Here is a 57,671-nt window from a genome sequence, read left to right as displayed (position 1 = left end):
GTTTAAGGGAAGAGATCATTGTTATTTTCAGCTCCTTTTATACACGAAGCAAACAACCCATGATTTTGCTCCTGATGCTACCTTTATAGCACCTATGATATAAAGACAGTATTAAGGTTTTTATCCATCGTATAAAGATTTCATAAAAAAACGACTGAAGCTGTCATTACCCTTTAATTAAAGGATAATGACAGCTTCAACCGCTCAATGTATTGAATGCTTATTCTTCTATCATGCGATAGCCGACGCCGACTTCTGTAACAATATACCTGGGTTCTCCCGGGTTTTTTTCGATCTTTCTTCGAATATTGGCCATATTGACCCGCAATGCCTGGATTTCATTGGTATAGGGGCCCCATACTTCTTTCATGATAAAATCATGAGTAAGGACCTTGCCCATATTTTTAGAAAGCAAAACGATAATTTTATACTCGATGGGTGTAAAATGGACTTCTTTTCCCTCAAGTGAAATGCGTCTCTTCCTGTAATCAATCTCAAGATTTCCCACCGTCATCTTTTCGTTCTCTGCAGGACTCATCATGAAGTTCTTTTGACTATGCCGGATTTCTGTTCTGATTCGGGCGAGGAGTTCCAAGGTTCCGAAAGGCTTTGTGATATAGTCATCTGCTCCTAAATCAAGGGCTTCGACTTTTTCTTGTTCATTTCCACGTGCTGAGACGACGACAATGGGTATCTCTGTCCACTGGCGAAGTAATTTTAAGACCTCCGTGCCATCCATATCCGGCAAGCCCAGATCGAGCAGAATCAAGTCCGGACAATAGGAAGAAGTCATGGAAACGGCTTCCTTGCCTTTCGTTGCTCTGACTACCTTATAATCATTGGATGTTAACGCCGCTGAAATAAAGTTGCTGATTCTTTCATCATCCTCAACAACCAATATTAAAGGTTTATTGTTCAACGTCTGTCCCCTCCAGAGGTAGTGTAAACCGAAGAATTGCACCACCAGTTTTTTTATTGGCGGCCTTCATTTTTCCATGGTGTGCTTTGACTATAGACATGCAAATAGATAAGCCGATGCCCATTCCTCTTGCCGAATCAGCACTTCGTTTTCCATTGGGAACGCCACTTTCAAAGAGATAAGGAAGATTTCGCTCCTCTATTCCTGTTCCATAATCGATGACTTCAAACATTGCCTCTCGTTCGAGTTTTTTGACTTTAATCTCAATTGCTGTGTTTTCCGGTGAATGTTTGATTGCATTTTCGATGAGATTGATCATAACTTGCTTAATTAAGGTTCCATCCATAGGAACCAGCAGCAGCTCATCCGGTACGTCAACCCGTATTTTTTGTTGAGGAAACCGCTTGCGAATGCGGCTGACGGCTTCAGCTACAATTTCTTCCGCAGCCTCGGATGTTTTCGAGACATTCAGCGTCCCTTCCTTTATTCTCGTAACGGACAGAAGGTTTTCTACCATTCTTATAAGCCATTGTGAATCTTCTTTGATATTAGAAAGCAGTTGATATTGAGTCCGTTCATCCAAGGATTCACGGTTTTCGAGAATAGCCGAGCTTGCTCCTAAAATGGCTGTAAGAGGGGTGCGGAGGTCGTGAGAAATAGCCCGCAGCAGGTTGCTTCTCATTTTCTCTTTTTCCGATTCCACAAGTATTTTTCTCTGTTCATCCGATAAATGCTGTCTTTCCAGTGCTAACGCTACCTGTGAGGTGATGACTTGCAGCAAGGAGCGGCTATTGGAACTAAGCTCCCCCTTTGCACAAGATAAGCCGATCACCCCAAGAACTTTGCCTTGTGAGATAACAGGCATATAAAAAGCTTTTGAACCCATTGAGGTATTTGTACCTACTCCTGCGTCGGCTTTATGCAGGAATACCCATTGGGCCACTGTCCGTTCATTCTCTGATAACATAAAGGAAGCATCGCAATCCACTGGTGATTGCTTCAAGGTACCTTCTGAAATTTCAGGATTTTGCGTATAAAAAATTGCTGATCGCTCAAAAAGTTTTATCATGTATTGATTAATTAAATGGATAATACTTTCCAGTTTCCTGGTTACAAGAAGCTCTTTGCTGATTTCATACAAGAGCTCTGTGCGGTGCTCTCTTTCCAGAACAAGCAGGGCTTGGGATTGAGCACGGATTGTCAACGCACTGGTGAGAGAAGCCACAATCAGCATAATCAGAAAGGTTACTGGGTAATCCGCCTGCATAACATGAAAAGTGTAGTAAGGAGAAGTAAAAAAGAAATTGAATAGGAGTACACTTAATGCTGAACCCACAATGCCATAAACATATCCCCTGGTAATTCTTGAAATAATGAATACAGATAATATATACACCATGATAATATTTTGCTCACCAATATCCAGAGTACGCAGCCCCATTGAAAATAAGGTTGCGGCGGAGAGTAGTCCGATAGTTTTAAAGGTATCGGACCAGGACAAATAGATGTTTTTAGTGATCTGAGATGGATCGAAAGGGTTGTTTCTCATAATTTCACCACCATAAATTGAATATACTATACTCTTATTTTAATGTCTAAGCAAGATGAATCAGTAAGATTTCAACTGGCTCTTCAGCCGAGCCGGGACAGAAAAAACTGCTGCCCCAACCAACGGAAAAACAACCCGAAGGCAGGGTGTGAGGGATAAAAATCGCTTTTCTTGCGCCCTGAAACGAATTTTGTGTGCAAGAGAAGGAGTTATAGGTAGTTTGTTGAATTGTTGAAATGTAAATAATAGCGAAAAAGGTAAGTTACGCTATAGATTGGCTTGAAAAATAGCTAACTTATGCATGAATTATTTTGTATAAAAAAGGATGTGAACCAATGAAAATTGCTGAAAAAGATGTAGAGCAGTTGGCGCTCACGAGTCGCCTGGAGCTGACCGCTGAGGAAATAACCGCCTACACTAAATCTCTTCATGAAAGCTTAGACTATATGGAGGTATTGAAACAATGTGATACCGGTGCTATAGATCCGGCGGCCCTGGTACTCCCGATTATAAACGTGTTTCGAGAAGACAAAGTCCAAGCTGGTATGGACAAGGAACTTGTCTTTGCTAATGCACCTGAGGAAGAGGATGGAGCTTTTAAAGTACCCCGTATACTATAGACAGGAGGTTTTTCATGCAACTCGATACATTAACGGTTCATCGGCTTAGCGAACTCCTTGAGAAAAAGGAGATCAGCAGTCTGGAATTAACACAGAATTATTTAGAGCGGATCCATCAAATCGACAATGACCTTCAAGCCTTTGTGACGGTTACAAAGGATGAAGCTTTAGCCCAGGCCAGGCTTATGGATGAGAAGCGGCTGCGGGGAGAGGAGCTCTCTCCTCTGGCGGGTATTCCTATGACCATTCAAGACACGATTTGTACAGCAGGAGTTAAGACAACCTGTGCATCGAAGATGCTTAATCATTATATTCCTCCGGCAGATGCTACGGTTGTGGACAGATTAAAGAAAGCAGGCTCTGTATTAATAGGGAAATCCAATCTGGATGAGTTTGGCATGGGTTCTTCAACCGAGAATTCAGCATTCCAGAACACGAAGAATCCCTTTGATTTTGCGCGGGTACCTGGGGGCTCCGGTGGGGGAGCGGCTGCCGCAGTAGCTGCTGGGGAAGCTGCTTTTGCCCTGGGTTCTGACACGGGAGGGGATATCCGTCAGCCGGCGGCTTTTTGTGGAGTCATAGGATTTAAGCCTACTTACGGTTATGTGCCAAGAACCGGTCTGATCTCTTATGCTTCTTCTCTTGATCAGATCGGACCGTTTGCACAGGATATGACAGATGCGGCCCTGATCTTAAATACGATCTGCGGTCATGATGCTTGGGATTCAACATCGGCTTCGGTGGATGTTCCCGATTTCAGGAAGAGCCTGATCAATGATATTAAAGGTCTGAAAATAGGGTTGCCTAAAGAATATTTTGAAGCAGGAATGGCCCCCGAGGTGGCCGCCAAGATCCAGGAAGCGGTCCGTAAACTGGAGGAGTTGGGAGCCAGCTGTGTTGAAGTTTCTCTGCCTCATACGGAATACGCCGTCATAGCCCATTACGCCATTTCCTGTGCCGAAGCCAGCTCTAATTTAGCCCGTTATGATGGGGTGCGGTATGGTTTGAGGGTGGAAGGCGAAGATGTGTTGAACATGTTTATGAAGACCCGCAGCCAGGGATTTGGCACCGAAGTGAAAAGAAGAATCATGCTGGGCACTCATGTGCTGAGTTCTGCTCATTATGATGAATATTATACCGAGGCTCTCAAGATTAGGACTTTGAACAAACAGGATTTTGCTCGGGTTTTTGAACAAGTGGATTGTCTTTTAACCCCTGCCACTCTTACAACGGCTTTTAAAAAGGGTGAACTGACAGGAGATCCCTTGGCTATGGTTCGGTCAAAGAGTTGTACCCTACCGGCTAATCTGGCCGGCCTGCCGGCGATGTCCCTGCCCTATGGAGTAATCGATGGGATGCCCGTAGGCCTGCAACTGATCGCCCGCCATTTTGATGAAAAAACGTTGCTGAGGGTAGGTTATACCTTGGAGCAAACTACGGACCAAACTCGTCCGAAACCTAATCTAACCCGTCAATAAGTATTAATAGGGGGTCAAAATGAGTACATATGAAGCAGTTATCGGTTTAGAGGTTCATGTAGAGCTAAAAACCCAGTCCAAGTTGTTTTGCGGTTGTTCTACTGAATTCGGGAAAGAGCCAAATACTCAAGTGTGTCCGGTTTGCCTGGGACTGCCCGGTAGTACAGGGGTTTTAAATAAGAAAGTTGTTGAGTTGGCTACGAAGGCGGGGCTTGCTTTAAATTGCGAAATAGGTACCAGGACTTGGTTTGACAGGAAAAACTACTATTATCCTGACTTGCCTAAAGGTTTTCAGATTTCCCAGGTATTTCGGCCCATAGCCTATAAAGGATATCTGGATATCGAAGCGGATGGACAGAGTAAACGAATCAACATTACCAGAGCTCATATGGAAGAAGATCCTGGTAAGCTTGTGCACTCCGGCGGATCCATAACCACCTCTCATTCTTCTTGTGTGGACTATAACCGATCGGGTATCCCCCTTATCGAGATCGTATCGGAACCGGAAATCCGCTCAGGGGCAGAGGCTAAAGCGTATCTTGAGAAGCTTAAGGCCATCCTGGAATACACCGGTGTTTCAGATGTCAAGATGGAGCAGGGCTCCTTGCGCTGTGATGCCAATGTCTCAGTACGTCCGGCAGGGACCACCGCCCTGGGTACAAAGACAGAGATTAAGAATATGAATTCCTTCCGGGCTGTGCAGCGGGCTATTGAGTATGAAGTAGAAAGGCAGGTTGCAGTTCTGGAAGACGGGGATTCCGTTATTCAGGAAACACGGGGATGGGAAGAAAACAAAGGTATCACCCTATCCATGCGTAATAAGGAAAACCCGGATTACAGATGCTTCATCGATCATGAACTCACTCATATCGAGCTGACACCTGAGTGGATAGAAGAGGTCAGAGCCACACTCCCCGAATTACCCGATGCTCGTAGGAAACGGCTTGTTGAGGAGCATGGGCTGCCGGTTTATGATGCAGGAATCATGACAAGTTCGCTGGATTTGGCCGATTTCTTTGATGCTGCGCTGAGGGAATTTCCAGATGCTAAAGTAATCAGCAACTGGATTATGGGCGAGCTTTTACGACTATTGAATGCCCACACTATGGAACTGAGTGAGGCTAAGGTTACCCCTGGCGGGTTGGCAAAGCTCCTTGAGCTGATTAAGAAGGGCACCATCAGCAACAAAATCGGCAAAGAGGTTTTTGAGCTGATGTTTAGCGAAGGTAAAGATCCGGAGCAAATCGTTAAAGAGAAAGGTTTGGTTCAGATATCTGACGAAGGACAGTTAACTCAGATTCTTACGGATATTATCGCCAAGAATCCCAAGTCGGTAGAGGATTTTCAATCCGGTAAGGAACAGGCTATTGGTTTCTTAGTAGGCCAAGTCATGAAGGCCACAAAGGGTCAGGCCAATCCAGGTGTGGTCAATACCATGCTTAGGGAAATACTAACTAAGAATTAATGAAGATTTTTTATAGCATCTGCTCGAAAGGCAGATGCTTTTTTATATGGCAAAAAGGCTGTTCTGAATCGGATTACAGTATTTCTTAGATTGTGGATTAAGTTGCAAAGTGTTTTCAAAATATTAGACTATTTTAGAAGTTTAAGAAGGAAATAAAAGAAAAATGTTGAATTTTGTATAGATAAATCACTGAAACCTCATTAGTTGCTAGTTCTAACACCCTAATTTGAAAGGAGCATCAAGAATAACTTAAGGCTACTTGTTAAAAATAGAAGGCAAAACCTTGAAAATATAAGTGAAACTTCACACTATTAAAAGAAAGTTCTTAATTTTATTTAATAATGATGGACTACAATTATTGAAGATGCAATTAAATCATAGTTTCAGTCAAGATTTTAGCAGTCATATGCAGACATACTAAAAAGGTGGTAATAGACATGGCAAGCAAAGTTGGAAAAGGAAAGAATTTATCCAGACGCTCTTTCCTTAAATTTGCCGGAGGGGCTAGTATAGCCGGTGTCTCCCTAAGCTTAACGGGTTGTGGCCAACCCCTGACACCTGCCAGTGCGGTTGGCGGAGGCGGTTGGATGCCGACACAATACAATGAACCGGGGGGCTGGCCGACCAACGTTCGCGGTCGCGTCCCCATTGATCCGGAAAATCCTTCTATTATGAGAGACGACCAGAAGTGTATTCTTTGTGGTCAATGTATTGAAGTATGTAAAACGATTCAATCCGTATATGGAAATTATGAACTGCCTATTAAAAACGACATTGTTTGTATACATTGTGGACAGTGCATTCATTGGTGTCCCTCCGGAGCAATCTCGGAACGGGAGGATAGTGATAAAGTACTAAAAGCCCTCTCAGATCCCAATATCACGGTGGTAGTGCAAACTGCACCGGCAACGCGTATTGGTCTGGGGGAAGAATTTGGGATGCCTGTAGGGACAAATGTCCAGGGTAAACAAGTCGCCGCCTTGAGAGAATTAGGGTTCGACGTGATTTTTGATACCAACTTCACAGCTGATCTGACCATTATGGAAGAAGGGTCAGAGCTTGTTAAGCGTATTACAGGCGAATTGCATCACCCTCTTCCACAGCTCACATCATGTTGCCCAGGTTGGGTTAAGTTTGTCGAGTATTTTTATCCTGATCTCATTCCCAATTTATCCTCAGCCAAATCTCCCCAACAGATGGAAGGAGCTTTAGTTAAGACTTATTTTGCTGAAAAGAACACTATAGACCCTAAAACCGTCTTTTCAGTAGCCATCATGCCTTGTACAGCAAAGAAATTTGAATGTCAGCGCCCCGAAATGATTTCAGCCCAAACCTATTTGAAGGATAAACATGTTTCTCCTGATGTGGATGTGGTGCTCACCACAAGAGAGCTGGCCAGAATGATCAAGAGAGCGGGTATCGATTTCCCATCTCTTCCCGATGAAGAGTATGATCAACTGATGGGGATCGGAACCGGGGCTGGGGCGATTTTTGGCACCACCGGCGGTGTTATGGAAGCAGCAGTTCGTTCTGCCTATTACCTTATTACAGGACAACAGCCACCTTCCGCACTTTGGCAGTTAGCACCTGTACGAGGAATGGAGGGGGTTAAAGAAGCTTCTGTCCCTATCCCCGGCGCCGGTGATGTAAAAATTGCAGTTATTTCCGGTTTGGATAATGCCAGAAAGATTATGGAGCAAGTGAGAGCAGGTAACTCTCCCTGGGCTTTCATCGAAGTCATGGCCTGTCCCGGAGGGTGCCAATACGGCGGCGGACAACCCCGGTCATCGGCTCCCCCCTCAGATGGCGTTCGTAACACACGTGCCGCATCCTTATATAAGATTGATGCTAATGCAAAACTGCGCAACAGTCATGATAATCCTCAAATCAAGCAAGTTTATGAAGATTTCTTAACCTCACCGTTGAGCGAGAAAGCCGAAGAACTTTTGCATACCCATTATATTTCCAGGGCTGAAGAGTTTGATGCTAAAAAACCCGCAAGCCATTTATATGAAGTTTAGGAGGTGGAAACGATGGCAAAAGGAGTCCTTGTCGATATACCGAAGTGTATCGGTTGTGAAGGGTGTTCAGTAGCTTGCAAATTGTGGAATGAACTTGAATGGGATCAACAGGAAAAAAACAAGACGGCTTCGGACCGGGCAGCGGAACCTAACAATGGTCTATGGCCTGAAGAATGGACATCCATCAATCGTTATGATTTACAGAAGAACAGCTCTTCTGTTCGTAGATATGTCAAAACTCAATGTTTTCATTGTGAGGAGCCTGCATGTGTTTCAGCATGCTTCTCCAAAGCAATACAGAAGCTTCCCGAGGGACCGGTCATTTATGATCAGAAGCTATGTGTCGGTTGCCGCTACTGTATGATGGCATGCCCTTTTGACATGTTGAGATATGAATGGAAGAAGGCTGTTCCTGGAATCAGAAAGTGCCAGATGTGCCCAACGAGAGTTGCCAATAATATGGAACCGGCCTGTTCCTCAGTGTGCCCCACAGGAGCTCTTACGTTTGGGGATAGGGACGAATTGTTGGCAGAAGCAAAAAAGCGAATTAAAGAAAAGGGTTATATAGACAGAGTATTTGGAGAGAACGAAGCAGGAGGAACCTCCTGGCTTTATATTTCCGATACGCCGCTGGAAGAGATGAGATTCAGAACGGATGTAACACCCAACCCGCTGCCTTCTTACACAGAAGGATATATGAAAGCGACACCCATGATTGGGGTCAGCTGGGCTGCTATTTTAGCCGGGTTATTTGTCATTAATAACAAAAACAAGGATCCCCTGGATTGATACAGGAAAAGAGAGTGGAGGGAAGAACAGGCTATGGAAGTGATTACGACGTTCAAAAATAAGGCAGGGGAGAAATTAAACAGTACCCGATGGAAATTTAGAATGACCCCTATGAGATGGGTGTTTATGGCTATAGCAGCTGCAGCCCTGGCAGTCATCATCGTGAGGTTTATTTTGGGTCTGGGAGCTACGACCAACCTGAATGACCAGTGGCCATGGGGACTATGGATTTCCTTTGACGTCCTGTTAGGAGTAGCCTTGGCAGGAGGCGGTTATGGAACCGCCCTCATAGTATATGTGCTGCGTCGGGATAAATTTTATCCCATCGCCAGAAGTGCCATGGTGACCTCATTATTAGGGTATATCGTTGTCGTTCTCGGTTTATTGATTGAAGTAGGCCAATGGTTCTTTTTCTGGAGGCCTTATGTATCATGGGGGCATGCCAGTGTATTATTTGAAGTCTTCTGGTGTATTTCCTGTTATACCGTAATTCAGATCTTGGAGTTCAGTGAAGTTGCAACAGAGAAAGTGTTTAAAGGGGCACACAAATACCTTAAGAAAGCCATGCCTGTCCTGCTCATCGTCGGTATTACCCTGCCCACACTGCACCAATCATCACTAGGTCAGCTGTTTTATATCATGGTGGGCAAAGTGAATGTGCTTTGGTGGTCGCCCCTTCTCCCGGTGTTCTTCCTGTTATCCTCATTTTTTGTGGGGGCAGGGATGATTATTATCGAAAGCAGTCTGGCCGGGAAGGCGCTTAATCATCAAGTGGATACCTCGGTATTAAGAGGGTTAGTCAGGATATCCGGTGGAGCCATGATTCTCTATTTGATCTTAAAGATCGCGGATATGTCGGTCAGAGGAACCTTTGCCCATGCTTTTGCCTTTGACCTGCCCAGCATGATGTTCTTAAGTGAACTGGTTTTAGGTTGTATCCTCCCCATAATCATTGCCTTTAGTTCTTTATCCAGTACCCGCAAAGGCTTGATTGGGTTTGGAATCCTTACTGTAGCCGGAGTGGTTATGAATAGGTTTGATGTATTGTTCACAGGAATGGGAAGCTATCTGAACCAATACGGCGGACATTATTTCCCTGCCTGGACAGAGATTATCGTCAGCCTCGGCTTGGTTTCAATAGCTTGTTTAGCCTACCTGTTCATAGCAGAAAACTTTAATATTCTTTGGCATCATAAGTCAGAATCAGTGGAAGGAAAAGGGACGAGCGGTGATGCTGTAAAACAAGCGGCCTTGCCAAATTGCCACGAAAGCCAGGCCGGAAAATAATCATTCCCAAAAGGAGTGTCTTCGTCATTTATACTTGTCAAATGGTCTATCATCACCATAATTGCCTCAATACCAAAAAACCATATGTTAGTCTATGCCGGTTATGTATCGACTCCTGTCCTCATCAAGCGATTTCCGTCTATCGTGAACTGAATGCCAACCATTGCACAGAATGCGGAATTTGTATGGCTGTTTGTCCCAGTGATGGATTTGTCTACTATAATACCGATAAGCTCTACGAGTTTATACGAAATTCGGAGAAGATCGTGTTGAACTGTCCTCAAGCCATTCCAACAGGCTATGAAATTCCGTGTCTGGGGGTGTTCGACCGAGATTTGTGGATGACATGTTTGATGGTTGCCCGGGAAAAGGAGTTGACGATGGTCACCGGAATGTGTGCAGAGTGCCCGGATAAAAAAGCTTGTGGAATGAGTGTGCAGATTTTTAAGGAGGTCCATAACTCGTGGCAAGATCACCCAACCCTCAGGATTAAAGTCATACCGGGTGATGGGGGCGGTGAGCCGGTCATGGAAGCAATGTCGGCTCAAACCCGGAGCGAGGAAAAGGGATGGCGGGACATCGGCCGTGAAAAACTTGAAGCAATGCTTCCGGGGATCACTTCCGACGAAGCCTATCTTATTCCGAAGACACGGCAGTTCTTAGAGGAAGTTTGGCAATCGAGAAAATCTGAGATTGAAGCACTCCCTATACCGGCCTTAAAGATAAATGAGCGGTGTGTAGACTGTGGTGAGTGTTCAGAGGTTTGCCCCCAAGGAGCTTTAACACAAAAAGAAAATGGAGAACCGTTGACCTTGATATATGAACCGTTAAAATGTGTTCGCTGCCAAAGATGCGTTACTATCTGCCGTTCTAAAGCTTTAAGTATGGAATGGAAGTCCCTGTCTTATCGTTTGTTTACAGGCAAAATTCTTTTGCACCAAGGGAAAGGGCCGTTTTAATGTTCTTTGTATGCTTTTTGCATTTTGGGCGATTTTCAATTAGACTGTACCCAAAGGAGGAATAATTAAATGACTAATTTTCCAAATTGCCCAAAATGTAACTCGGCTTATACATACGCCGATGGAAGTGGTTTTGTTTGCCCGGAATGCGGCTATGAGTGGACCTTGGAATCAAGCATCGAGAATAATGAAGATACTAAGGTAGTTAAAGATGCCTATGGCAATGTCTTAAACGATGGGGATACGGTTACAATAATTAAGGATCTTAAGGTAAAAGGAAGTTCATCATCAATTAAGATTGGTACAAAAGTAAGAAACATACGCTTGATTGAAGGGGACCATGACATTGATTGCAAAATCGATGGTTTTGGAGGAATGCAATTAAAATCTGAATTTGTTAAGAAGGCATAGAGGCGTAAGATGCTCTTTGTGGCTGGATAGAAAAGGCCACCTTGAATGTTATTTCAAGGTGGCCTTATAGTAGAGGTGATATAATGGATTTCCAGTTAAAACGGAGTCAACAGTTGGCTGAGCATGTTATCGTCGTCTCTTATGATTCTTTTTCCGAAGAGAATTGGGAGATGGCAAAATCTCTTCCCAACCTAGAAAAACTTCTCCAAAGCGGTACTTACAGCACAAAGTTAAGGAGTGTCTATCCAACCCTTACGTATACGGTACATACTACCATAGTGACCGGCGTCTACCCTGATAAACACGGCATTTTTCATAATAACCCTCTTCAGCCCTTTATTCCTGAAAAAGATCAGAAATGGTTTGGAATTCGGGAGGCCATCAAAGCACCTACCATTTATGATGCCGTGAAGAAGAATAAAATGACGGCTGCCGGACTCTTATGGCCTGTTTCTGGGAAATCTTCGATAAAGTTTAATATGCCTGAAGTCCATGCCACTGGTGGGGAAAATCTGGCTTTAAAGGTATTAAAGAATGGTAGTGCTTTTTTCTGTCTGGGTTTAGAGTTACGCTACGGTCGATATCGAAAAAGAGTAGAACAGCCCTACTTAGATGACTTTACAACCTTATGTGCCGTGGATACTATCAAACGGAAGATTCCCAATCTTCTGCTGTTGCATCTTATAGAGCTAGATGATGCTAAGCATAAATATGGGACGGATAGTAAAGAAGTAAAGGATGCCATAGTCCGTATGGATAAAAGGCTGGGGGACATCCAGAGAGCGGTTGAGGAAGCCGGCATTCAGGAAAATACTGTGATACTGGTTGTTGGGGATCATGGTCAACTGGATGTCCGTTATAAAGTCTGCCTGAATAATCTTTTGCTGGAACAGGGCCTGATATTTGAGGAAAAGGGTAAAATGCAGTGGAGAGCTTACCTGCAGAGTGCCGGGGGAGGGGCTTACCTTCATATTAAAGAAGGTGATGAAGAAGCCGAAGCCTTAGCATTTGCCGTTTTAGAAAATGCCTTGAAAGAAGAACAATATGGCATTGAAAAGATTTTTTATAGAAATGAGTTGGACGCTCTTCACGTGGATCCGTCCATAACCACTATGGTTGAGGCCAAGAGGGGATACTGCTTTGATGATAGACTTGAAGTGCCCACCCTCCTGGATTTAGATGCCATAAAAATGAAATATGCCACTCACGGTTACTTACCGGACAAGGAAAATTATCGATGCAATTTTATCGCTTCAGGTCCCGGAATAAAAAAGAATCATCCTTTAGGTCCTCTTGAAATGGTCGATATAGCTCCGACCCTCGGAGCAATTTTAGGAGTGGATTTTACTCATGGCGATGGAAGGGTTTTAGGGGAAATTTTTGGTTGAATATGTTATATTTAAAGCAAAAAGGAGTGATCAAATGCTTCAAAAGATATTACTGGCTTTTGATGGTTCAAAAAACTCACTGAAAGCTGCAGAATACGCATTAATCATGGCCCAAAACAATAATGCTGAAGTAGAAATTGTTCATGTACGGGAATCGGTAACTTCTTATTCAACCCGAGTCATATACGATGCCGCTGAAATGGAAAAAGAGTTAGTTTCCGAGGCTGAAGAGATCATGGCACAGGCCATCGACAAATTTAAAGACACAGGAATTACCTTTACTACGAGTATACGAACAGGGGACCCGGCGGAAGTGATTTGTGAAGAAGCAGAAAAAATTGACGCCACAGAAATTGTCATCGGAAGTCGGGGGATGAATGCCGTATCCCGATTCTTTGTGGGCAGTGTAAGCTTAAAAGTCTTGTCACATGCTCATTGTACTACTATAGTTGTGCGGTAATAAGCGGAATGGACGAATTGGATAATTTAACAAAGCGCTCTTTATGACGGAGGGAAGTGAAAATTCTAACTTTCTCTTTGAAAGATAGCTGACTACTATACGGCTGTAAATTTTCTATTGTTTATATTCACCTATAAGAAGTTGTTATAGGTTCGAAAAAATACTATTTAAGTATGGAATGGTGATTGAATGCGTATTGAACAACTTGAATATGTTAAGGAAGTCGCCAACTGCAAGTCCCTAGTTGAAGCAGCAAGAAGGCTTCATGTGACTCAGCCCTGTTTGACCAATGCAATCAACAGTTTGGAGGACGAATTGGGTATCGATATATTTGTTCGATCCAAAGCGGGAGCAAAATTGACACTGGCAGGTCAGGAAGTGCTTAGAATCTCAGGGTTGATTCTTGACCAGGTTGATGAGCTTTACAAATTATCAAGTAGACATCAAGCCCGTCAAGAAATCCATTTGGCGATTGCTCCTGCGGTGTGCAACAGTGCAATTTTGGAGATCATTGATGATTACCAAAAGTCCATGCCTGATGCACCGATCTATGTACATGAGACTCGTCCGGAGAGAATTTTTACGACCTTAACACGTTCAAACAGTTCTATTGGAATTTTCAACAATTCATGGTTGAATGCCATAGACCAAATGGAGTTCAATATTGAGCTTCTCTATGGAGATAAATTCTGTGTGTTTGCCAGTTGCAAGAGCCCACTTCGCGAGAAGAAGCACTTAACTTTAAAAGAGGTTTTGGAGCATTATCCCGTAGCTACACCAATTTGCGATCAAGACATCATAGCAGAGTATCTTAATCATCCTAAGTTGTCCATTCTTACCTCAGGTTTGTATAACTTTACCGACCGAGAAAGTCTAAAAAATTTGGTGGTCAGCGATAAAGCCATTGCATGTTTACCTTCAAGCTTTGCCTACCGCGACATATATGTAGAAAATGCCTTGTGGGCTCCCCTAAAGGTGATTGACTTTGAGGCTCCGGTCAATTTCTATATGGCGTACCCTCGGCGTAAATTGACCAATGCTGAAAGTGCATTTGTCCAGTGTATACGCACGTTTTATAAAAGATGGGAGTCGATTGCATAAAGAAATGTAATGAAGTCGGGATGAATTTAGCGACAGCTCCGTAAGAATGAATATTCTTTACGGAGCTGTTTGGTATATATCATAAATTTACAGATATTTTTTGAGGATTAGTTTTATTAAGAATAAAAGACGTTGATTGAATAGGTCCAATACATGTGTCGAATAATTAGAAAGAAAAGAAAATAAATATTAAAAAATTCAAAAAATATAAAAGGATTATTCAATTGAGTATCGAATATATATAAAAGTGAAGTTGTATAGACAACCGAACTAATAGGGGGGGAGCCTTCTTACTGTTGGTCCTTAATAAAGCTGAGTGAATTACCTGAATACCTGGCAAGGGCCCATCAGATATGAAATTTCAGAATTAAAACGGAGGTTGATTCTAATGATACTCATTGGTGAAAAAATTAATGGGGCGATTCCATCTGTAGCTAAAGCCATTGCTGCTAAAGATGCAGACTTTATTCGTAATCTCGCTAAAGTACAATCTGAAGCAGGTGTTGATTTTCTTGATGTCTGTGCCTCTGTGGATAACGATATCGAACTGGAAACCCTGAAGTGGCTTATTGATTTGGTACAGGAGGTTTCAGATATTCCTATCGCCATTGACAGCCCCAACGCTAACGTCATAGCTCAAGCCATTAAGTTCTGCAACAAACCGGGACTAATTAATTCCGTATCCATGGAGGGTGACAAGGTTGAAGTGATCTTCCCGATCATCGCAGATACAAAATGGGAGTGCGTCGCTCTTTTGTGTGATGATACTGGGATTCCTCAAGATACCGTAAAGCGTCTGGAAGTTTTCGCAACTCTTATGGATAAAGCAAAACAATACAATATTGCACCTTCACGTTTACACATTGACCCCTTAGTACAAATGCTTTGCACTTCCGAAGATGGTATCCTTGCCATTATGGATGTCATTAAGGAGATCAAAACTCAATATCCGAAAATTCATGTCACCGGTGGAGCAAGCAATATCTCCTTCAATCTTCCGATTCGAAGATTAGTCAATCAGGCTTTCATCGTATTGGCTATGAGCGCAGGCATGGACAGTGCAATCGTCGATCCCACCAAGCAGGATTTGATGGGAATGATCTTTGCTACGGAAGCACTACTTGGTCAAGATGAATACTGCATGGAATACATCGGAGCCTACCGTGAAGGTAAGTTCGGCCAGAAATAAAGCATGGTTGAGTCCCAGGTTATCAATCTGTTATATTAAAGTTTAAGGCAAAAAATAATAATTAAAATAAGGGGGAAATTACAATGTCAAAAATTGCAGAAGTAAAAGCTATGGTAGAAGCAGGGAAAGCTAAACTGGTTCCGGGTCTCGTTCAAGAAGCCTTAGATGCAGGGAATCCAGCAGGTGATATTCTATCCGGCATGATTGACTCTATGGGTGTAGTAGGAGATAAATTCTCAGCCGGAGAGCTCTTCGTGCCTGAAATGCTCATGGCAGCAAAAGCTATGTCCAAAGGTGTGGATGTCCTGAAGCCCCACCTCACCGGTGAAAGTGCAACTTCTTTAGGTACCTGCGTTATCGGCACTGTAGCAGGAGATTTGCACGATATTGGTAAAAACCTGGTAGCTATGATGTTGGAAAGTGTTGGATTTAATGTGGTCGACCTTGGAGTTGATGTATCTGCGGAGAAATTCGTTAATGCTGTCAAAGATAACGAGAATGTTAAAATAGTAGCTTGTTCAGGCCTGCTGACGACGACTATGCCTGCTATGAAGGAAACGGTTAGTGTTCTTAAAAGCAGCGGCTTGACCGGATTTAAGGTCATAATCGGTGGAGCTCCTGTATCCCAGGCAATGGCTGACGAGATTGGTGCCGATGGCTTTGCTTCTGATGCGGGTGGAGCTGCGGTTAAAGCCAAGGAATTAGTTAATGCGTAAGGATAAAAATGTTGAAATAGAAGTGGGAGGCGGGATAATATGCTGACAATTAAACAAAACTTGTTGGAAACCATTCGCGGTGGAAATCCTGATCGGTTCGTCAATCAATATGAGTTTATGGATATCATTTTAGAAAACCCTATAGATTTCATGGCTCCTCCCGGAGGAACGGTTAAGACAGGCTGGGGTATCACCTTTAGATGGCCGGAGGGTCAAATCGGTCAATTTCCTCTCCATGATGAAGAGCATAAAGTGCTCAAAGATATCACTAAGTGGAAAGAACAAGTAAAAGCCCCCGAAATTCCTGACACTGATGAAGCTTGGGCAGCTGCCGTCGAACATGCCAATAGAATTGATCGCAATGAGAAATTTGTCACTGCTTTTATCGCCCCTGGCGTTTTTGAAATGTGCCATCATCTCATGAGCATGGAAGACGCTTTAATGGGTTTATTCGAGGAGCCTGAGTTAATGCATGAGCTCATTGACTATCTCACTGAGTATGAATTAAAGCTGGCTGAAATCATTTGCCGCCGTCTCAAACCTGATGCAATCTTCCATCATGACGATTGGGGCAGCCAAAAGAACTCCTTCATTTCACCGGCTATGTTTGAAGAATTCTATCTCCCTGCTTATAAAAAAATCTACAATTTCTATAGGCAGAATGGGGTTGAACTGATTGTTCACCATAGCGACTGCTATGCAGCAAACCTTGTACCCTTCATGATCGAAATGGGAATTGACATTTGGCAGGGGGTAATGACCACCAACAATACTCCTGAGCTCATTAAACAGTATGGTGGCAAAATCAGCTTTATGGGCGATATTGACAGCGGAGTAGTTGACTTCCCAACCTGGACCCGGGAAATCGCCACCAGAGAAGTTGAGCGGGCTTGCACTAATTGCGGAAAGCACTACTTCATACCTTGCTTAACTCAAGGCTTAGGATTTAGCTCCTTCCCCGGTGTTTATGATTGTGTCAGTGAAGAAATCGACAAAATGAGTAAGAAAATGTTCTAAATAACATGTGGTGAATTTGTCTTGGATAAAAAGCCTTCGAAGCTTGTCTTCGAAGGCTTGCTTTTACAAGATGCATGGGAGAGGTGAGTTATGAACCCGGAAATTATGAAACTACTAGGTTATTTAGAAACCCTTGGTGTTGCCCATAGTGCTCATATTGATACTAAAGATATTTCCTTTAATCCCGAATTCCGAAAGCAATGTGAGCAAAATGTATGTGGCAATTACAAAAAGAACTGGATGTGTCCACCTAACGTAGGGGACTTTGCAGAGCTTAAGGAAAAAGCTTTGCAGTATAAACAGGGCATAGTATTCCAGACCGTGCATCAACTGGAGGACTCCTTTGATTTTGAAGGGATGCAGGAAGGGATGGAAGAGCAAAACAGAATACTGAGAACATTTTTAGGATGGATCGAGGAAAATAGTCTGATCACGGACTTTCTATCCTTAGGTATTGGGCCATGTACGGTCTGTAGCCGTTGTTCTATTCTAGATGGCCAAGAATGCCGACTTCCTGATGAAGCAGTGGCTTCCGTAGAGTCTTACGGAATCGATGTCACATCCTTAGTGAAGTATTACGGTATACCCTATAATAACGGAATAAACACAGTGTCCTATATTAGCCTTGTCTTATTTTAGCTCTCCGCCTAAAAATAACCATAACTTTAGCCAGCAGGATTGAACTGCTGGCTAAAGTTGTTTTCGTTATTCATAAATATAAAGAAGATGTTATGTGGTAATTTAACTTTCTGATTTTATAGCGTATACCAATCGTTCCTCAGGGGCTCCTTCAACAGGCCCGACAACGAGATAGTCGTATAAAGTCATATCAAATTTTTCACAGTTTAAAATGATCTCGCTCTTACCTTCGGAGCCTTCGACCATGAACATGCGCAGATCCAGATTCGCTTTCCGGCCTTTACTGGTATAAAGCTCAAAGAATAGAGCATCGTTCAAGGCCGCTTTGGTTCGGTCGAAGGAGTCGGCACTGGTCAGTACAATCGAGTGCTTAAGGGTGGTATCCGTTAAGACGATTTCTTCCTCGGTACGTATATCTGTCAGATTAACAGACATAAAGGTTCCATCCTTATGCTTGTATTGGTGATCCAGCAAATAATTCTTGTTTAGCTCTCCAACAGAAAAATTCTTTTCCTGAGCAAAGCCTTCCAAAGTAAATAATTGATTAGAGCCTCCGAAGGAACAACCTGTTAATGTTATGACCATTACCAAGATAAGAGCTGTGATGATTTTCTTAGGCAAAACAATTCACTCCTTCAATCTTACGAGCTTCTATAGAGTTTTATCTATCTAGATTTTCGATTTTTAACGCTGTTTTCCTGCATATTCGACACTATATTTTTAATAGTTTGAAAAGATCAAGTCTTTCACTTTGCCTGGTAGCAAAACTGAAAGGTGGATGCTTCTTAATCTGGTATAAATCGAATGAAAGCGTTATGATAGAATAAGAATTCTTACCTGGTGTTACAGAAAGGGGATTTTAACAAATGAAATCTTTTTTATCAAGCTGTACCACAGGGGGATGTGGAGCTAAAATCGGACCTGGTGAATTATCGAAAGTTCTTTCCTACTTGCCGGCTTTTCGGGACCCTAAGCTTTTGATAGGATTTGATGCTTCTGACGATGCGGCAGTTTATCAGATGGATGAGAATACAGCTATCGTTTCTACGGTAGATTTCTTTACACCTATGGTGGAGGACCCGCGAACCTTTGGGCGCATTGCCGCAGCTAATGCCTTAAGTGATGTTTATGCCATGGGAGGGACCCCTCTTTTTGCTCTGAATCTTGTCTGTTATCCTGAGCGAGAGGAAATCCAGACCTTAGGGGAGGTATTAGCAGGAGGGGCAGAGAAGCTCCAGGAAGCTGGAGCGGTTCTCTGTGGAGGACATTCTATCTATGATCGGGAGCCCAAATATGGCTTGGCGGTCACAGGGTGGCTTAACCCACAGAAGATCTGGAAGAACAATACCCCCAAGCCTGGGGACCGACTGATTCTCACTAAACCCTTGGGGGTTGGCATTGTAATGGCTGCTCTACGGGGGGAAATGGCAGAAGCAGAGGCTGTTGAAGCAGCTCTTGCTTCCATGCAGCGTCTCAATAAGTATGCGGCTGAAAAAGCTCATGACTTCCCCATACATGCCTGCACAGATATAACCGGATTTGGACTCCTTGCTCATGCTCGGGAGATGGCCGGGGAATCGGCGACAATTGTTCTCTATCCTTCGGAGTTACCTTTTATTACTCAAGCCTATACTTATGCTAAAGAATATCTGCTAACCGCAGCCGGTCAACGCAATCGCAATTTCATGGTAGGAGCAGTGGAATTCGGGGATACCCCTTTTTCTTTACAGGAGCTAATGCTCGATCCCCAGACCTCTGGAGGGTTGCTTTTCAGTGTGCCTGGTGATTGTGCCCAAGAGGTTTTGCATGCCATGCAGGAGGTGGAGCCTAAGGCGGCGCTCATCGGGGAGGTAGTCACTCGCCAAGGTTTTCCCATTCTTCTTCGCTAAGGAAACGTTCACGCTGAAGGTACTTTCCCAAATAAAAAAACCACCGGCGGGTTGCTGGCGGATTCAGATAAGGAGGACGAATTCAATGACAACTATTGATGCCCTGGGACAAGTTTGCCCCATCCCTGTGATTCGTGCCAAGAAAGCCCTGGAGGAATTAGGTGAGGAAGGCGGAGTCGTGATCTTACTGGTAGATAACGATATATCACGGCAAAATCTCCAAAAGATGGCTGCAGGAATGGGATATCAGAGTGAATATCAGGAAAAAGAAAATGGTGTTATTGAGGTGACCATTGTTGCCGGAGAAGGCTGTGCTGTTGAAGGTTCAGGAACAGCGGAGGATTCAGGGCTTGTGGTCGCCATCGGACGAGATACTATGGGAGAAGGCAGCGAAGAATTGGGAAGAATTCTTCTCAAGAGTTTTATTTATTCCCTGACAGAGCTGACCCCACCCCCTACCCATCTTCTTTTCTTTAATTCAGGAGCCTATCTAACCGGTAGCGATTCTAATAGTATAGAAGACTTAAAAGCCATGGCGGATAAAGGAACCATCATTCAAACCTGCGGCACCTGCACCAACTATTATGGTATTACCGAGAAATTGGCAGTAGGAGAGATCGCCAATATGTATAGTATCGTCACCACTATGGCCGAGGCCAAGCGCCTAATTAATATTTAGGGCATACAGTGTTTATATCATCACCTTTCCTATTTACTCTTGTTTGCCTGGTCGTGTAAAATGATGGTATAAATCCTGGCCGGTAGGCACAGGATGAAGATAGTAAAGCAGTGATGGCAGTAAGGCGATGGAAACTTATAGTGTAAGTGAGGTAATATAATGGAAATTCAAGAACGAGTCGCGAAACTCAGAAAGCTGATGGAAGACAATGGCATGGATGCTTATATTATTCCCAGCTCCGACTCCCATCTCAGTGAATATGTAGCTGACCATTTCAAAAGCAGGCAGTGGATTTCAGGCTTTACCGGTTCCGCTGGGACGGTAGTCATTACTTTAAAGGATGCAGGTTTATGGACAGATGGCCGTTACTACATTCAAGCGGAACAACAGCTCCAAAATTCGGGAATTCGGTTGTTCCGAGCAGCTGATCCTAAAGTGCCCAGTTATACAGAGTGGATAAGAGAGCATTTACCGGAAGGAAGTGCCCTTGGTTTTGACGGACATGTCTTTTCAGCAAAACAGCTTAAAGATATGGAGAAGGAATTTGATGGAAAGATAGCCATAAAGTTTAACCAGGATTTGGTGGGACAATTATGGAAAGATCGTCCTTCCATTCCTGCTCAGAATATCTTTGTTCATGACGTAGGATACGCGGGACGTTCTCGGATAGAGAAGCTCAATGATCTTCGTCAGCAGATGAAGGGCAAGGGAGCCAATGTTCATTTGCTGACAGCCTTGGATGATATCGCCTGGCTCTTAAATATTCGGGGAGATGATGTTCCCAATAATCCGGTGACCATCGCGTATGTCCTGGTTGCTGAGGAGACCTGTTATTTATGTATCGACGAAGGAAAGGTCCCTGCTACGGTGAAAACCGAGCTTGAGGAAGATGGGATCCAAATTAAAGGCTATGCTGCTGTCACCGAACTTCTGCAGGGGCTTCAAGGGAATGATTCCATCCTTATAGACCCTGAGAGCGTCAACGCAGTCCTTTACCACGCCATCCATCCTCAAGTGAAAAAGGTAGAGGGAGCCAATCCCTCAACTCTGCTGAAGGCTATTAAAAATGAGACAGAGTTGGACAACTTAAGAACCAGTAATACTTATGACGGAGTAGCCATGGTTCGCTTTATCAAATGGCTTAAAACCGCCATTGGGAAGGAAGAAATCACAGAACTCTCGGCTGGAGATACTTTAGAAGCCTTGCGGAGGGAAAACAAGGAATGTGTGGGTTTAAGCTTCGATACCATTGCCGGATATAAGGATCATGCTGCCATGATGCACTACAAAGCTACTTCGGAAAACGCCTACACCTTAAAAGCTGAAGGATTCCTTTTGGTGGATTCAGGCGGTCAATACTTTGGCGGCACTACGGATATCACCCGTACCATTGTTTTGGGGCCGCTGACTGAAGAGGAAAAAAGAGATTTTACCCTGGTGCTGAAGGGACATATTGCCTTAGCTACGGTTAAATTCCTTTATGGCGCTACAGGATCTAATCTAGATGTCTTAGCCAGACAGCCGATCTGGAAATACGGCATGGATTACAAATGCGGTACAGGTCATGGGGTGGGCATGTTTTTGAATGTTCACGAAGGTCCTCAACGACTGAGCCAGATGCATAATGCCACAAAACTAGAAGACGGGATGATCCTGACCAATGAGCCCGGTATCTATAAAGAAGGAAAACATGGTATTCGCACCGAGAATATGATGGTGGTGATCAAGGATGAAGAGACCGAATTCGGTCAATTCATGCGCTTTGAAGCACTGACCTATTGCCCCATCGACTTAGCAGGTGTGGATCAAAGCCTACTGACCGATGAGGAGCAAACATGGCTGGATGAGTATAATAAAATGGTCTACGACAAACTTGAATCCTATTTGAATGAGGAAGAAAAAGCTTGGTTAGCTCAAGAAATCCGGATGTAGGGGGGGTACCTTCACTTTTCCGAGCTTAGATTTTCGGCCAGGGAATCTAATTCTAAAGCAATAGCATTGGCTTGTTCTGTAGCAGCTGCAATATTACCGATAGCCTCAGCGACCTGCCCGATGGAAGAGCCGATTTCTATCATCTCAGTAAAGGTTTGAGAGCTGGCCGTTTGGATGGCATTCAGTATAGCTTCGATCTGCTTGATGGAAGCAGTGGTTTCGTTGGCTAGCTTGCGAATTTCTTCGGCAACGACACCAAACCCTCTGCCTTGTTCTCCCACACGCGCGGCCTCAATAGCAGCGTTAAGACCCAATAAATTAGTTTGATTGGCAATGCGTTTGATGAGGGAAAGAACATCGTCTGTTTTTTTAACCTGAGACTGCGATTCATTGACCAGATTGGTTAATGAATCGCAGACGGCAGAGATTTCTTCGGTCTGTGCGGAAATCTCTTGGATTGTGCTGGGCTAGAACTCCCATACTTTGTGCTAATGATGTGGACATGTCCTTGAGATGATCTTGGCGGTCCACATTTTCCATTACGGCAATTGCCCCGATGATTTCCTTTTGCTTATTGCAAATCGGAAATGCTGTAGCAATAAAGGGAACACCCCACAAGGATTTATCGGATTTCACAACCACCCTGCGCTTTTCGTTAATTGCCCGATACAACCCGCTGCCTGCCTTTAAGGGAGCACCTATCGGGATTTTAAGATCCAATGTTCTTCCGGGTATGTAGACCAATTGCCTTTCGCGATCAGACATTCCAACACTGACATCACTGGTAAGCATGTCATTGATAAATGGTAAAACATAAGCGAAGTGGTTAAAGATTTCTTGATTTTCATCATGAGGTTGATTTTCCATAAGCATTGTGATTCTCTCCTTTATTTGTAGACTGAATATAAAAATACTTTCGACAGTCGACAGATTTAGTCCTGCAAAAGAAAGTAGGACCAAAGTCCTAAAGAAGTAAAGTCCCGCTTGGGTGACCCATCAAAGTTCTTATTAGTGCTTTACCTTTTAGAAGAGGTAAGGGAACTAAGCAATTGTATGTTGTAAAAAACCAATATAGGGATTAAAGTGGAAGATAAGAATTGATAAGGATTCAAATGTGTAGAAGAATTATGTGGTTTTTATAGGGGAGGAGAGAATAAAATGAAATTAATATCATGGAATGTTAATGGCCTGCGGGCTTGTCTAAATAAGGGCTTTATGGACTTTTTTGAACAGGAACAAGCGGATATCTTTTGCCTGCAGGAAACCAAACTTCAGGAAGAACAGATTCCTTTCCAATTGGAGGGGTATTACGCCTATTGGAATTTTGCTCAGAAGAAAGGATATTCCGGTACCGCAGTCTTTACAAAAAATGAACCGCTGAGTGTGTCCTATGGAATCGGTAAAGAAGAACATGATCAAGAAGGGCGAGTCATTACCCTTGAATTTGAAACCTTCTACCTTGTTACCGTCTACGCCCCGAACTCTCAAAGAGGTCTGGCTCGTTTAGATTATCGCATGACCTGGGAAGAAGAGTTTCTCAGTTATCTTAAAAGCCTGGAAAAGTCTAAACCGGTGATCTTTTGCGGAGATCTTAATGTTGCCCATACGGAGATCGATCTCAAAAACCCCAAATCCAACCGTAAAAACGCCGGTTTCTCTGATGAAGAACGGGCAAAGTTCAGTGGACTTCTTAAGAATGGCTTTATCGATACCTTCCGCCATTTCTACCCGGATAAAACAGATTCCTACACTTGGTGGTCCTATATGTTCAATGCTCGAACCAATAATGCAGGGTGGCGTATTGATTATTTTTGCGTCTCTGAAAGCTTGAAGAATGAACTTAAGGATGCCCTAATCTACGACAAAATAATGGGTTCAGATCATTGCCCGGTGGGCCTGGAAATTTTCTAATATAAATTATTAAAATTTTCTCAGCCTCTAAGCACTTTGAGGCTAAATTAAACAAGAAAATAAGGAGCTGACATCTCGTGAACTTATCCAGGTTCAAAGATGTTAGCTCCTTTTGCTTATTTAAAAAATTTAGTTATTGACATAGCAGTAACTAAAATATATAATTCCGATATGTCATAGTAAATATATATGAATTATATGAATAGACTTAGAGTATAGAAGTCCAGCAGATTTGACTGAAAGAGAGAACGGCCATGAACTTAAATTGGGAATTTATTCTTCAAAATATCCCTTTATATGAGAAAGCGGCATGGCTTACCTTAAAGCTTGCTTTCTGGGGGACACTGTCTTCTTTGCTCCTTGGCCTTATCTGCAGTGTAATAATTTATTACCGTGTACCTTTTTTAAAAACTATTGTGGGAGTCTATATAGAGCTCTCCCGGAATACCCCTTTGCTTATCCAGCTCTACTTTCTCTATTTTGGGCTAACGAAGCTGGGGGTGACCTTAAGTGAAACTACTTGTGCAATTCTTGGTCTTTCCTTTTTAGGAGGCAGCTATATGGCTGAGGCTTTCCGCGGCGGTATGGAGGCGGTGAGCAGATCCCAGATTGAATCTGGCTTAAGCTTAGGGTTTTCACGGTGGCAATTGATTCGTTATGTAGTATTCCCTCAGGCTTTGTCTTTTAGTGTCCCGGCCCTTGGCGCTAATTGTATCTTCTTGCTGAAAGAAACTTCCGTCGTCGGGGCTATCGCCATCCTGGACCTTATGAATGTAACCAAGGACCTCATCGGGATGTATTACCAGACCATTGAATCTCTCTTTATGCTGGTTGTTTCTTACTTGATCATTCTTTTACCCCTATCGTTTTTCCTGACTTGGTTGGAGAGGAAGGTGCGTTATGCAGAGTTCGGCCATTGAGATGATCTTTACCTCACAAAATATAATGCGCCTGCTGGAGGGATTGCTGGTTACGGCACGAATAGCCTTCATCGCCATCTTAATTTCCACCTTTACGGGAATCCTCTTTGGTCTTCTCATGACTATAAAATCGAGGATGATCAAAGGGCTCTGCCGCCTTTATCTGGAAACCTTCAGAATTATTCCCGTCCTTGTCTGGTTATTCATCGGCTATTTCGGAATTACCGCGGCCTTTAATATCCATCTAGAGGGTGAGGTCATAGCTATTATTGTCTTTATTCTCTGGGGAACGGCAGAAATGGGTGATATCGTTAGAGGGGCCTTAGAATCCTTGCCCCGACATCAGAGTGACTCCGGTAAAGCCTTGGGTTTAAGCTTTTGGAAGCTTTACCGGTATATTTTAATTCCTCAGGCTGTAAGACGAATGCTTCCCGCCACGATTAATTTGGCTACACGGATGGTCAAAACCACCTCGCTTGTGGTTCTCATCGGCGTAGTGGAAGTTCTCAAGGTCGGTCAACAAATCATAGAGAACGCTCGTTTCACGGTACCCACGGCTTCCTTCTGGATTTATGGATTTATTTTTATGTTGTACTTCACCATGTGTTATCCGTTATCTCGTTTTGCAAAGAAGCTGGAAGCGAAGTGGAGCAGTTAGGGGTGATTAAATGAGTGTAGAGAAAAAGGAAGTAGTGTTGGAAATCAAAGCGTTGCACAAGGAGTATGGTGGCAAACCTGTTCTCAATGAGATTGATCTCCAAGTCCAGAGGGGTGAGGTTATTGTGGTTTTAGGGCCTTCCGGATGCGGGAAAAGCACCTTGCTCCGATGTCTTAATGGTCTTGAACCCATTCAAGGGGGAGATATTCTGCTTTCAGGTCAAAGCCTCATAGGAAAAAATGTTGACTGGAAAAAAATCCGTCAGCAGATCGGTATGGTCTTCCAGAACTATGATCTTTTTCCCCATATGACGGTGCTTGAGAATATTCTTCTTGGCCCCACGAAAGTTCAGAACAGGGGTAGAAGCCAAGTGCTGGAGCAAGCCAAGGTCCTCTTGGAAAGAGTCGGGTTATATGATAGAATAAACGCTTTTCCAAGGGAGTTGTCCGGAGGTCAGAAGCAGAGAATCGCTATCGTCAGGGCCTTATGTATGAATCCCGAGATGATGCTTTTTGACGAGGTGACAGCATCCCTTGATCCGGAAATGGTTCGAGAAGTTCTTGATGTTATGCTGGGTTTGGCCAAACAAGGAATGACCATGATTATCGTCACTCATGAAATGGGTTTCGCCCAGGCTGTGGCTGATCGAATCGTTTTCATGGATTCAGGTGATATTTGTGAGATTGCTGGACCTCAGGAGTTCTTTAATAATCCCCGCACGGATCGGGCTAGGCGATTTCTTAATATATTCCAATACTAGAGTACAAAAAAGCAAAGAAAGGTTGAGAGAAAAGATGAAAAAGATGAAGAGATTATTGTCCCTCGCACTAGCAGGCGCTTTACTCCTTGGAGGGCTTGTGGGGTGCAGCCAAGCAGGAGCCAACCCAGCAAATAACTCAAATGGTACGTCCTCAGCAGGATCTTTAGAAGAGATTAAACAGCGTGGTACCTTAAGGATTGGAGTATTCAGCGACAAACCGCCTTTTGGGTATGTGGATTCCAATGGACAGAATCAAGGCTTTGACGTGGAAATTGCCAAGCGTTTTGCTAAAGACCTTTTGGGGGACGAATCCAAAGTGGAATTCGTATTGGTTGAGGCTGCCAACAGAGTCCCTTATCTTGAATCCAACAAGGTAGATATCATCATGGCTAATTTCACAGTCACGGAGGAAAGAAAGCAAAAGGTTGATTTTGCCAATCCTTACATGAAGGTTTCTCTAGGGCTCGTATCACCTGACGGGGCTCTGATTACCTCCATCGACCAGCTTAAAGGGAAGAAAGTTATTGTCAATAAAGGAACCACAGCTCAAGATTATTTAACCAAGAATCACCCTGACCTCGAACTTCTCAAGTATGATCAAAACACGGAAGCTTTTGAAGCTTTAAAAGATGGTCGAGGGGCCGCGTTAGCTCATGACAATACGGAAGTGCTTGCTTGGGCAAAATCTAATCCCGGCTTCTCTGTAGGTGTACCTACTTTAGGCGGAACGGACACAATTGCTCCGGCAGTAAAGAAGGGCAACACCGAACTCTTAAACTGGATTAATCAAGAGTTGGAAGCGATTGGTAAGGAGGATTTTGTGGGGCAAGCTTATAAAAAGACTCTTCTCCCCGTGTACGGAGATGATGTAAAACCTGAAGAGTTAATTGTCGAAGGCGGAAAACTTTAGTAATAGGATAGGTCTAAGGATAATGAAGAAAAAGACGGTTCTCATCCTGCTTTTAGTTGGAGAGAGCCGTCTTCTAGTATGAAAAAGGCCCGGAAAGCTAGTTCTCCAGGATTTTGCTTTCGGCGTTCACTCCATAAGCTGCGCGGAGCAATCTAATCGCTCAAGACTTCCGCTGCGTCGGGTGCCCGGCTAAATCGCTCCTGCTCAATGGCCGGTTGGAAACGTCCTGTTTCCAACCCGACTCCGCTGCAGTCTTTTCGCGAAGATTGCTACCCTGCTCGCTTAGAATCCGTTCTCTGCCTTAAAGCAAAATCCTTGGGCTGCTTTTCGGGTTTGAGCGGTGCAGGTGTAGGATAAGTACCCGGCCCGGATGAGCTTTTCATCCTCCGCTGGTACTGCCTACGGCATCGCCAGCTGCCCTTAAAAAGGCCCGGAAAAGAAGTAAGGGCTAAAAGTCCAGCCACACGATGCAGAAGTAAAAAGGCCCCGCAAGTGTAGCTTTACGCACAAAAGGGAACGGCTTTAGCGGAAGAGCGACCGGGTCAACGAGGCTTTCTTAACGTAGCGAAGCCACCGGTTCACATGCAGAAAGCAGCGGGGTTTGGCGTAGCTGTTAAGAAAGCGAGTTGACCAGCTCTGGAGCTATAGAGTGAGCGTTGTGCGTAAAGCTACTCGACCCGAGCAAAAGCTTTTCCGCATCTGCCCGTATGCCTACAACATGAAGGAATCTGTTATATTATATAGTGTGCTTCAAAATATTTTTGTTATAGAGCAGATTGACTTTAAAGAAAAGATATAATAATATAGTGCCAATGACGATTTTCATCGTCAGCAATTAAATACATCCCATTTCTTATCAAGAGTGGTGGAGGGACTGGCCCGATGAAACCCAGCAACCGGTATTCTGATGAATACAACGGTGCTAATTCCTGCGATGGAAGCATTGATAGATGAGAGAGGAACTTTTGGCGATGCCCTCTTTCTCGGAAAGAGGTTTTCTTTATTTTTAAGTGTATTGAAGGGAGAATACTATGCCGATTAATGTACCCGATGGCCTGCCTGCAGCAGAAATACTCACCAAAGAAGATGTTTTTATTATGGAAGAGAGGCGTGCCGAGCATCAGGACATTCGCCCTCTTAGCATTGTCATTCTAAATCTCATGCCCAATAAGATCGTGACGGAAACACAGATTCTTAGGCTCTTAGGGAATTCTCCTTTGCAAGTGGACATTACCCTTCTTTATCCGGAAACCCATCTCTCTAAGAATACCCCGGAAGAATACCTCATTAAGTATTATCAGACCTTTGACAGTATTAAAGATCAAAAATTTGACGGAATGATTATTACGGGTGCCCCCATTGAGCAGATGCCCTTTGAAGAGGTTGATTTTTGGCCGGAACTGCAGAAGATTATGGATTGGAGTAAGAGCAACGTCTTTTCCACGCTTTTCATTTGCTGGGGAGCCCAGGCGGGGCTTTATCACTTCTTTGGTGTTCCCAAGTATCCTTTACAAGCAAAAATGTTCGGCGTATTCCCTCATACCTTAAACTGCAAGGATATCCGTTTGCTCAGAGGCTTTGATGATGTCTTTTATGTTCCCCACTCCAGGCATACAGAGGTAAGAAAAGAAGATATTGTCAAGGTGCCGGAGTTGGAGATTCTTTCGGAATCTGAGGAGTCCGGAGTCTATCTCATCGGGACCAAGGGCGGTCGGCAGATTTTTGTCACAGGTCATTCCGAATACGATCCTCACACCCTAAAATCGGAGTATGATCGGGATATATCCCAAGGACTACCCATCAATATTCCTCAGAACTACTATCCTGGGGACGATCCCATGAAGACCCCCATCGTCAAGTGGAGAGGTCATTCTAATTTGCTTTTTGCCAATTGGCTGAACTACTATGTCTATCAGGAAACACCCTATAACCTTGAAGAATTAGGCAATATCTAAGTTCTAGGTCTAATCATTCTATTGAGACTGTTAAGACCAACCATAAACTATGAGAAAGAAGGATGTCGGATGCTGGATTATACACGGGATAGAGAGGCTGCTTGGCAGCTTCTCAATGACTATGTAAAAAGTGAGACTTTATTGCGTCACTCCATAACGGTGGAAGCTGTGATGCGCCATTTTGCCTCCCTTTATCAAGAAGATCCTGACCTTTGGGGAAATATCGGGTTATTGCATGATATCGACTTTGAGATGTACCCTGATCAACACTGTCGCAAAACCCGGGAGATCCTTACTCCCAAAGGATTGCCGGAGGAGTTCATCCGGGCTATTGAAAGCCATGGTTATGGTCTGGTCCATGATGTAGAACCCCGGGAGAACGTGGAAAATGTTTTGTTTACCGTCGATGAATTAACAGGCTTGGTCTCAGCCACAGCCTTGCTTCGTCCCAGCAAGAGCCTTCATGACCTGACCACCAAATCGGTCAAAAAGAAATGGAAGCAAAAAAGCTTCGCCGAGAATGTCAACAGGGAAGTCATTGAAGCCGGTGCCAACCGCCTGGGTAAGGACTTAAATGAAATCATCGAAGAGACCATTAATGGAATGCGCGCCATCGCGTCTGAGATCGGCTTAGAAGGCAATGTCGAAGCAGGGAAATAATTATTTTAGCAATAACACTTGACAAAAAGGCCTGTAATAGATTAGAATCATAACAACGTAGATCTATAGTCCAACACGATGAAGGGACATCCGGTGCCGAATATGTGTAGAGAGCTGACGGTTGGTGCAAGTCAGTCATAGAAGCGAAGCGGATTCCATCCTGGAGTGGCCAATGATGAATTGTGACGGGTTCCGCCCGATATCGCGGACATAAGTTGGCCGATTACGGCAACATGGGTGGCAACGCGGGAATAACCTCTCGTCCCTGATTTGGGATGAGAGGTTTTATTTATTATCCGCGCCGCACTACCATAGTTTCTCCTTAACGACACGAAGGAGGAAGGTGGTAGGGCTTACTGCCCGTAAACCGTAAAGGCTGGAACTTGGGTGGCACCGCGGAATACCCGCCCCAAAGACTGGGGTGGGTTTTTATCTACCCTGGACAACCCAATATATGTTAACATTCATAAATATTTATAAATAAGGGGGATATTTCAAATGAAAAGAGTGTACAATTTTTCAGCAGGGCCGGCAGTATTGCCCGAAGAAGTCCTAAGAGAAGCCGCTGAGGAAATGCTGGATTACCAGGGAACGGGCATGTCCGTTATGGAGATGAGCCATCGTTCCAAGACGATTGAGGGGATGATGAATGAGGCCGCCCAGGATCTAAGGGAGTTGCTTAATATTCCTGAACATTATAAAATTCTCTTTCTTCAGGGAGGGGCGTCCCAACAGTTTGCCATGATTCCCATGAACCTTATGAAGAATCGGGTGGCGGATCATCTGAATACAGGACAGTGGGCCAAGAAAGCCATTTCCGAAGGAAAGCTGTACGGAAAGATCAATGTCATCGCTTCATCAGAGGACCAGAACTACTCCTATATTCCAGACCTTAAAGATTTAAAATTCTCCGAGGATGCGGACTATGTCTACATCTGCCACAACAATACCATCTTTGGAACCAAGTTTAATGAACTTCCTGATGTGGGGGATAAACCCTTGATTGCCGATATGTCCTCGAATTTTCTATCTGAACCCATTGATGTTACAAAATATGGACTTATTTTTGCCGGAGCCCAAAAGAATGTGGGTCCTGCTGGGGTCGTGATTGTCATTATTCGTGAGGACCTCATCACGGAGGATGTTTTGCCGGGGACCCCCACGATGCTCAAATATAAAGTCCATTTCGATAACAACTCCGCCTATAATACACCGCCGGTCTACGGAATATATATCTGCGGTAAAGTGTTCCAATGGCTCAAAAAACTGGGCGGACTGGAGGCTATGAAAAAGATTAACGAGGAAAAGGCTGCCATCCTTTATGATTACTTGGATGCCAGTGACATGTTTAAAGGAACTGTGGTGAAAAAGGATCGCTCCTTAATGAATGTTCCCTTCGTGACAGGCTCTGAGGAGTTGGATGCCAAGTTTATCAAAGAAGCCAAGGCCGCAGGTTTTGAGAACCTTAAAGGCTATCGTACAGTGGGAGGGATGAGGGCCAGCATTTACAATGCCATGCCGATCCAAGGGGTCAAGGATTTAGTGGAGTTTATGAAAAAGTTTGAAGCAGAAAATAAGTAAGAATTATAAAAAGAGGAGTGTTTTTAATGTTTAAAATCAATTGCCTGAATAATATTTCCGAAGCGGGATTAAAGCTTTTTACCGATCACTATATTAATGTAGACCGTTACGAAGATGCTAACGGTATCCTTGTCCGCAGTACCTCTATGCACGATCTGGAATTACCTCCTGATATTGAGGCCATTGCTCGAGCTGGAGCTGGAGTCAATAACATCCCCTTGGATAAATGCGCTGAAAAAGGAATCGTCGTCTTTAACACCCCTGGTGCCAATGCCAATGGGGTAAAGGAGATGGTGATTGCCACCATGATTATGGCTGCCCGGAATCTTGTGGGAGGAGTTAACTGGGTTAGCTCCTGTCAGACGGATCCCGAAGTTGCCAAACTGGTTGAAAAGAATAAAGCTAAATTTGCCGGAACAGAAATCAAAGGCAAGAAGCTGGGAGTCATAGGCTTAGGTGCCATCGGCGTCTTGGTAGCCAATGCCGCCAATAAAATGGAAATGGATGTTTGCGGTTATGACCCCTATATTTCTGTTGAACATGCCTGGAAGCTGTCTAAATATATTAAACCCATCAAAAGTGTAGAAGACATTTATCGGGAATGTGATTTCATTACCATCCATGTCCCCTTAACCGATTCCAACCGTGGAATGCTCAATAAACAAGCTTTTGAGCAAATGAAAGACGGCGTGATTATCCTGAATTTCTCCAGGGATACCCTGGTGGATGAAGATGCTTTGCTTGAAGCTCTCGGCACAGGAAAGGTTGCCAAATATGTGACAGACTTCCCCAACCCAAAAGTCTGCGGAGTGGAAGGGGTTATTGCCATTCCTCATCTAGGAGCATCCACAGCGGAATCCGAAGAAAACTGTGCGGTCATGGCTGTAGAGCAGATGATGAATTACCTTGAGCATGGCAATATCAAGAATTCTGTCAATTTCCCCAATTGTGATATGGGAGTATGCACCCAAGCCGGGCGGATTGCCATCAATCATAAAAACGTCCCCAATATGCTAGGTCAATTCACCTCTACCTTAGCCAAAGAAAATGTCAATATCTCGGACTTAATGAACAAAAGCAAAGGGTCCTATGCCTATACCCTTATCGATATCGAAACTCCGGCCGGTCCAGAGATGATTGCCAAACTCAGAGAAATTGACGGCGTACTGAGAGTCCGCGTCATAAAATAAGCTGAATTCAATTCAAGAGGAGGGAATACTTTGGCAAGGATTAGACCCTTTCAAGCCATAAGACCCAGGGAAGATGTAGCAAGGAAAGTAGCTGCCCTCCCTTATGATGTATATAATCGAGAAGAGGCCCTTGAAGAAATAAAAAAAGAACCCCTGTCTTTTTTAAAGGTGGATCGTCCGGAGACTCACTTTCCTGAGGATTTCAATCCTTACGATCCTGAGGTCTATAAAAAGGCCAGAGAAATTTTGCAGGAAATGATTCAAGAGGGGATTTTTATCCGGGAAACCAAACCCTGTTACTATATCTATGAGCTTACTATGGACGGAAGAGCTCAAACCGGCTTGGTGGGTTGCGCCGCAATTGATGATTATCTTCAAGATGTGATTAAAAAGCATGAATTGACCAGGGAAGATAAAGAGCTTGACCGTATTAATCATGTGGATGTGTGCAATGCCCAGACGGGCCCGATCTTTTTAACCTACCGCTCGCAAGCAAGTATTAATGAAGTGATTGAAAAAGTGAAACAGAAAACTCCTCTCTATGATTTTATGGCATCAGATGGAGTAAGGCATGTCGTTTGGGTTATCTCGGAGGACCGGGATTTGGAGAAGATTACTTCAGGATTTGCCGGAATTCAAAGCATCTATATTGCCGATGGACATCATCGTACCGCTTCTGCCGTTAAGGTGGGGCTGAAACGAAGAGAAGAGCATCCCAACTATACGGGTCAAGAGGAGTTTAATTTCTTCCTTTCTGTGCTCTTTCCAGACGATCAGTTGTTGATCTTGGACTATAATCGAGTGGTGAAAGATCTTAATGGTTTAAGCAAGGCCGAATTTTTGGAAGAAATTAAAAGGGGCTTTGAATTGGAGGAAATAGGAAATACCCCTTATAAACCTGAGGAGAAGGCTACCTTTGGCATGGCGCTGGAAGGGACTTGGTATAAGCTGAGGGCTCGGGAAGAGATTCGTTCAACGGATCCTGTAGAAGGGCTGGATGTATCCTTGCTGCAGAATCACCTCTTAACGCCGATTCTGCAGATTATGGATATCCGTACAGATAAACGCATTGACTTTGTGGGCGGAATCCGTGGTTTACAGGAACTTGAAAAAAGAACCAACAGCGATATGAAATGTGCCTTTTCTCTATACCCTACCTCTATTCAAGAGCTTTTTGCAGTATCTGATGCGGGGCGACTGATGCCGCCCAAATCCACTTGGTTTGAACCTAAGCTGCGTAGCGGATTGTTTATTCACGAACTGTGAAGCAAGGAGAAGACTCGTTTGTTCCTTCACTATCCGAGGAATGAGAAAGCAGGGAGAAAAGCTCCCTGCTTTTCTACGTCTGAATCTCCTTGAGTTTTAAGACTTAAGATCTTACAATTGTAATGAGTGGTTATATCCCTATGTTCAAGGGCATATAAGCAAATTATAAGCAAATAGAGAAGGAGAATGGTAATGAATCAAGAGGATAAGAAGTTAAGCTGCACGGATTGTGCGCTCTTAAATTGCCATAAAAGAGACAAGACCTTTCCTCAATTCTGCTTAACAACCCATACTTCTGAAGAAACCGTAGAAGAGATTAATGAGTTATACCGTAAGGATGACCTTGTTTCCAAACTTTCCAATGCGGCAGCTGAAATCGAAGGGACCTATTATGGTAAACTCACTCGAGTAGAGGAAATAATAGCCTTTGCTAAACGAATCGGGGCTAAAAAGGTTGGTATTGCTACCTGTGTGGGATTAATGAGCGAGGCAAAAACCTTTGCCAAAATTCTTAGTGCCAAGGGGCTTGAAAGCTATGGTATCATTTGTAAAGTAGGTGCAGTCGACAAGACTCAAGTAGGAGTGCCAGAAGAGCTCAAGGTCAACAAGGGATGCCATGAATCCTTATGCAACCCTGTCCTTCAAGCCACTCTCCTCAATGAGGAAAAGACCCATCTCAATGTGATAGTAGGGCTATGCGTGGGGCATGATTCCTTATTTATTAAATACTCCGAGGCTCCTGTTACCACGCTTATCACGAAAGATAGAGTGTTGGGCCATAATCCGGCTGCGGCTTTATATACCAGCAGTTTTTACTATAGAAGATTACTTCAAGAAGGGGATATCTAAGTCAATACTGGCTCCATATAAAACTGGAAACCGATTCATAGAGCAAATTTACACCGATGAGTGATTTAAACCACATATTAAGTAAGAAAAATTGTGTATCCTAAAGGAGAGGCGCTAACTATCCCAAAGATAGTGATCGTCCCTCCTTTTTTGTATTTAGTATCAAGAAGGATTACAATGAGTAGATAGGTGAAGGCTTTGGAATATTGCCAGGATAACGTATAATGCTCATAACGTATGGATAAATAATCTTACAAAATGGACATATAAAGTTCTAGGGAGGAGGAAGATTATGAATGTCGAGGAATCCTTGCAGCTTCAGAACGAGCTATTGAATAAGCTGGTTCATGGTGGTGGTCTTAAAGAACTTGTAGACAGCACTTCCCACTTTGTCCGTAGAGAAGTTATGATCGCAAGCACTTCACATAGGGTTTTGGAGTCCTCCTTAACCGATGAGGAATTTGGTCAAGGGAAGTTCTTCGAGGTTTTACCTCTTAATCCTCCTAGTCCCGGACGAGTCCAGATCCAGGCAGGGGAGACGAGAATGGACGCTCTTGCCATTGAACTTAGCCATGCCTCCAAGCGTTTAGGCTTTCTCTATCTATGTGATCCGGGACCTGACGAGGACAACCGGCTTAAAGTACTGATTCACCAAGCTCGCAATATCTTTGTCCTGGAACTGCAAAAGGAAGCGGAACTTTTGGACAACAGCCGAAATTATCAGGATGCCTTTCTTTTTGATCTGCTCTATGGAAACATAGAAGATAATAATGATATTATTGCCAGAGCAAAGCTATGGGGCTGGGATCTGAGCCTGCCTCATGTGGTCACAGTCTTTGAACTGGAGGACTATGAGTCCTATTCTCAGGATCACTATCTTGTCACCACCCTGCATGATAGTATTCAATCCGTAGTTCAGCCTCTGGATAACGCCGTGATTCTCATGGAAAAAAACGAAGAAGTCATTTTAGCTTTGCCTATTGAAAGTGGGAAGCGCCGTGATTTTAAAGCGTATCTGAATATGATCATCAATCAAGTACTGGCTCAAACGGAGGAACGCCTGGCACCTCGAGTGATTCGGGTGGGTGTCGGTAGAAGATATGAGCAGCCATCAGAATTATTCCGAAGCTATCAGGAGGCCAAGGTGGCCGTTAAGCTTAGTGTTCTCCTCAAAGGGAAAGGCCCCACCGTTTATTTCCGGGAACTGGGAGTAGAAAGAATACTTTATAGCCATGATAAACAGGAATTATTAGAGTTTTATCGCGAGATGTTAGCTGAGTTAGAATCTCAGGACAAACAAAAAAATGAATTGACAGAAACTCTTGAGAACTATCTTACCTATCATTGCGATTTGAAAGCTACGGCCAATGCCCTTTTCCTTCATCCCAACTCCCTTCGCTATCGGCTCAAACGAATCGAGGAAATTTTAGACATGGATCTTGAGGATTTTGATACCAGAGTGTCCTTGGTTATTGCCTTTAAAATTAAGTACCTGGTCGATTTTAAGGAGAAATTATGAACACTGATCGGCAAATTTTCCATAATGTCTGCCCGCGCAATTGCTATGAGACTTGCGGGATTCTCTCCACTGTGGAAAACGGAAAACTTATTAAAGTTGAGGGAAATCCCAAGCATGGTTATACCCATGGTCGACTATGTGCTAAGGGCTATGCCTACACGGAATATGTATACAGCCCTCAGCGCCTAAAGTATCCCCTCCGCCAGTTCCCCAGAGGTTCAGGGAATTGGCAGCGCATAAGCTGGAGCGAAGCCTTGGAGACCATCGCCTTAAAAATCATTGAACTTCACGACCGCTATGGTTCTAACCTCGCCAGTGGCTATGACAAATACTCCGGCAACCTGGGAATTCTTCATTATGCCACAGAGGGAATGTTCAGAGGATTAGGATCTCACACCAAGATCCATGGTGATTTATGCTTGTCGGCTGGAGGAGATGCTTTAAACTATAACCGAGGTCAAGGGGCGCTTTGCGATCCGGAAGATATGGCAAAGGCCAAGGGAATCGTCCTCTGGGGAGTTAACCCTGCCCGCACCGCTGTTCATCAGTGGAGCTTTATCAATCGTGCCAGGGATAAAGGGGCTAAGCTTTTAGTCATCGACACCTTATTCACCCCAACGGCGGCGCAAGGGGATATTTACCTTCAGATCCAGCCGGGTACTGATGGGCTGTTGGCCATGGCCGTTCTCAAATATATATGGCAAGAGAGCCGTTTGGACCTGGACTTTATTCAAAGGCATGTTCATGGCTGGGAAGCTTTTGAAAGCTATCTTCGGGACGAGGTCTCCCTTGAAGAAGCCAGTGCCATAACGGGAGTACCTCTTGAGGGAATAAAAGATTTGGCTGAAATGTATCTGGAATCACCCTGTGCTACCTGGGTAGGTTTTGGTGTTCAGCGTTATTCCAATGGCGGACAGAGTGTACGAGGAATCGATGCCTTAGTCACTCTTACTAAGAATCAGCACCAACAAGGCGGCGGATTATACTACTACAATTGGCTCGATATTTTTCCTTTCAATATTAAAAACTTTCCCCTCCCCCCAGAGCAGGAAAAGGCACCGGTACGAAGTCTCAATATTATTCATTTTGCTCAAGAGGCTTTAGCTTTGAAGGATCCTCCGCTAAAGCTCCTCTGGTTGGCAAGCCATAATCCTTTCAGCCAAGGGCAAAATCTTCAACATTGGCGAAAACTTGTAAGTCAATTGGAACTCATCGTTGTGGTAGATTTGTTCATGAATGAAACCACGGCCCAAGCAGATATCGTTTTGCCTGCTGCCAGTCCTTTTGAAGAGTATGATTTGCATAGCTGCTACTGGCATCAGTGGATTGCCATCAATCAAAAGGCTATCCCGCCATTTTACGAAGCACGCAGTGACCTGGAGATCGCTCGTAATTTGACTCAAGTCTTGAATGGGCTCCGGCCAGACTTCTCCAGCTTTCCTTGGCAATTAAGTGCCTTGGACTGGATTAAGGCAGAGCTGACACCAGAGATCCTTAAACAGCTGGAGATTGACAATTGGGAAGAGCTTCTTCAAGGTCCCCGCAAATATAAACTAAAGGGAGTCTCCCGGGAAGTCCAAGGCTATCCTACGGAGACCGGGAAATTCCAGCTGATGTCGAGAGGTGCTAAAGAAAACCAATTGCCCGCATTGGTGCGTTTTAAAGAACAGAGAATTGAATCTCCCTATCCTTTGCGTTTACTCACTCCCCAAAGCCTGTTAAGGCTTCATTCTCAATATCGTGAGCTCAGCTGGCTGAACCTTGAAAAAGAGATGGATGCAGTGGAGCTTAACCCTCAAGATGCAGAGCAACGGAATCTTAAAGAAAAAGATCATGTCATAGTGCTTAACGATCGTGGATCCTGTTTTCGAAGAGTGGAGATTAACCCCTACATCCCTCAAGGAGTCGTGGTTATGGCTCAAGGTGATACCACCAACCAACTACTGGCCGGTCAAAATACGGATATGGGGATTCATACAACCGGAGCCCGAGGGGCAGCTTTTTATGATTCTTGGGTAGAGGTGAAAAAGAAATGACGAAGATCAACGCCAAAGGGTTTCTGTTTAATGTGGATCGCTGCATAGGCTGCCATTCTTGTGTTCTCGCCTGCAAAAATGAAAACAAAACAGCGGCGGCGGTATCCTGGCGCAGAGTCACTGACAATGGAGGAGAAGGGCGCTATCTCTCTATTTCCTGTAATCATTGCTCAAGTCCGGAGTGCTTTCGTGTCTGTCCAGAGCATGCTTATATAAAAAGAAGGGATGGGATCGTTCTCATCGATTCTAATCGCTGTGCAGGCTGTCAGACCTGTGTGGGAGCCTGTCCTTATAAGGCGCCACAGTTTGACCACGCAGCCAACAGAACTGGTAAATGCAATTACTGCATTGACCGACAAAAGGCAGGCCTGCTTCCAGCTTGTGTAACCGCATGCCCTACAGGAGCTCTTCAAGTTCATGATTTCAATAAGTATGGTGAGAAGGGTACAGTCCCGACAGTAGAAGGATTTCCGGATATCCGGCTCACTAAGCCATCCATTCGCTTTTATCCTCCCAAAGAAAAAAAGAGATATTGGATTAACAATTAAGCTGGAAAACAATCGAGTTAGGGGCTGTAGTCAATGAAATGATTAATTTCTTGACTACAGCTTTTTACATTGCTAGGTTTTCATGCGGCCTTGTGCATTAGTAACAGCTAGAAAAGTTCTTGTATTTGTATTGATTCTAAAAGTTCAAAGAAAATACAAAAAATATGTCGTGATTTTTGTAACTTTGTACAAATCGATTTCTGGGATAATGAGAGTGTAAAGGGGGGTGAAAAAATGAACAATAACAAAAGTATTTTACAAATTGAACCCTTACTTGAAACCCGAGTTTTCATTTATGATCTGTTAAGAAGAGCTTTTCTGCAAGAACCCACTCCTGAATTTCTCGCATTCATAAATGACAGGAGTTTATTTGAGAACTTTCCTTTTCAGGAGGAACAGAAAGACATCGCGGAAGGTGCAGCGCAAATTCTTGCGTTGATTTATGAGAAGGATTTAACAAGCCTGGAGGTTTTTGATTCCTTGCATTGGGATTATACACGAATGTTCATCGGCCCCGACCGGCTCCCTGCCCCACTGTGGGAATCAGCTTACTTGAGCAAAGAACGGCTCCTTTTTCAGGAGCGAACTCTCCAAGTTCGGCAGGCTTATCTCAAATACCATTTTCTTCCCAGGAATTTTATGCAAGAGGCTGATGACCACCTTGGTTTGGAGCTGGACTTTATGTATCAGCTTACTTTGCAGGCTCAGGAAGCTATGAATGAAGAAAATATGGAGAAGCTGCAACAGATCTTTACCGATCAAAAAGATTTCTTAGAAAACCACTTACTGCAGTGGGTTCCCGAATTGACCCTTAAGATAAGGGAAAATGCCCAATCCAGTTTTTATCCTGGAATCGCTAAGGTTCTCAAAGGATTTCTGACTCTTGATCTGGAGGCTCTTGAAGAGCTTATAGATAGTACCCAGTGTTCTGTTAAATAATTTGGAGGTGAAAAAGGTGGCTAATCTCATTGAAAAAGCAAAAAATTATACAATGAACAGAAGACGTTTTCTGGGATGGACAGCAACTGTTACAGCCGGAGCGGCAGCAGCAGTGACCCTTCCAGGGTGCGGATTGACTACCGTAGATTCCACCACAGCTTCAGCTAATCTGGCTGGAAAAGAAGGAGAATGGATGCCTGTAGCCTGTTGGCATAACTGTGGAGGGCGTTGCTCCAACAAAGCTTATGTGGTAGATGGTGTTGTGGTTCGTCAAAAAACCGATGATACCCATCACGATACTCCTGACTACCCACAACAAAGAGGATGTAACCGTGGACGCTCCCAAAGAATGCAGGTATTCGGAGTGGATCGCCTTAAGTACCCCATGAAGCGGAAGAATTGGGAGCCTGGCGGCGGCAAAAAAGAGCTCCGTGGCCGGGACGAATGGGTTCGCATTTCCTGGGATGAAGCTTATGAAATCGTCGCCAGTGAAATCAACCGTATTAAAGCTCAGTATGGCAACCGGGGCATCTTTGCGTCCAATGCCGGTGACTTCGGCCGACTCCTTTCCTTAGCCGGAGGGTATATCGGCTCCTGGGGAACCAGTTCCTGGGGATCCTGGCGTTGGGGTCCTGAAAAATTCGGTATGGCCGAAGGGTTCTTTGAGCAAAGTATCAATGACCGGATGGATCTGCGCAACTCAGAGCTGATCGTTATCGTCGGCGGAAACTCCTCCTGGAGTGCTGCCGGAAATCCCACGTATCATTATCTCCAGGCCAAAAAAGCCGGAGCAGAATTTGTGTTCATCGATCCTATCTACTCCGATACCGTGGAATTGCTGGATGCTGAGTGGCTTCCTATTATGCCCAGCACAGACCATGCGATGTTCCTGGGAATGGCCTACACCCTGCTGAAAGAGGATAATCCCACCACCAATCCATTGGTTGACTGGGAGTTCTTAAACAAGTATACCGTTGGTTTTGACAGCGATCATATGCCGGAAGGTGCGGATCCCAAAGAGAACTTTAAGGATTATGTCCTCGGCACCTATGACAACACACCGAAAACCCCGGAATGGGCAGCAGAACTTTGCGGAGTACCTGCTGACAGAATCCGCGACTTAGCATTAAAGATTGCCAAAAAAGATCGTGTGGCCCTCTTCACAGCTTGGGGCCCGGCTCGTACCCATAATTCTGACTCCTGGCCGCAAATGTTCATGACCTTCGGTGCCATGACCGGCAACATGGGCAGATCCGGCGCTATGACCGGAGTAAGCTGCCACTATGCTACAGCCAATGGCGGCCCCAGTCTTGTTCCTCCCGGAGCTAACGGACTTCCCCCTGTGGCCAACCCCATTAAGGAAACCATTAACGACAATGAAATGTGGCTGGCCATCCTTGATGGACATTATGTGGCAGGAAAAGGTGATGTCCGGGATGTCAATATCCAAATGATCTACCATGGCCCGGAAGCCCATCTCCAAACCCGTTCTGGGCAAACCAAGGGAATTGAAGCTCACCGTCATGTAGAGTTTGTTCTTTCTACCAGCCATTTCTTAACTACCAACAGTAAGTTTGCCGATATAGTGCTCCCAGTGACTACGGAATGGGAAAAGGTCGGCGGTTTTGGCAGCTTCATCAACCGGGAGGCTCTCGTTTTCTGGCGTCAAGTTACTGAACCCCTCTATGAAGCTAAAAGCGATATTCGTATTGCTTACGAATTAGCTGAGAAAATGGGCTTGGATGCCAAAAAGGTTCTGCCTATCGACGAAAAACAAATGTTCTACAACCAAATCGCCGGAGCTAAGGTGATTGGTGCCGATGGCAAGACCATGGAGACTTTGGTGACCTTGACCGAAGCCGATATCAAAGAAATTGGTGCCACCGGAACTCCCCAGCAGGGCCGCATCTCCTATCAGGAGCTGAAGACTAAAGGGGTTTACCAGGTGGAGCGCAAGCCCGGAGATAATTTTGGTTTCATCGCTTATGAAGACTTTGTCAAAGACCCTGTGGCCAATCCTCTTAAAACGGCCAGCGGTAAACTGGAAATTCATTGTCAGGATTTGGTTGACTTCGTTAACGGCAAAGGTTTCACCGAAATCCGCCCTATTCCCACCTATAATCCGGCAGTGGAAGGCTATGAAGCAACCTACAAAGACTTCAAGAATAAAGTCAAAGGGGATTATCCTCTGCAAGTGATTAATCCTCACTACCTGAGACGTTCCCACAGTATCTTCGATAATGTATCCTGGCTGAGAGAAGCATGGCCCAACCCTGTATTCCTTGCGGCTAAAGATGCGGAAGAACGGGGCATTAAAGAAGGGGACACCGTCCTCATCTTCAGCAGTCATGGTAAAACCTTACGTCCTGCCCATATCGTCGAATGGATTGCCCCGGGAGTAGTCGGTCTGCCCCATGGAACATGGGTAGAAATCGATGAAAAGACTCAAGTGGATAAAGCAGGATCGGATAATATCCTCACCGGACCTATTCCCACCGGACAAGGAATCGGTGCTTGGAACTCCACCATTTGCCAAGTAGAAAAATGGAACGGAGAACCTTTGGAAGAAGACGTAAAATGGCCCCATCGGATCGTTTTATAGAAAGGAGTGAGTGATCTTGGCACAAAAAGGATTTTACTACGACCAAACTACCTGTATCGGCTGCAAAGGCTGTCAAGTAGCCTGTAAAGATAAAAACGACTCAGCCATAGGCGTGATTTATCGTCGGGTCTATGATGTCGAGACCGGAAAATTCCCCAATCCTCGTCGCCTCCATTTCTCCATCAGCTGCAACCATTGTGAGGAGCCCAAGTGTGTAGCTAACTGCCCCACAGGTGCCTTGGAAAAGCGCAAAGAGGATGGTATCGTCATTCATCACTATGATAAATGCATCGGCTGCCGCCTTTGTACCTGGTCCTGTCCTTACGGCGCTCCCCAATATAGGGAGGAAGAAGGAAAGGTCGGTAAATGCGATATGTGTGCTGACCTGTTGGCTAAAGGAGAAAACCCCGCTTGTGTGGATGCTTGCGTCATGAGATGCCTTGACTATGGAGATATTGATGAACTCCGCCAAAAGCACGGCCAAAATGCCGATGCTCCCGCACTGCCAAGCTCCAAGACAACCAAGCCCAATATCGTGATTAACGTAAAGTCTTAGGAATTGAATGGAGGTAATGCTATGACATTCGCAGAAGAATGGCCATTGATGACCTTTACCTTATTGAGTCAGTTGGCTATTGGACTATTCATCGTGCTTATGCTGGTCAAGACCAGCATAGGCAATCAAGATTCTCAGGCCTCCAAAGCAATTCGCGGCGGATTTACCGCTGTAGGTCCACTTACAGCGTTGGCTTTAGTTTTTTCACTGTTCCATCTCGGCGATCCCTTGGGGGCACCTCGCTCGATTTTGAATCTGGGGTCCTCCTGGTTAAGCCGGGAAATCATGACCGCCGGCGGATTCTTCGCTCTTTGGTTTGTTTTCTGGTGGTTATCCCGCAAAGGCAAAGAAAGCAACGCCTTAGGGTGGGTTACTGTTCTGATGGGATGTGCTGCAGTGTTCAGCATGGCTAGTATTTACAGTTCTTCCATTCGCCCTGCTTGGGATAATGTGAACACCTATATCGCTTTCTTTGGTGCAACCTTAGCCATGGGTGTCTTAGGTGCAGCCGGTGTCATTGCCTTTGGACTCAAAGGACAAATATCAGCAGGATTAACAAAAACCTTAAAGAATATGTCATACCTCGGGGTTGCTGCCGTAATCTTACCACTGGCTTACCTTCCTGTCTTCATCTCAGGTTTAAATGGTGGAGGAAGTACAGCAGAAGCTTCTGCCCAAATCTTGACTGAAAGCATGGGTGTGTTAGCAGGTAGAGGGGTACTTTCAATTGCCGGTGCAATCTTGCTGGTAGCCGCTCTGAACAAAGGAGCAAAGGGAAAAGCTCTTTCTACAAGCACCGTTTACCTTGCTTTGGCCTTAGTTATCGCAGGTGAATTCATTGGACGATATCTCTTTTACGCCATGGGAGTGTCTCCGATGATCGGAACCTAAGCTTCACTGAACTTCTTGATTAAGATGGATTTTTGAGCCGAAAAGCTCAGAAATCCATCTTTTTGCAGGTTCCTCCGCGCTAGCCTTACATAAACCAAAACTTTTTTATGAAAGAAAAACAAAAAGCACTTGACTTTTAGAATGATTCTAATATAATAGTAAATGTAACGAGCAACAACATAGCTCACCATTTAATCAATGTAATATAAAAGGAGAGAATTGAAAGATGAAAAAGTTCGTATGTGCAGTTTGTGGTTATATTTATGAGGGTCCGGAGGCTCCGGAGCAATGTCCTCAGTGTAAAGTAGGTAAGGAGAAGTTCATTGAAAAAACCGAAGGGAATCTTCAATGGGCTGATGAGCATAGAATCGGAGTCGCAGAAGGTGTGGATCCGGAAGTTATCGAAGGTCTAAGAGCAAACTTCATGGGTGAATGCACTGAAGTGGGAATGTACCTGGCTATGAGCCGCCAAGCTGATCGTGAAGGGTATCCGGAAGTAGCGGAAGCTTACAAACGAATTGCCTTCGAAGAAGCTGAGCATGCTGCTAAATTTGCTGAACTCTTAGGCGAAGTGGTAGTAGCCGATACGAAGAAAAACCTCGAAATGAGAGTGGAAGCAGAATACGGTGCCACTCAAGGCAAAAAAGACCTGGCAACCTTGGCCAAGAAACTCAATCTGGATGCTATTCACGATACAGTTCATGAAATGTGTAAAGATGAAGCCCGTCATGGCAAAGCATTCTTGGGACTACTCAACCGTTATTTCAAATAAGATTAGACAAGCGGACATAGGGAACATCCTTTTGGGGATAGTTCCCTATTTTTTATGTATATTAAACATGGGTGTTTTTTCTAAATGGATAGAATTACCTGGAATTTTAGCCTGCTCGTTAAAATCTGTACACCCTTCACCAAAAAAATCTATGGTATAATCAACTATATTTTTTGTTTCAATCTGTAAAACTTGACAGGGAGAAAACGTAAAACCTTAAGTATGAGGGGAGATAAAAGTGAGTAAGATGATGAAATTTGAATCCGGGTTCAGTCAGGAAGAAGCTTTTGCTGAAGCCTCACGTTGTCTGCAATGCAAAAAACCCTTATGCCGTCAAGGTTGCCCGGTGAATAATGCCATACCGCAGTTTATCCGAGCCTTAAAAGAGGGAGAGTACGCTCAAGGTTTAGAAGCTATTTATCGTCACAGCTATTTACCGGCTGTTTGCGGTCGGGTTTGCCCGCAGGAAAAGCAGTGTGAGGCGAGCTGCATTTTGGCTCGAAAAGGCCAAGCGATTCGCATTGGTAAACTTGAGCAGTTTATTGCTGACAACGCTACCGATGTAGAGTTTCCTAAGGTAACCGCTACCATGGGAGCCATTGCGGTTATCGGCTCTGGACCGGCGGGATTAGCAGCAGCTGTCCAACTGGCTCAACTTGGTTATTCCGTCACTATCTTCGAAGGGGAAGCGGAACCTGGGGGGGTACTCGTTCACGGCATTCCAGAGTATCGCTTACCTAAGAATGTTGTACGTCGTGATATAGAGAAGATTAAAAATTTAGGTGTAGAATTTAAGCTCAATTCTTTAGTGGGTGTGGATCTCTTCCTGGACGACCTCTTGGCACAGGGGTATCAGGCGGTCTTTATCGGTACAGGGGCAGGGTTGCCCAAAATTCTGGAAATACCCGGAGAGCACTTGGAAGGAGTCATATCGGCACTGTATGTCCTGCAAACCACCAATCTCTATAAGTTAGGCCAGTTACCGGAGAATGAACTTCCTGTGGATAAAGGGGAAAAGGTGGTGGTGATTGGTGCCGGCAATGTTGCTATGGATGCTGCTCGCACTTCCAGTCGTCTGGGAGCGGAGGTAACCGTTCTTGCACGCAGAGGCTTAAATGATATGGCGGCCCGTGATATTGAGCGGGACGAGGCTATAGCTGATGGAGTCAAGATTCGCACTTATGCGGCTCCCTTGGAAATACTGGGAGATGAAAATGTAACAGGGATAAAATACGCCAACACCATAGTGTCTGAGGATGGCAAGGTCGTCATCAAAGAAGAAGAAAGTTTTATTCTACCGGCGGATAAAATTATTTTTGCCATTGGACAAAGGCCCTATGCTCGTATCGTGACCACCTCCCAGGGCTTTGAGATTAATAAGCAAGGGTTACTGATCTGCAATGAGCACGGCATGACCACCAGGGACGGAGTTTTTGCGGCAGGGGATGTGGTTCATGGCCCGGCTACTGTAGTCAAGGCTATGGGTGAGGGGAGACGTATTGCCATTGAGATGCATGCGTACCTTTTAAGGAAGAAATTACAAAGCGCCAAATGAATTTGTGGGATTTTGCTTGAGATTAGTTTTGTCTCAAGCTTTTTTGTAGGTAGCCAACGATCTTCTCTCTAAAATAGGTTTTAAAATAAAAGGAGATTCATATTGTTTCTTAGGAGTAAAATTTTGTGAATTTTTAAACCAGGAGTGATAATTAAGAAGGAATATGATTTTGATTGAAGAACTTTTTAGCTTTAAGAGCTTATAAAATTGGTAACGAGAAGACCATTACCATGATGGAGGAATGGGAATGCGACAAGATATTCAGGATGTCAAACTCATGGCTATACTTAACCTACTTAATCAACTTAGTAACAAAAACTCTCTCGAAGAGTACCTCAATGGAATTATCGATTTTCTCTCGGGATGGACCGGATGTGAGAATATTGGTATTCGGGTGCTTAGAGAGGCCGGCCTTGCCCCTTATGTAGTTTATCGGGGGTTCGATGAGGATTTTATTGCTTCTGAAAGTTGCATTTCTGTTCATGAGGATGAATGCGTCTGCTTGAGAGTTTTAAGGCAGCAGTTTAAAAATGAGGATCAGGATCATATTTCGGAATCAGGGACCTATTACGCTCAAAACTTCTTTCAATATGTAGAAGAGTTGAAGGAGGACCAACTTTTAAGTTTCCGCGGCATATGTGCCAATAAGAAATTCAAAAGCCTGGCCGTGATCCCCTTGCACCATCAAGGTAAGGTAGTAGGAGTTATACACATCGCCGATGTCAAGAGTGGAGTGTTTTCCCAGGAAGACATCCAATTCATTGAGACCATAAGACCCCTTGTTGCGGAAGCTATCTATCGGCACAATCTGGAGAAGGCCTTGGAAAGTACTGTCCGTCGATATGAGGCTGAAGAGATGGTGATACGCAAGCTGAAATTTGAAGAGAGATTAGCGAGTATTTCGGCCCGCTTTAATCAGCAAGAGGATTTTAAAGTAGCTGCAGAAGAGTCTCTAAAGGATATTTTAAAGCTATTTAAGGCGGAACAAGTCTGTCTGCATCTTGGTAGCAACTTAAAGGAATATGTCAGCGTCCATGAACATGGAAAATTGACTCATGGATGTTCAATCTCTCCAAAAACCTTTAAAGAGTTGAAAATCCACTGGGAAAAAGGCAATATCTTATGTCAGAAACCTGCTCACCAGGCTGAGTTCAAAGAGATCGGATCTTTGGCCCATGAAGTGTTTAAGAAAGATTCCGTTTTAACCATTCCCCTTAATTTTAAAGGATCTTTGCTTGGAGTGCTTATCTTCGTCAACATATCCTCAGGTGGGCTGCCCTTTAAGGAGATTCTCAATCCTTTAAAACTTGTTACAGAAACCTTTGCCAATGCTGTAGAGCAGGGCAGGATTCAATACCAGTTAATGTGGTCGGAAAATCGTTACCGTACCATATTTAATCATTCCGGGAGTGCCTTCTTAATCGTTGATGAGAACTTAAAAATACTCCTCTCGAATCCCCAAGCGGAGAGACTTTTAGGTTTGCCCAGTGAAAAAATGGATAATATAGCCTATCTTACAGATTTTCTGCCCGATAACGAAGTGAGGCGTCTGAAAGAGTATAATCGAAAAAGACTCCAACAGGACTCCCATGTACCCCGTCAGTATGAAGTGAAATACAAAGACAATCAGGGTAACTTAAAAGATGTCATCGTTTCTGCAGAAGTCATCCCACAGACGATTCAGACCGTTCTCTCCATTATTGATATTACCGAATGGAAGAAAGCTGAAGCTGAGCTTCAATTCTTGAATTTGCATGATCGGTTGACAGGTCTCTATAACCGTGTCTACTTTGAACAGGAATTGCGCAAGTATGAAGCGGACCCCAGCAAAGAAGTCGGCTTAATCATGTGCGATGTAAACGGTCTGAAGCTAATCAACACCACCTTCGGAAGTGAAGCGGGAGATCAAGTCTTAGTGACGACGGCAAGGCTGCTGGACGAGTGCTTTAAGGACTATCTTGTAGCTCGCATCGGGGGAGATGAATTCGCCGTACTCATCGAAAAAAATGAGGATGTGGATCTCGAACAGGCCTGCCAGCTTTTTCGCAGGAATGTGGAAAAATATAATAAGGATCATGACGGTTACCCCTTGGACATCTCCCTGGGATACGCTTGCTCCGGATCCTGTGGGTTGAAGATGAGTGAGCTGTTAAGAAATGCCGATGACGCCATGGGTAGAGAGAAACTCCATAGCAACAATAGTACGCGGAATTCTCAAGTTCAAATACTCACAAAAGCTTTGGAGTTCCGGGATTTCATCACAGAAGGCCATGCTGAACGAGTACAAAATTTGATTATCAGCACGGGGCAGTTAGCAGGTTTATCCGAGCAGAGACTATCCGATTTGAAGCTCTTTGCTCAGTTCCATGATATCGGAAAAGTAGGGATTCCTGATCAGATACTGTTTAAGAAGGGACGTCTAACCGCGGACGAGTGGAAGATCATGAAAGAGCATTGTGAAATGGGTCATCGAATCGCTCAATCCACTCCGGATATTTATCCCATCGCCGATTGGATTCTCAAGCATCATGAGAATTGGGATGGTTCTGGGTATCCTTTAGGCTTAAAAGGAGAGGAGATTCCTATTGAATGCCGGATTCTTGCCGTTGCCGACACATTTGATGCCATGACCAATGATCGACCCTATCGAAAAGCCCAATCAACTCAAGCTGCCATTGAAGAAATTATGCGCTGTGCCGGGGCCCAATTTGACCCTCATATCGTTAAACTTTTTGTGAAGACAGTCTAGGGCCGGATTACTTACAGGTGAAAAGGCTTTGAAAACAAAACCCAATTCAGAAAATGATAAGAGCTCTGGGGGACTTCCTCAGGGAAAAGTTGCAATAAGAAAGGGAACAGTAATATAATTTATAACGATAGATGATAATATAACGGCGTAGGCATCTTCGCGGTGGATAAGGTCGGCGGTGCCTTCAGGGTTTAGTATGAGAAGGGGGACTGGCACCATGGCGCGGATCAATGAGAATTACTTAAAACTAGCGGGGAGTTATTTGTTTTCTGAAATAGCGCGGAGAGTCAATGAATTTAAGGCTCAGAATCCTGAGGCTGATATTATCCGCTTGGGAATTGGTGATGTGACAAGACCCCTCGCCCCAGTCGTCGTTGAAGCCATGAAGAAGGCTGTGGATGAGATGGGTAACGTAGGAACCTTCCGGGGATACGGACCAGAACAAGGGTATGATTCCCTAATTGAGAGAATCATCGCCCATGAATATGCCCCCCGGGGAGTTCAGCTGGGAATGGATGAAGTCTTTATCAGCGATGGAGCTAAAAGTGATACAGCCAATTTTCAAGAGCTCTTTGGAGTAGATAACATTATGGCCGTGACTGACCCGGTCTATCCCGTCTATGTGGACAGCAATGTTATGGCTGGACGGACCGGGATGTATGATAAGGAGAAAGGGATGTATGGTAAAATTGTCTATCTTCCTTGTACTGAGGAAGGGGGCATGAAGCCTAAATTGCCTGCCACACCTGTGGATATGATTTATCTTTGCTTCCCCAACAATCCCACGGGAGTGACCTTGACTAAGGAAGAGCTGAAGGAATGGGTTGATTACGCACAGAAAAACAAGGCCGTTATTCTTTTTGATGCAGCCTATGAAGCCTTTATTCGGGAAGAGGGAGTACCGCACAGTATTTATGAAGTAGAAGGAGCCCGGGAAGTGGCTGTAGAATTCCGCAGCTTTTCCAAAACCGCAGGCTTTACCGGAACACGTTGTGCCTATACCATCGTGCCCAAGGATATAATGATCTATGACTCCAAAGGTGAAGGACATTGCTTGAATAAGCTTTGGCTGAGAAGACAGACCACCAAGTTTAATGGAGTGTCCTATCCTGTACAAGCAGGAGCCGCTGCCATCTATACTGAAGAAGGAAAAAAGCAGATCCAAGCAACCATTGATTATTATATGGAAAATGCCCGTATTATCAGGGAAGGTCTGAAGGAAGCCGGTTTCAAAGTCTTTGGCGGTGTGAATGCCCCTTATATCTGGATGAAAACCCCTGGTAATTTAGGATCCTGGGAATTTTTCGATAAACTGATGAAGGAAGCTTATGTGGTAGGTACTCCCGGAGCGGGCTTCGGAGCTAACGGCGAAGGGTTCTTCCGCCTCACGGCCTTTGGGACGCGTGAGAATACCGAAAAAGCTATCGAGCGAATTAAGGCTCGGATGAAGTGAATTTGCTCGGGTCGCGTAGCTTTACGCACAACGAACCTTCGGGCGTGAGCTCCTGAAACCCCCCACCGGAGGCTTTCTTCATCGGAGCTCACGTACTCTATAGCTCCAGGGCTGGTTCACTCGCTTTCTTAACAGCTGCGCCAAACCTCCAGGTAGTACCTGATGTGAACCAGTGGCTCCGCTACGTTATGAAAGCCTCGTTGACCTGGCCGCCCTTCCGCTTAAAGAAAGCTTGGCTTATGGTGAGTGAAGCGAAGCAGAAGCCTTAGCTGCCTTATACACAGTGAAAGCCGTTCGCTCCTGTGCGTAAAGCTACGCTTGCGCGTCTTTGTTGGCCCTTCTTTTGGGTCTTTTCGAAAGAGTTGCACTGCTCAAGCCTGAAAGGCAGCCTAAGGATTTTGCTTTAAGGCAGAGAACGGATTCTAAGCGAGCAGGTAAGCAATCTTCGCGAAAGATTGCAGCGGAGTCGGGTTGGAAACAGGACGTTTCCAACCGCCCATTGAGCAGGAGCGATTTGGGCGGGAACCCGACGCAGCGGAGGTCTTTCGCGATTAGATTGCTCCGCGCAGCTTATGGAGTGAACGCCGAAAGCAAAATCCTGGAGAATCAACTTTTTGGGTCTTTTTCACCATAGTAAAATAGCCAGTCCTCTTAAATTAAGGGGGCTGGCTTTGTTTCGTTATGGATATCTAGCAATCTTTAGATGATATCTGAGGGGAGTTAAACTTCTCCCATAATTTTTCCCATATCAGTGATATCATACCCACCAATTCCCGCTACCTCATTGTGGAAAACCTCGGAATTCAAAATGCTCAATAAAGCCTGAAAATGGGGTTTTACCAAATCCTCCTTGCGAATAACGAGATCATAGCGTTCCTTGTGCAGAGGCACAAAATCTAAAGAGCTTACTTGCATAGCAGCCTTTTCAATCCCCAGCCCAACATCGGCTTCACCACGGGCTACTCGACTGGCAACAGCCATATGAGACATCTCCTCATCCTCATATCCTCGCACACTGTGATGAGGAATATGGGCAAGACGAAGCTGTTCGTCCAGAAGTACCCGTGCCCCGGATCCACGTTCGCGGTTAACAAAGCGAATATCGGATCGACCTAAGTCGCTCCAAGTGAAGATTTTTCTTGGATTTCCTTTGGCTACATAGAAGCCTTCCATGCGATAAACCAGATTGATGATGCAGGCCGGATGCCCGGGTAACAATCTCCGGACATAGGGAATGTTATATTCATTGGTATCGCTATCCCATAAATGAGTGGTAACCACGTTAGCTTGACCGCGGTAAAGAGCAATCAGGCCATCCAGGCTGCCGCTGTATTGGCGAAGAAAAAGGACTTGAGGAAATTGCTTATGCAAATGACGGGTTAAAATATCCAAGATGATATCTTGACCGCAGATTACCAAACTTTGATCCGGAAGCGTAGAACCTGGAAAGGCAGGATGCGTGTCAGTAGTTTTCTCCCGGCCGTCCGGACCGCTCGGTGGAGCATCACCTGACAGCGGAAGATTGATTGTATTTCCAGAGGACGAAGTCGAACAGTCTCCCTTGGATCTGCGGATGTAATTTTCCAGATCCGCACTTTCGATGCGAAATTTACGGCCGATGCGGTAAGCGCTGAGGTCGCCGCGTTTAATCATTTCGTATACCGTAAATTTAGAGATTTTCAGAATGCTTGCGACTTCCTCAGGAGTATAAGTCACATTGGACAAGGAAATCTCTCCCCCCATAATTAACCTATTGAACAATAAGTAAAAGGCTAGCGAGTGTCTATTTACATCTTGATAACGATTATATCATAATATATAATAGACCTAAAGTTAGGTTATGTTTGTTTATGTTGATTGGTAAATGGTGTTTGTTGGCGTTGATCTAAACTTAAGTTCTAGTAAGAGTGCAATTACGTTTGGTTTGTTCCCCTTTTCTTTGGTTCTATTCTTTTTGTTTGCGTTCTCTCAAGGTGTTTTAATACTAGAACGAATAGCTAAAACCAAAAAATATTGGGAGCTTTGACGTTTTGACGCCAAAAGTCTATCAATTTACATAAATAATTGAATCGAAGAAAATAAAAGATAACTTTCAGGAGGTTTAAGGATGAAAAAGTGGATTAAGGCCCTATTGATTTCCGGTATGGTACTTTCTTTAGGTTTAACTGGGTGTGCCAGCAACACCGGTAACGCTAACAGCGGCAATAATGGGGGGGCACCCCAAGAGCCTGCCAAACAAACGGAGCTGATTGTTTCCGCAGCGGCCAGTTTGAAAAATGCCTTGGATGAGATTCAAAAGGATTATGCCGCGAAAGAGCCTAATGTTAAACTGACCTTTAACATGGGTGCTTCAGGAACCCTGCAGCAGCAAATTGAACAGGGAGCTCCGGCTGATCTGTTTATTTCAGCAGGAAAATCCCAGGTGGATGCTCTCTTGGAAAAGAACTTAATGGATAAAGACAGCGTTATCAATCTGGTGGGCAATGATTTGGTTCTTGTTGTCGGTGCCAACGATACCAGTGTTAACTCCATACAGAATCTGTCCAAGGAAAGTGTGAAGCAGATCGGTATCGGCACTCCGGAATCCGTCCCCGCCGGCAAATATGCCAAAGAAGCCTTTACCTCCCTTAAGCTTTGGGATACCCTGGTGCCCAAATTTGTTCAGGCCAAAGATGTAACTCAGGTGTTGAATTATGTGGAGACCGGCAACGCCGAAGCGGGAGTTGTCTATAAATCCGACGCTCAAGGCTCAACAAAAGTCAAAGTTGTAGAAGCTTTCCCAGCTGACAGCCATAAAGCCATAACCTATCCGGCTGGAATTGTTTCGGCAACCAAGGAAAAGGAAGCAGCTAATGCCTTCTTAACCTATTTGAAAGGTTCAGAGGCTCAGTATATCTTCGCGAAATACGGTTTTAAAACCAACTTAAGCAAATAAAAAGCTGGAAATTATTTTAGATAAAGGACAAAATAAAGTACAAACACAGTGCATTTAAAGGTATAATCGGTCTTGGCTTTGTTTTTCTTGCTGAGGCTGATTATACCTATGGTTTTTACTGACTTCTGATAAATTTGAGGAAAAATTTGAGGGAATAGAGATGGACTTTAATTTTTCACCCATTATCTTATCTGTAAAAGTTGCCGTGGCCGCAGTGGTAATTGTGGTTTGCTTTGCTATTCCCATTGCTACGTTGATGGCTAAGCGCCAGTTCACGGGAAAGGCCGTTGTGGAATCCCTTCTGACCTTACCACTCGTTCTGCCGCCTTCTGTGGTCGGATTTGTCTTGCTCTACACTTTTGGCAAGAACGGACCTGTCGGCAAGCTCCTGGGAGAGCTGTTTGGTGTGACGGTGGTCTTCACCATTTGGGGGGCGATTATCGCCGCAGCGGTGGTATCCTTCCCTATGATGTACCAGTCTGTAAAAGCAGCCATCGAGAGTGTGGACCCCCAATTGGAAAAAGCGGCGCGTACCCTTGGGGCCGGAGAGTTAAGGATCTTCTTCACCGTCACCATTCCTTTAGCATGGAATGGCTGTGTTGCGGGTTTTGTACTGGCTTTCGCCCGTTCCCTCGGCGAATTTGGAGCAACACTCATGCTGGCCGGCAATATTCCTGGTAAGACGTCCACGATGCCTTTGGCTATTTATTTTGCCAGTGAAGCCGGAGACGCCCGTCAGGCCTGGATTCTCGTATCGATCATGGTGTTGTTCAGCTTTCTGGTCATTTTCGGGCTTAATCATTGGGGAAAAGGTAAGGGAAACTCAACCAAGCCTGATGGGAGGATAGCTTAATGGTCAAGGTGCATTTCCAGAAAAAACTGCCCTCATTTACCTTGGCAGTGGATTTTGAGGTGGATAACCATATCCTGGCCATTGTCGGTCCGTCGGGAGCGGGGAAGACCACAGTCCTCCAGTGTTTGGCGGGGTTGCAAAACCCTACTCAGGGAGACATTTGGATTAATGGTAAAACCATCTTTTCTTCTGAGCAAAAAATCAATATCCCGGTTCGAAAACGCCGGATTGGTTATGTCTTTCAGGATTACGCACTGTTTCCTCATATGACTATCGAAAAGAACGTCCTCTATGGAAAGCCTAAGCCGGCGGAATTGACAGAAGCCTCTCATAAAGCGATAGGTGTGACGGAGCTTCTGGACATTCTTAAAATCGGTCACTTACGGAAGCGTTATCCTTCTCAAATATCAGGAGGAGAAAAACAGCGCGTGGCTTTGGCACGAGCTTTAATGACGGAACCGGAGCTCCTGCTCTTGGATGAATCCCTCTCGGCTCTGGACCCTGACACCCGGGCGCTTCTCCAACAAGAACTTTTAAAGGTTCAGAAGCAATGGCAGATCCCTTTTATTCTGGTCACCCATGATCCCCGTGAAGCCGAGATACTAGGCAGTCAAATCTTAAGGATTGATAAAGGTATGCAAGAAATTCTGAAACCCATAGAAGCTTAACCAGCTTTTACGTTCCCTTTCTCTACCCAGAGGAGGGGATTTTTTCATATCTTAAACACTCACCCATCTCCCCGGGATTCAATACACTATTAGAGATAATGAAAATGCCGAGAGTAAAAAGAAGGGGGGAGGGGCATTGAGAAAGGTTGTGGAGCTGCATAACCTTGGCATGAAATATCAATCCCTCAATGGAGAAATCACAGCACTTGATGAGATAGAGTTTGATGTTTACGAAGGTGAGTTTGTCAGTATTGTTGGTCCCAGCGGCTGTGGTAAATCGACCCTTTTATCCATTATATGCGGACTGATTTCCCCCACAGCAGGTAGGGTTCTCGTGGATGGCGAGGTCGTCACAGGAACATCCCAAAAGATTGGTTACATGCTGCAGAAGGATCATCTTTTTGAGTGGCGGACAATTTTACAGAATGTCAAACTGGGGCTGGAGATTCAAAAAGCCATGACACCGGAAGCTAAGGCCTATACGGAGCACCTCCTGCAGACTTACGGACTTTACGAATTTCGTAATAAATACCCCAACCAGCTCTCCGGAGGAATGAGGCAAAGAGCAGCACTCATTCGGACCTTAGTAACCAATCCTCAAATCCTGCTCCTGGATGAAGCGTTCTCCGCTTTGGATTATCAAACCCGCCTGGCTGTTAATGAGGATATTCATACCATTATTAAAAAAGAGAATAAAACTGCCATTATGGTCACCCATGATATCGCTGAGAGCATCAGTATGGCGGATCGGGTGGTCGTGCTCAGTAAACGACCGGGGACAATTAAGAAGGTTTATGAGATTAGCATGAATTGTGAAAAGAGAACTCCTTTAAAGTCTCGGGATATGCCTGAATTCCAGATCTATTTTCAAGAGGTATGGAAGGAGTTGGATGTCCATGTCTAATAGCTCCCCGGAACATAGAGCCTACTTAAAGAAAGTCCGACAGGAAAAGATCAAGGTCAGAGTGACCCAGATTTTAATTCTCATCGTTGCCCTGGGCTTATGGGAGATCTGTGCCCGAGCCAAAATCGTGGACCCCTTCATTACCAGTCAACCCAGTCGGGTGCTCCAAACTATGATAACTCTCCATCAAGAGGGGGTATTACTTCATCATATTGCCATTACCTGTATAGAAACTGTGGTGGGCTTTATCTTAGGAACTGTCCTGGGAACCATGATAGCCATCATCCTTTGGTGGTCTGAATTTATTTCCAAAGTCTCAGAGCCGTATCTCGTTATTCTCAACAGTCTGCCTAAAATTGCCTTAGGACCTATATTCATCGTCTGGATCGGCGCAGGGCCGGCGGCCATCATCGTCATGACCCTGGCAATCTCCCTCATTGTTACTATTTTAGAAGTGCTCAATGGCTTTTTATCCATAGACCAAGAGAAAATTAAGCTGGTTCATACCTTTGGCGGAACAAAGATTCAGGTTCTCACCAAGGTTCTCCTACCGGCCTCTTTCCCCACCATCGTCAATGCTTTGAAAATAAATGTTGGGCTCTCCTGGGTTGGGGTCATTGTCGGTGAATTCCTCGTCTCCAAGGCAGGCCTGGGCTATCTTATCGTTTATGGAGGACAGGTGTTTAAGCTGGATTTGGTGATGACCAGTGTCTTCATCTTAGGCATAGCCGCAGCATTAATGTATCAGGGGGTGGTTCTGTTCGAAAAGCTCATTGTCAAGAATTCAGATTAGCTCATAGTTCTTCATATCCTTATATACCTAACCAGTGTCAAAAATAAAAGGGAGGGTTACTATGAAACGCCGATTAGGCTTACTTATGGTAGCAGTTTTTTTAGTGGTATCCTTGGTATTAACAGGATGTGGCAATACAGGTGGAAAACAAGAACGATTAACCAAAATCCGAGTATCGGAAGTCACCCATTCCATCTTCTATGCACCTCAATATGTGGCTTTATCTCAAGGGTTTTTTGAAGAGGAGGGTCTGGAGATCGAACTGACCAACGGTGGTGGAGCAGATAAAGTCATGACCGCCGTCTTGACGGGTCAAGTAGAGATTGGCTTTGCCGGTCCGGAAGCCACCATTTACGTATACAATGAAGGAAAAGAAGATAATGCCATTGTCTTTGCTCAACTGACCAATGGGGATGGCACCTTCCTTATTGGCAGAGAGCCGGAACCTGACTTTAAATGGAGCAACCTTAAAGGCAAAACGATTATCGGAGGGAGAAAAGGCGGTATGCCTGAAATCATCCTCCAATACGTTCTCCGCAATAACGGCTTGAACCCGGGAAAAGATGTTTTCATCGATACCACCATGCAATTTAACGCCATGCCAGGAGCTTTCTTAGGTGGTCAAGGGGACTATGTCATTCTCTTTGAACCTACAGGCTCGATGATGGAGAAGGAGGGAAAAGCTTATATTGTGGCTTCCCTGGGTAAGGAAAGCGGTGAAGTGCCCTAC

53 protein-coding genes, 1 pseudogene and 1 riboswitch (2 of these 55 running past the window's edge) are annotated in these 57,671 nt (G+C 44.6%); of the genes and pseudogenes, 46 read left to right on the top strand and 8 right to left on the bottom strand.

Annotation, left to right across the window (positions count from 1 at the left end; genetic code table 11):
• The 3 genes from DESPCE1_RS0119520 to DESPCE1_RS0119510 form a co-directional block, all read right to left on the bottom strand.
• Positions 1-19: the start of an APC family permease gene (locus tag DESPCE1_RS0119520; protein WP_019851432.1), read on the bottom strand. It extends 1,808 nt beyond the left edge of the window; only the first 19 of its 1,827 coding nucleotides appear in the window; its start codon is at positions 17-19; its stop codon lies beyond the left edge, outside the window.
• A 201-nt stretch (positions 20-220) separates the two neighbouring features.
• Positions 221-919, bottom strand: a complete 699-nt coding sequence (locus tag DESPCE1_RS0119515; RefSeq protein WP_014795700.1) for a response regulator — start codon at positions 917-919, stop codon at positions 221-223.
• Positions 909-2,468: a DUF4118 domain-containing protein gene (locus tag DESPCE1_RS0119510; protein WP_019851431.1), complete on the bottom strand. Its 1,560-nt coding sequence runs from the start codon at positions 2,466-2,468 to the stop codon at positions 909-911. Before DESPCE1_RS0119510 ends, DESPCE1_RS0119515 begins: the two co-directional genes overlap by 11 nt.
• A 335-nt stretch (positions 2,469-2,803) precedes the next feature.
• Here DESPCE1_RS0119510 and gatC point away from each other — a divergent pair, with 335 nt between their 5' ends.
• The 15 genes from gatC (at position 2,804) to DESPCE1_RS0119435 (ending at position 18,008) form a co-directional block, all read left to right on the top strand.
• Complete coding sequence (gene gatC / locus DESPCE1_RS0119505) at positions 2,804-3,088, top strand: Asp-tRNA(Asn)/Glu-tRNA(Gln) amidotransferase subunit GatC (RefSeq protein WP_019851430.1); 285 nt, start codon at positions 2,804-2,806, stop codon at positions 3,086-3,088.
• A gap of 14 nt (positions 3,089-3,102) precedes the next feature.
• Entirely contained in the window at positions 3,103-4,566 is a 1,464-nt protein-coding gene (gatA, locus tag DESPCE1_RS0119500; RefSeq protein ID WP_019851429.1) for an Asp-tRNA(Asn)/Glu-tRNA(Gln) amidotransferase subunit GatA, read from the top strand.
• A gap of 19 nt (positions 4,567-4,585) precedes the next feature.
• The gene (gatB, locus tag DESPCE1_RS0119495; protein WP_019851428.1) at positions 4,586-6,031 is read left to right on the top strand and encodes an Asp-tRNA(Asn)/Glu-tRNA(Gln) amidotransferase subunit GatB; all 1,446 of its coding nucleotides are present in this window, start codon (positions 4,586-4,588) and stop codon (positions 6,029-6,031) included.
• Between the two features lie 437 nt (positions 6,032-6,468).
• Complete coding sequence (locus DESPCE1_RS0119490) at positions 6,469-8,052, top strand: [FeFe] hydrogenase, group A (RefSeq protein WP_019851427.1); 1,584 nt, start codon at positions 6,469-6,471, stop codon at positions 8,050-8,052.
• Positions 8,053-8,064: 12 nt separating this feature from the next.
• Entirely contained in the window at positions 8,065-8,841 is a 777-nt protein-coding gene (locus DESPCE1_RS0119485; protein WP_014795694.1) for a 4Fe-4S dicluster domain-containing protein, read from the top strand.
• Positions 8,842-8,874: 33 nt separating this feature from the next.
• Positions 8,875-10,128: an NrfD/PsrC family molybdoenzyme membrane anchor subunit gene (gene nrfD / locus DESPCE1_RS0119480; RefSeq protein WP_019851426.1), complete on the top strand. Its 1,254-nt coding sequence runs from the start codon at positions 8,875-8,877 to the stop codon at positions 10,126-10,128.
• A gap of 41 nt (positions 10,129-10,169) precedes the next feature.
• A complete protein-coding gene (locus DESPCE1_RS0119475; RefSeq protein ID WP_014795692.1) occupies positions 10,170-11,087 on the top strand; it encodes a DUF362 domain-containing protein in 918 nt (305 codons plus the stop codon).
• 69 nt (positions 11,088-11,156) lie between these two features.
• Positions 11,157-11,498 (top strand): zinc ribbon domain-containing protein YjdM, encoded by a 342-nt coding sequence (locus tag DESPCE1_RS0119470; RefSeq protein ID WP_014795691.1) that lies wholly within the window; start codon positions 11,157-11,159, stop codon positions 11,496-11,498.
• Between the two features lie 83 nt (positions 11,499-11,581).
• Positions 11,582-12,886 carry an alkaline phosphatase family protein gene (locus DESPCE1_RS0119465; RefSeq protein ID WP_019851425.1) on the top strand — a complete coding sequence of 435 codons (1,305 nt, stop codon included), beginning with the start codon at positions 11,582-11,584 and terminating at the stop codon, positions 12,884-12,886.
• Between the two features lie 34 nt (positions 12,887-12,920).
• A complete protein-coding gene (locus tag DESPCE1_RS0119460; protein WP_014795689.1) occupies positions 12,921-13,346 on the top strand; it encodes a universal stress protein in 426 nt (141 codons plus the stop codon).
• A 189-nt stretch (positions 13,347-13,535) separates the two neighbouring features.
• The gene (locus DESPCE1_RS0119455) at positions 13,536-14,447 is read left to right on the top strand and encodes a LysR family transcriptional regulator (RefSeq protein WP_019851423.1); all 912 of its coding nucleotides are present in this window, start codon (positions 13,536-13,538) and stop codon (positions 14,445-14,447) included.
• A 388-nt stretch (positions 14,448-14,835) separates the two neighbouring features.
• A complete protein-coding gene (locus DESPCE1_RS0119450) occupies positions 14,836-15,636 on the top strand; it encodes a methyltetrahydrofolate cobalamin methyltransferase (protein ID WP_014795687.1) in 801 nt (266 codons plus the stop codon).
• 83 nt (positions 15,637-15,719) lie between these two features.
• The gene (locus DESPCE1_RS0119445; RefSeq protein ID WP_014795686.1) at positions 15,720-16,352 is read left to right on the top strand and encodes a corrinoid protein; all 633 of its coding nucleotides are present in this window, start codon (positions 15,720-15,722) and stop codon (positions 16,350-16,352) included.
• Positions 16,353-16,391: 39 nt separating this feature from the next.
• The gene (locus DESPCE1_RS0119440; RefSeq protein ID WP_014795685.1) at positions 16,392-17,369 is read left to right on the top strand and encodes a uroporphyrinogen decarboxylase family protein; all 978 of its coding nucleotides are present in this window, start codon (positions 16,392-16,394) and stop codon (positions 17,367-17,369) included.
• 90 nt (positions 17,370-17,459) lie between these two features.
• Complete coding sequence (locus DESPCE1_RS0119435; RefSeq protein ID WP_019851422.1) at positions 17,460-18,008, top strand: DUF2284 domain-containing protein; 549 nt, start codon at positions 17,460-17,462, stop codon at positions 18,006-18,008.
• A 102-nt stretch (positions 18,009-18,110) separates the two neighbouring features.
• Here DESPCE1_RS0119435 and DESPCE1_RS0119430 read toward each other — a convergent pair whose 3' ends face one another.
• Entirely contained in the window at positions 18,111-18,629 is a 519-nt protein-coding gene (locus DESPCE1_RS0119430) for a hypothetical protein (RefSeq protein ID WP_019851421.1), read from the bottom strand.
• A gap of 245 nt (positions 18,630-18,874) precedes the next feature.
• Here DESPCE1_RS0119430 and selD point away from each other — a divergent pair, with 245 nt between their 5' ends.
• The 3 genes from selD to DESPCE1_RS0119415 all read left to right on the top strand — a co-directional run bounded on the left by selD (position 18,875) and on the right by DESPCE1_RS0119415 (position 22,508).
• A complete protein-coding gene (selD, locus tag DESPCE1_RS0119425; RefSeq protein WP_019851420.1) occupies positions 18,875-19,897 on the top strand; it encodes a selenide, water dikinase SelD in 1,023 nt (340 codons plus the stop codon).
• 85 nt (positions 19,898-19,982) lie between these two features.
• Positions 19,983-20,576 carry a sulfurtransferase-like selenium metabolism protein YedF gene (gene yedF / locus DESPCE1_RS0119420; protein ID WP_019851419.1) on the top strand — a complete coding sequence of 198 codons (594 nt, stop codon included), beginning with the start codon at positions 19,983-19,985 and terminating at the stop codon, positions 20,574-20,576.
• A 159-nt stretch (positions 20,577-20,735) separates the two neighbouring features.
• Positions 20,736-22,508: an aminopeptidase P family protein gene (locus DESPCE1_RS0119415; RefSeq protein ID WP_019851418.1), complete on the top strand. Its 1,773-nt coding sequence runs from the start codon at positions 20,736-20,738 to the stop codon at positions 22,506-22,508.
• A gap of 11 nt (positions 22,509-22,519) precedes the next feature.
• On the opposite strand, the gene DESPCE1_RS23515 is transcribed toward DESPCE1_RS0119415, so the two are convergent.
• Entirely contained in the window at positions 22,520-22,906 is a 387-nt protein-coding gene (locus DESPCE1_RS23515; RefSeq protein ID WP_242835442.1) for a methyl-accepting chemotaxis protein, read from the bottom strand.
• On the bottom strand, positions 22,896-23,381 hold the full coding sequence (locus DESPCE1_RS23510) for a hypothetical protein (RefSeq protein ID WP_202951813.1): 486 nt from the start codon (positions 23,379-23,381) through the stop codon (positions 22,896-22,898). Before DESPCE1_RS23510 ends, DESPCE1_RS23515 begins: the two co-directional genes overlap by 11 nt.
• A gap of 285 nt (positions 23,382-23,666) precedes the next feature.
• Between DESPCE1_RS23510 and DESPCE1_RS0119405 the strand changes: the two genes are divergently transcribed.
• The 5 genes from DESPCE1_RS0119405 to DESPCE1_RS0119385 all read left to right on the top strand — a co-directional run bounded on the left by DESPCE1_RS0119405 (position 23,667) and on the right by DESPCE1_RS0119385 (position 27,667).
• Positions 23,667-24,419 (top strand): exodeoxyribonuclease III, encoded by a 753-nt coding sequence (locus tag DESPCE1_RS0119405; RefSeq protein WP_014795678.1) that lies wholly within the window; start codon positions 23,667-23,669, stop codon positions 24,417-24,419.
• Between the two features lie 254 nt (positions 24,420-24,673).
• Positions 24,674-25,339, top strand: coding sequence for an amino acid ABC transporter permease (locus tag DESPCE1_RS0119400; RefSeq protein WP_019851417.1), 666 nt, complete (start codon positions 24,674-24,676; stop codon positions 25,337-25,339).
• Complete coding sequence (locus DESPCE1_RS0119395) at positions 25,320-25,997, top strand: amino acid ABC transporter permease (RefSeq protein ID WP_014795676.1); 678 nt, start codon at positions 25,320-25,322, stop codon at positions 25,995-25,997. Before DESPCE1_RS0119400 ends, DESPCE1_RS0119395 begins: the two co-directional genes overlap by 20 nt.
• A gap of 10 nt (positions 25,998-26,007) precedes the next feature.
• Positions 26,008-26,757, top strand: coding sequence for an amino acid ABC transporter ATP-binding protein (locus DESPCE1_RS0119390; protein WP_019851416.1), 750 nt, complete (start codon positions 26,008-26,010; stop codon positions 26,755-26,757).
• A gap of 34 nt (positions 26,758-26,791) precedes the next feature.
• Entirely contained in the window at positions 26,792-27,667 is an 876-nt protein-coding gene (locus DESPCE1_RS0119385) for a cysteine ABC transporter substrate-binding protein (protein WP_019851415.1), read from the top strand.
• Between the two features lie 41 nt (positions 27,668-27,708).
• Here the strand turns inward: DESPCE1_RS0119385 and DESPCE1_RS24225 are convergent.
• A pseudogene (locus DESPCE1_RS24225) lies at positions 27,709-27,903 on the bottom strand (hypothetical protein).
• Positions 27,904-28,517: 614 nt separating this feature from the next.
• Positions 28,518-28,624: riboswitch (SAM riboswitch) on the top strand.
• Between the two features lie 74 nt (positions 28,625-28,698).
• Between DESPCE1_RS24225 and metA the strand changes: the two are divergent.
• From metA to DESPCE1_RS0119300, 17 genes are all read left to right on the top strand, one after another.
• Positions 28,699-29,622, top strand: a complete 924-nt coding sequence (gene metA, locus DESPCE1_RS0119380; protein ID WP_019851414.1) for a homoserine O-succinyltransferase — start codon at positions 28,699-28,701, stop codon at positions 29,620-29,622.
• Positions 29,623-29,691: 69 nt separating this feature from the next.
• Positions 29,692-30,282: an HDIG domain-containing metalloprotein gene (locus tag DESPCE1_RS0119375; RefSeq protein WP_019851413.1), complete on the top strand. Its 591-nt coding sequence runs from the start codon at positions 29,692-29,694 to the stop codon at positions 30,280-30,282.
• 498 nt (positions 30,283-30,780) lie between these two features.
• Positions 30,781-31,863 carry a 3-phosphoserine/phosphohydroxythreonine transaminase gene (gene serC, locus DESPCE1_RS0119370; RefSeq protein ID WP_019851412.1) on the top strand — a complete coding sequence of 361 codons (1,083 nt, stop codon included), beginning with the start codon at positions 30,781-30,783 and terminating at the stop codon, positions 31,861-31,863.
• Positions 31,864-31,889: 26 nt separating this feature from the next.
• Positions 31,890-33,053, top strand: a complete 1,164-nt coding sequence (locus DESPCE1_RS0119365) for a phosphoglycerate dehydrogenase (protein ID WP_014795670.1) — start codon at positions 31,890-31,892, stop codon at positions 33,051-33,053.
• A gap of 30 nt (positions 33,054-33,083) precedes the next feature.
• Positions 33,084-34,319, top strand: a complete 1,236-nt coding sequence (locus tag DESPCE1_RS0119360; RefSeq protein WP_019851411.1) for a DUF1015 domain-containing protein — start codon at positions 33,084-33,086, stop codon at positions 34,317-34,319.
• A gap of 192 nt (positions 34,320-34,511) precedes the next feature.
• Entirely contained in the window at positions 34,512-35,168 is a 657-nt protein-coding gene (locus DESPCE1_RS0119355) for a DUF1847 domain-containing protein (RefSeq protein ID WP_014795668.1), read from the top strand.
• A gap of 292 nt (positions 35,169-35,460) precedes the next feature.
• Positions 35,461-36,687 (top strand): CdaR family transcriptional regulator, encoded by a 1,227-nt coding sequence (locus DESPCE1_RS0119350; RefSeq protein ID WP_014795667.1) that lies wholly within the window; start codon positions 35,461-35,463, stop codon positions 36,685-36,687.
• Positions 36,684-38,723 carry a molybdopterin-dependent oxidoreductase gene (locus DESPCE1_RS0119345; protein ID WP_019851410.1) on the top strand — a complete coding sequence of 680 codons (2,040 nt, stop codon included), beginning with the start codon at positions 36,684-36,686 and terminating at the stop codon, positions 38,721-38,723. The genes DESPCE1_RS0119350 and DESPCE1_RS0119345 overlap by 4 nt, the downstream gene beginning before the upstream one ends.
• On the top strand, positions 38,720-39,271 hold the full coding sequence (locus tag DESPCE1_RS0119340; RefSeq protein WP_014795665.1) for a 4Fe-4S dicluster domain-containing protein: 552 nt from the start codon (positions 38,720-38,722) through the stop codon (positions 39,269-39,271). Before DESPCE1_RS0119345 ends, DESPCE1_RS0119340 begins: the two co-directional genes overlap by 4 nt.
• Positions 39,272-39,505: 234 nt before the next feature.
• Positions 39,506-40,210 carry a molecular chaperone gene (locus tag DESPCE1_RS0119335; protein ID WP_019851409.1) on the top strand — a complete coding sequence of 235 codons (705 nt, stop codon included), beginning with the start codon at positions 39,506-39,508 and terminating at the stop codon, positions 40,208-40,210.
• Between the two features lie 16 nt (positions 40,211-40,226).
• Positions 40,227-42,812, top strand: a complete 2,586-nt coding sequence (locus DESPCE1_RS0119330) for a molybdopterin-dependent oxidoreductase (RefSeq protein ID WP_019851408.1) — start codon at positions 40,227-40,229, stop codon at positions 42,810-42,812.
• 16 nt (positions 42,813-42,828) lie between these two features.
• Entirely contained in the window at positions 42,829-43,368 is a 540-nt protein-coding gene (locus tag DESPCE1_RS0119325; protein WP_019851407.1) for a DMSO/selenate family reductase complex B subunit, read from the top strand.
• 21 nt (positions 43,369-43,389) lie between these two features.
• Positions 43,390-44,259: a DmsC/YnfH family molybdoenzyme membrane anchor subunit gene (locus DESPCE1_RS0119320; protein WP_019851406.1), complete on the top strand. Its 870-nt coding sequence runs from the start codon at positions 43,390-43,392 to the stop codon at positions 44,257-44,259.
• A 226-nt stretch (positions 44,260-44,485) separates the two neighbouring features.
• On the top strand, positions 44,486-45,031 hold the full coding sequence (locus DESPCE1_RS0119315; protein WP_019851405.1) for an NADH peroxidase: 546 nt from the start codon (positions 44,486-44,488) through the stop codon (positions 45,029-45,031).
• Positions 45,032-45,269: 238 nt separating this feature from the next.
• Positions 45,270-46,586 (top strand): NAD(P)-dependent oxidoreductase, encoded by a 1,317-nt coding sequence (locus DESPCE1_RS0119310; RefSeq protein WP_019851404.1) that lies wholly within the window; start codon positions 45,270-45,272, stop codon positions 46,584-46,586.
• A gap of 247 nt (positions 46,587-46,833) precedes the next feature.
• On the top strand, positions 46,834-49,335 hold the full coding sequence (locus DESPCE1_RS0119305) for an HD domain-containing phosphohydrolase (protein WP_019851403.1): 2,502 nt from the start codon (positions 46,834-46,836) through the stop codon (positions 49,333-49,335).
• A 217-nt stretch (positions 49,336-49,552) separates the two neighbouring features.
• Complete coding sequence (locus DESPCE1_RS0119300; RefSeq protein WP_019851402.1) at positions 49,553-50,788, top strand: LL-diaminopimelate aminotransferase; 1,236 nt, start codon at positions 49,553-49,555, stop codon at positions 50,786-50,788.
• Between the two features lie 720 nt (positions 50,789-51,508).
• Here the strand turns inward: DESPCE1_RS0119300 and DESPCE1_RS0119295 are convergent.
• Positions 51,509-52,513, bottom strand: a complete 1,005-nt coding sequence (locus tag DESPCE1_RS0119295) for a helix-turn-helix transcriptional regulator (protein ID WP_019851401.1) — start codon at positions 52,511-52,513, stop codon at positions 51,509-51,511.
• 382 nt (positions 52,514-52,895) lie between these two features.
• Here DESPCE1_RS0119295 and modA point away from each other — a divergent pair, with 382 nt between their 5' ends.
• The 6 genes from modA to DESPCE1_RS0119265 all read left to right on the top strand — a co-directional run.
• Positions 52,896-53,723, top strand: a complete 828-nt coding sequence (gene modA, locus DESPCE1_RS0119290; protein WP_019851400.1) for a molybdate ABC transporter substrate-binding protein — start codon at positions 52,896-52,898, stop codon at positions 53,721-53,723.
• 160 nt (positions 53,724-53,883) lie between these two features.
• Complete coding sequence (gene modB / locus DESPCE1_RS0119285) at positions 53,884-54,576, top strand: molybdate ABC transporter permease subunit (RefSeq protein WP_019851399.1); 693 nt, start codon at positions 53,884-53,886, stop codon at positions 54,574-54,576.
• Positions 54,576-55,244 carry an ATP-binding cassette domain-containing protein gene (locus tag DESPCE1_RS0119280; RefSeq protein WP_019851398.1) on the top strand — a complete coding sequence of 223 codons (669 nt, stop codon included), beginning with the start codon at positions 54,576-54,578 and terminating at the stop codon, positions 55,242-55,244. Before modB ends, DESPCE1_RS0119280 begins: the two co-directional genes overlap by 1 nt.
• 136 nt (positions 55,245-55,380) lie before the next feature.
• Positions 55,381-56,148 (top strand): ABC transporter ATP-binding protein, encoded by a 768-nt coding sequence (locus DESPCE1_RS0119275; protein WP_014795652.1) that lies wholly within the window; start codon positions 55,381-55,383, stop codon positions 56,146-56,148.
• Entirely contained in the window at positions 56,141-56,941 is an 801-nt protein-coding gene (locus tag DESPCE1_RS0119270) for an ABC transporter permease (protein WP_014795651.1), read from the top strand. The genes DESPCE1_RS0119275 and DESPCE1_RS0119270 overlap by 8 nt, the downstream gene beginning before the upstream one ends.
• Positions 56,942-57,002: 61 nt before the next feature.
• Positions 57,003-57,671, top strand: partial view of an ABC transporter substrate-binding protein gene (locus DESPCE1_RS0119265; RefSeq protein ID WP_014795650.1) — the 5' portion only. 348 nt of this gene lie beyond the right edge of the window; 669 of the gene's 1,017 nt are visible here — the first part of the coding sequence; the start codon lies at positions 57,003-57,005; its stop codon lies off the right edge, out of view.

It is taken from the genome of Desulfitobacterium sp. PCE1 (genome assembly GCF_000384015.1).
GTDB classification, from domain to species: Bacteria; Bacillota; Desulfitobacteriia; order Desulfitobacteriales; family Desulfitobacteriaceae; genus Desulfitobacterium; species Desulfitobacterium dehalogenans.
This window is presented reverse-complemented; position numbering and strand designations above follow the sequence as displayed.

Coding starts and splice junctions, on each gene's coding strand:
- DESPCE1_RS0119510 (WP_019851431.1), bottom strand. CDS start 2,468: ATGAGAAACAACCCTTTCGATCCATCTCAGATCACTAAAAACATCTAT.
- gatC (WP_019851430.1), top strand. CDS start 2,804: ATGAAAATTGCTGAAAAAGATGTAGAGCAGTTGGCGCTCACGAGTCGC.
- gatA (WP_019851429.1), top strand. CDS start 3,103: ATGCAACTCGATACATTAACGGTTCATCGGCTTAGCGAACTCCTTGAG.
- gatB (WP_019851428.1), top strand. CDS start 4,586: ATGAGTACATATGAAGCAGTTATCGGTTTAGAGGTTCATGTAGAGCTA.
- DESPCE1_RS0119490 (WP_019851427.1), top strand. CDS start 6,469: ATGGCAAGCAAAGTTGGAAAAGGAAAGAATTTATCCAGACGCTCTTTC.
- DESPCE1_RS0119485 (WP_014795694.1), top strand. CDS start 8,065: ATGGCAAAAGGAGTCCTTGTCGATATACCGAAGTGTATCGGTTGTGAA.
- nrfD (WP_019851426.1), top strand. CDS start 8,875: ATGGAAGTGATTACGACGTTCAAAAATAAGGCAGGGGAGAAATTAAAC.
- DESPCE1_RS0119475 (WP_014795692.1), top strand. CDS start 10,170: ATGGTCTATCATCACCATAATTGCCTCAATACCAAAAAACCATATGTT.
- DESPCE1_RS0119470 (WP_014795691.1), top strand. CDS start 11,157: ATGACTAATTTTCCAAATTGCCCAAAATGTAACTCGGCTTATACATAC.
- DESPCE1_RS0119465 (WP_019851425.1), top strand. CDS start 11,582: ATGGATTTCCAGTTAAAACGGAGTCAACAGTTGGCTGAGCATGTTATC.
- DESPCE1_RS0119460 (WP_014795689.1), top strand. CDS start 12,921: ATGCTTCAAAAGATATTACTGGCTTTTGATGGTTCAAAAAACTCACTG.
- DESPCE1_RS0119455 (WP_019851423.1), top strand. CDS start 13,536: ATGCGTATTGAACAACTTGAATATGTTAAGGAAGTCGCCAACTGCAAG.
- DESPCE1_RS0119450 (WP_014795687.1), top strand. CDS start 14,836: ATGATACTCATTGGTGAAAAAATTAATGGGGCGATTCCATCTGTAGCT.
- DESPCE1_RS0119445 (WP_014795686.1), top strand. CDS start 15,720: ATGTCAAAAATTGCAGAAGTAAAAGCTATGGTAGAAGCAGGGAAAGCT.
- DESPCE1_RS0119440 (WP_014795685.1), top strand. CDS start 16,392: ATGCTGACAATTAAACAAAACTTGTTGGAAACCATTCGCGGTGGAAAT.
- DESPCE1_RS0119435 (WP_019851422.1), top strand. CDS start 17,460: ATGAACCCGGAAATTATGAAACTACTAGGTTATTTAGAAACCCTTGGT.
- selD (WP_019851420.1), top strand. CDS start 18,875: ATGAAATCTTTTTTATCAAGCTGTACCACAGGGGGATGTGGAGCTAAA.
- yedF (WP_019851419.1), top strand. CDS start 19,983: ATGACAACTATTGATGCCCTGGGACAAGTTTGCCCCATCCCTGTGATT.
- DESPCE1_RS0119415 (WP_019851418.1), top strand. CDS start 20,736: ATGGAAATTCAAGAACGAGTCGCGAAACTCAGAAAGCTGATGGAAGAC.
- DESPCE1_RS23510 (WP_202951813.1), bottom strand. CDS start 23,381: ATGCTTATGGAAAATCAACCTCATGATGAAAATCAAGAAATCTTTAAC.
- DESPCE1_RS0119405 (WP_014795678.1), top strand. CDS start 23,667: ATGAAATTAATATCATGGAATGTTAATGGCCTGCGGGCTTGTCTAAAT.
- DESPCE1_RS0119400 (WP_019851417.1), top strand. CDS start 24,674: ATGAACTTAAATTGGGAATTTATTCTTCAAAATATCCCTTTATATGAG.
- DESPCE1_RS0119395 (WP_014795676.1), top strand. CDS start 25,320: ATGCAGAGTTCGGCCATTGAGATGATCTTTACCTCACAAAATATAATG.
- DESPCE1_RS0119390 (WP_019851416.1), top strand. CDS start 26,008: ATGAGTGTAGAGAAAAAGGAAGTAGTGTTGGAAATCAAAGCGTTGCAC.
- DESPCE1_RS0119385 (WP_019851415.1), top strand. CDS start 26,792: ATGAAAAAGATGAAGAGATTATTGTCCCTCGCACTAGCAGGCGCTTTA.
- metA (WP_019851414.1), top strand. CDS start 28,699: ATGCCGATTAATGTACCCGATGGCCTGCCTGCAGCAGAAATACTCACC.
- DESPCE1_RS0119375 (WP_019851413.1), top strand. CDS start 29,692: ATGCTGGATTATACACGGGATAGAGAGGCTGCTTGGCAGCTTCTCAAT.
- serC (WP_019851412.1), top strand. CDS start 30,781: ATGAAAAGAGTGTACAATTTTTCAGCAGGGCCGGCAGTATTGCCCGAA.
- DESPCE1_RS0119365 (WP_014795670.1), top strand. CDS start 31,890: ATGTTTAAAATCAATTGCCTGAATAATATTTCCGAAGCGGGATTAAAG.
- DESPCE1_RS0119355 (WP_014795668.1), top strand. CDS start 34,512: ATGAATCAAGAGGATAAGAAGTTAAGCTGCACGGATTGTGCGCTCTTA.
- DESPCE1_RS0119350 (WP_014795667.1), top strand. CDS start 35,461: ATGAATGTCGAGGAATCCTTGCAGCTTCAGAACGAGCTATTGAATAAG.
- DESPCE1_RS0119345 (WP_019851410.1), top strand. CDS start 36,684: ATGAACACTGATCGGCAAATTTTCCATAATGTCTGCCCGCGCAATTGC.
- DESPCE1_RS0119340 (WP_014795665.1), top strand. CDS start 38,720: ATGACGAAGATCAACGCCAAAGGGTTTCTGTTTAATGTGGATCGCTGC.
- DESPCE1_RS0119335 (WP_019851409.1), top strand. CDS start 39,506: ATGAACAATAACAAAAGTATTTTACAAATTGAACCCTTACTTGAAACC.
- DESPCE1_RS0119320 (WP_019851406.1), top strand. CDS start 43,390: ATGACATTCGCAGAAGAATGGCCATTGATGACCTTTACCTTATTGAGT.
- DESPCE1_RS0119315 (WP_019851405.1), top strand. CDS start 44,486: ATGAAAAAGTTCGTATGTGCAGTTTGTGGTTATATTTATGAGGGTCCG.
- DESPCE1_RS0119305 (WP_019851403.1), top strand. CDS start 46,834: ATGCGACAAGATATTCAGGATGTCAAACTCATGGCTATACTTAACCTA.
- DESPCE1_RS0119300 (WP_019851402.1), top strand. CDS start 49,553: ATGGCGCGGATCAATGAGAATTACTTAAAACTAGCGGGGAGTTATTTG.
- modA (WP_019851400.1), top strand. CDS start 52,896: ATGAAAAAGTGGATTAAGGCCCTATTGATTTCCGGTATGGTACTTTCT.
- modB (WP_019851399.1), top strand. CDS start 53,884: ATGGACTTTAATTTTTCACCCATTATCTTATCTGTAAAAGTTGCCGTG.
- DESPCE1_RS0119280 (WP_019851398.1), top strand. CDS start 54,576: ATGGTCAAGGTGCATTTCCAGAAAAAACTGCCCTCATTTACCTTGGCA.
- DESPCE1_RS0119270 (WP_014795651.1), top strand. CDS start 56,141: ATGTCTAATAGCTCCCCGGAACATAGAGCCTACTTAAAGAAAGTCCGA.